Genomic DNA, 56,376 nt, shown 5'->3' with positions numbered 1-56,376 from the left:
TTCTACGTGGATGTCGACGATATCGATCCGAAGATGGTGCAGCGCTTCGAATTCGAGGTCGACACCACCAAGGCCAACGAGCACTGGGAGGCCGAGGTCGCGGAGAATCTGCGGCGGAAGGCCGAAGAAGAGCAAGCGGTCAAGCAGGAGGCGGGTGCCTGATGGTCGCCTGGGCCAAAGCACCCGATTTCGCGGACCGTCCGGAACGCCGGGAACAGGTGCGCGCCCAGACGGTCGTCGACAAGCAGCGCTATCTCGAAGACGGCCTGACGCCGGTGGCCTGCCGTGCCTGCGGCGTGGAGGTTCTGGTGCGCAAGGCGTCGACGCATCAGCGTTCGATGCAGTGGACGGAGAGTCCGGCGCAACGCTGTCCGGTCTTCGCGAAGCTGGCCGGGCCGGGTAAACCGGATCCCTGCCCGGACCTCGAGAAGTCGATCCAGTACGCGATCGATGAGGGCATTCTCGCCGTCGACGAATGAGCCGACGCACTCGCGGGCCCGCACGTCCTTCCCGGACGTGCGGGCCCGCCGCGTTTCGGCTCTCAGTCCAGCCGGAAATCGGCGAAGTCGAAACCCGGCGCGACGACGCAGCTCACCAACACGTAATCGTCGCCCGCCGGACGCGCCGCCTGGCTGACGCCCGCCGGGACCACGGCCTGAAGTAGTTGTCCCCCTTCGACTTCCGGTCCGAGGGTCACCTCTTCACCGCCGATGTTCAGCAGGAGCGGGCCGCCGCGCTGCCACAGCCAGATCTCGTCGGAGGCGACGGTGTGGGGAGCGGAACGCTCGTGTGGCAACAGCAGAAAGTTGATGGCGGTCGCGCACGAGCGCGGGCCGTCGTAGCCCTCTGGCTCGAATTCGACCGGACTGCGCCAGGTTTCACGGAACCACCCGCCCTCGGGATGGGGTTGCAGGTCCAGTGCTTCCGCCAGGGCGGGACGATCGGTCACAGTCGTTTCCTCCGAAGCTCGTATGCGCGAACGGCGCCGTACCGCCGATCACAGCCTGCGGCGGCTTGTCGCCTGTACCGGCGGCGGACCGAAGTCGGACGGCGATGTGCGCATCAGGGTACGACAGGCCCACCGGTCCCGGCGGTGCGGCCGAGACCGGTCAGGCGGGGTTCGTCGAGCGAAGAAACTCGTCGAGTAGTTCGGCGACCCGCTCGGGGCGTTCCACATTCGGCGAATGCCCCGCGCCCTCGATGATGTCGACCCGCGCGCCGGCGTCGCGATACCGCCGCGCGGTGAGTTCCCAGTCGTAGAAGCGATCCGCGGTGCCGTGCACGACCTGTGCGGGCAGGGCGAGGCGACGCAGCTGCGCATCCAGCGGGTCGGCGGCCAGGCGCCGGCGCCGTTCGGTGACGACGGCCTGTGCCACAGCAGGATTCATCATCCGATAGTCGAGGACAGCCTGATCCGGGTCGGCGAAGGCGGTGCGGAGATCGAATCCGGGGGCCACCGCGTAGCGCAGGCCGATGCGCACGAACGGCGGGACCGCCAGCCGATGCAGCAGGGGGCCGAGACTCGGATTCGCCAGTGCCGCATCGCCGCTCGGAAACCTCGCGTAGCTGTAATCGGGGGCCTGATCGATGATCCCGACCGCACCGACCCGCGCGGACTGCCCGGCTGCCGCCAAGGCCGCGTCGGCGCCGAAGGAATGCCCCACGACCACAGCGTCCTCCAGATCGAGGGCGTCGAGCAGATCGGCGATCATGCGTCCCTGAGCAGGCCCGCCGAGGTCTGCGACCAGCGAGGACCTACGATCGCGCGCCGGGACAGCGGTACGCCCGTGCCCGCGCAGATCGATCCGAATCGGCTGATATCCGGCCGTCGCCAGCACCGGCGAGACCCGCTCGAACCAGTGCAGCGATCCACCGAACCCGTGAACCAGGATCACCGCACGCGCGCTCGAATCCCCACCACGACACAGGTGAACCCGATCCCGCCCGACGGTGATCAGTTCACCTCCGATTCGAGTCACCGGGAGGCCGGCACGCTGTAGGCCATGGCGACCTGGGTGAACAGCGTGACCCGCTGGTCCCAGGCGGTGGTGCTGCCGGGTTCCAGGAGACACTGGGTGGCAGTGCCGTCGTGTACGGCGACCACAGCGCGGCCCAGCCCCTCACGATCGGTGACGGTGCGGCCGACGCGTGCCAGCAGAGCCTCCAGAACAGGCAGCAGAGCGGCGACGATGGCGTTCTCGCGGGCGACCATCACCCGGCGCAGCGGCGGATTGCGCAGAGCGTGCGCGGTGAACTCGGCGGTGATGCGAAACCACTTGTCGTCCAGGGGAACCGCGCGCAGCACCTGTTCCACTCCGGCGCGCAGATCACGCTCCGCGACATCGGTCCCCGATTCCAGGACACCGCTCACTTCCCGCAGCATCTGCCCCGAGCGCACCTCCCACATGTCGAGGAACAACTCCTCGAGCGAGGTGAAATTGGAGTAGAACGCACCCCGGGTGAATCCGGCCCGCTCACAGATCTGCTCGACCGTGCACCGCCCGAACCCCTCCTCCGCGAACGCGTCGAACGCCGCATCCAGCAACCGCTGCCGGGTCTCGGCCCGCCGCTTGGTCATTCGAGGTTCCCCGGCGTCGAGAGATGCCACACCCGGATCCTCTCCCTCGACAGATGGATACACGAGTGTATCAAGCTGTGTTTTTTTGGCCTCCGCTCCGCTCCGGCGGGGTTGGCGGCCCCTGAGTCTCGCCGTTGGGTACCGCTGCTTGCTCCTTCGTCGCTTGCGCAGCGGCACCCCAACGGCGAGACGGCCGCCAGCACACCCATGAGAACTGCCTCGGAAACGCTTTCGGCGTGCCGTACCCGGCGCGAGTGCGTGAAGTCGCCTCCACCGGAGCTGACCAAGACCACGAGGACCCGGTAACGGGGAGACTCGCTCGCCGGCGCTCACCCACCAAGACCTGTCGAACCGGCCGGTGCGACCACCCGAAAGGGCGGCCCTCCGCACCCGAGGCGAGCGGGCACGCCACAAGCGTTCCCGGGATGGAAGCAGTGGGTGGTTTCGCGGCCGTCTCGCCGATCGGGTGCCGCGGCGTAGGCGACGAAGGAGCAAGCAGCGGTGCCCGATCGGCGAGACTCAGGGGCCGCGAAACCCGCCGGAGCGAAGCGGAGGCCGAAAACTCAGGTCAGGTTGGTGCCCGACCAGCCGAAGTTGAAGCTGTGCCCCTTCGAGTTGCACTGCACGGCACCCCGTCCACCGGCACTACAGGTCGCACCGCCGTAGTTGATGACGCCGCCGTAGTCGTAGCCGTCGGACGAGGGCCCCGAGCCGATGGAGCGACTGTCGGCACGTCCGAGCGCACCCGTGAGCCCGAAGGTCGGATGCGCCGGGAGGAAGGGCAGATCGATCGCCAGATTCGTGATCGGAATTCCCCACAGGTTCGCGATCCCGGGACTGATGTCGCAGCCGACGTCACCGTTGGGATGCATCGAGCAATTCGCGTATCCCGCACTGAAATACACCGTGTCACCGACCAGATAGTCCGCCGGATTCTGCACCGTGGGCCCGTTCGCGGCAACGAACGGATCGGCCGAGGCCACACCGGTTCCCGCACACGCGACCGCCACGGCCGCCGCGGCCGCCCCGACAAAAGTCCGAATCTTCACAGCATTCTCCCGAAGTGTCATCACCAGAGACGAAATCCCGATTGCGAAGCACCACGCACCCCTGCGAAGCGCACCGATATCAGATCATCCCGGCCGCCCCGGCGAGCGTTACTCGAGAAGCCCACAGCGAAGACTCAGGCAACCCGCAGCCGGATCCGCATCATCAGATCCGCGTCGAGCGCGTCGGTCCGCGGCCGGCCATCCCCTGAACACACGAAAGGCCGCGAACAGGTTCGCGGCCTTTCGTTTCCGACGACTCAGGCGGTGGCGCCCGACTTCTCGCGTTGCAGTTCCAGCGCGATGTCGATCAGCTGATCTTCCTGCCCACCGACCAGCTTGCGCTTACCCGCGCGGACCAGCATCTCCGCCGCCGAGACCCCGTACCGCTCGGCCTGACGTTCGGCGTGCTTGAGGAAGCTGGAGTACACCCCGGCGTAGCCCATCATCAACGCCTGGCGATCCAGCAGGCACTCCTGCGGCATGACCGGGCGCACCACGTCCTCGGCGGCGTCGGCGATGGCGAAGAAGTCGATACCGGTCTTGATGCCGATCTTGTCGGCGACACCGATGAACGCCTCGACCGGAGTGTTGCCGGCGCCGGCGCCGAAACGCCGTGCGCTGCCGTCGATCTGCTTGGCTCCCGCCTTGACCGCGTAGATCGAGTTGGCGACGGCGAGGTCGAGGTTCTCGTGGCCGTGGAAGCCGACCTGGGCGTCGTCACCGAGTTCGGCGACGACCGCGGCGATGCGGTCGGTCACCTGGTCCAGGACCAGCGCACCGGCGGAGTCCACGACGTACACACACTGACAGCCGGCGTCGGCCATGATGCGCGCCTGCTTGGCCAGCACCTCCGGTGGCTGCGAATGCGACATCATCAGGAAGCCGACGGTTTCCAGGCCGAGGTCACGGGCATAGCCGAAGTGCTGGATCGAGACATCGGCCTCGGTGCAGTGGGTGGCGATGCGGACGATCGACGCGCCGTTGTCCTGGGAGATCTTGATGTCTTCCTTGACGCCCACACCGGGCAGCATGAGCACCGCGATCTTGGCCTGCTTCGCGGTCTGCGCCGCGATCGTGATCAGTTCCTGCTCAGGGGTTTTGGAGAACCCGTAGTTGAACGAGGAACCGCCGAGACCGTCACCGTGGGTGACCTCGATGACCGGCACGCCGGCCGCGTCGACGGCCGCGACGATGTCACGGACCTCGGTGGCGGTGAACTGGTGGCGCTTGTGATGGGAGCCGTCGCGCAGCGAGGTGTCGGTGACGCGGACGTCGAGTTCCTGGGAGAACGGCTGCAATACGTAATTCATGATGTGGTCCCTCCTAGACCCGAGCCGTGAGGATCTGTTCGGCCATGACCTCGCCCACCCGGGTGGCGGCGGCGGTCATGATGTCGAGGTTGCCGGCGTACGGGGGCAGGAAATCGCCCGCACCCTCGACCTCCACGAAGACCGACACCTTCGCCATACCACCGGAAATCACACTCGGCTCATCGAACTGCGGTTCGTTGAGCAGGCGGTAGCCGGGCACGTATTCCTGAATGTCGGCGACCATCTTGTGGATGGATTCGCTGATCGCGTCGGTGTCGGCGTCCTCCGGGATCGCGGCGAAGATGGTGTCGCGCATGATCATCGGCGGCTCGGCCGGGTTGAGGATGATGATCGCCTTACCGCGCTTGGCGCCACCGATGGTCTCGACGCCCTTGCTGGTCGTCTTGGTGAACTCGTCGATGTTGGCGCGGGTGCCCGGACCGGCGGAGACCGACGACACCGAGGCGACGATCTCGGCGTAGGGCACCTCGACCACACGGGACACGGCCGCGACGATCGGAATCGTGGCCTGCCCGCCACAGGTGATCATGTTGACGTTCGGGGTGTCGATGTTCGCACCCAGGTTGACCGGGGGCACGACGGCCGGGCCGACGGCGGCCGGGGTCAGATCGACCGCGCGGATACCGGCCGCCTCGTACTTCGGTGCGTACTCGCGATGGACGTACGCCGAGGTCGCCTCGAACAGCATGTCCGGCTTCTCCGGCAGTGCGAGCAGCCAGTCGGCGCCCTCGGCCGAGGTCTCGAGCCCCAGACCACGAGCGCGCTTCAAGCCCTCGCTGTCCGGATCGATACCGATCATCCAGCGCGGCTCGATCCGCTCCGAACGCAGCAGTTTGTACAGCAGATCTGTGCTGATGTTTCCGGAGCCGACGATCGCGGCTGTGACCTTTCCGTTGCCAGTCACTCTGGTCTCCTCAGCTGAATTTCAAACGGACGGAACCGAGTCCAGCGAACTCGGCATGGAAGTCGTCACCCGGGCGGGCGTCGATGGCGCGGGTGCAGGAGCCCGGCAAGACGATGTCACCGGCCTTCAACCGCACTCCGAACGAGGCGACCTTGCGGGCCAGCCAGGCCACCGCGATGGTCGGATCGTCGAGTACCGCGTCACTGCGGCCCTCGGCGACCACTTCGCCGTTGCGGGTCAGCGTCGCATCGATCGCCTTGATATCCAAGCGATCCGGAGCCACCCGCTCGGGTCCCAGCACCCAGCCGGCCGAGGACGCGTTGTCGGCGATGGTGTCGCACAGGGCGATGTTCCAGTTCTTGATGCGGGTGTCGATGAGCTCGATCGCGGGCGCGTAGGCGACCGTCGCGGCCAGCACATCGGCCTCGGTACACTCCGCACCCGGCAGATCCGCGCCCAGCACGAAGCCGACCTCGACCTCGACGCGCGGGAACAGATACTTCGAGGTGTCGACCGGGACATCCTCGAACACCTGCATATCAGCGAGCAGATGACCGTAGTCGGGCTCGTCGACGCCCATCATCTCCTGCATGGCCTTCGACGACAGGCCGACCTTGTGCCCGACAACTTTCGCGCCGTCGGCCAGCCGCTGCCGGATGTTGAGCAGCTGGATCTCGTAGGCGTCGACCACATCGATCGCCGGATACCGCGTGACCAGCGGGTCGATCGGCATCCGGTCTCGTTCGGCGACCGCGAGCTCCGCGGCCAGTTCATTCCGTACCGCGTCGGACAGCACGCTTGTTCCTTCCATTGGGGCGCTCGGTGGGGGTACCAGCCGGTTACCGGGATGCAAACTGAAACGAGTTTTCCTGCATTTTCTCGTGTCTTCAGTCCCATCTGCCAGACCAATATAGACCGAACCTGATCCGATTCTATAACGTGTTCTACATGACTGATCGGGAATACGACGTGGTGGTGGTCGGCAGCGGCGCCGCCGGAATGACCGCCGCCCTCGCCGCCGCGCACCACGGCCTGCGTGCGGTGCTCATCGAGAAGGCCGCGCACTACGGCGGGTCGACCGCGCGTAGCGGTGGCGGTGTGTGGATCCCGGGCAACAAGGCGCTCAAGGCGTCCGGCCGGCCCGATGACCGGGAGGAGGCCCGCCGCTACCTGCACAGCATCATCGGCGACGTGGTGCCGAAGGAGAAGATCGACACCTACATCGACCGCGGCGCGGAGGCCTTCGACTTCGTCCTCGATCACTCCCCGTTGCAGATGAAGTGGGTGCCGGGATACTCCGACTACCACCCCGAGGCTCCGGGCGGCCTGGGCGACGGCCGGTCCTGCGAGCCCAAGCCGTTCAATGCCAAGGTGCTCGGCGCGGAGCTGGCGAATCTGGAGCCCCCGTACGCCAAGGCCCCGCTGAACGTGGTGGTCATGCAGGCCGACTTCGTGCGCCTCAACCTGATCAAGCGGCATCCGAAGGGCATGATGCGGGCCATGCGGGTGGGCGCCCGCACCTACCTGGCCAAGTTCAGCGGCAAGCACATCCTGGGCATGGGCCAGGCCATCATCGCGGCCATGCGCAAGGGCCTGCAGGACGCGAACGTCCCCGTGCTGCTGAACACTCCCCTGACCAAGCTGATCACCGAGGACGGCCGCGTCGTGGGCGTGGAGGCGACCGTCGACGGCGAGCCGACCGTGTTCAAGGCCCGTTACGGCGTCGTACTGGGCACCGGCGGTTTCGAGCACAACGCCGAGATGCGCACCAAGTACCAGCGCCAGCCCATCACCACCGACTGGACCACGGGCGCCGCGGCCAACACCGGTGACGGCATCCTCGCCGGCATGGAGGTCGGTGGCGACATCGGCTTCATGGAGGACTCCTGGTGGGGGCCGACCATCTTCAAGGGTGAGGGTAAGCCGTGGTTCGCCCTCGCCGAGCGCAATCTGCCGGGCGCGATCATGGTCAACGCCGACGGGAAGCGATTCGGGAATGAGTCCGCTCCTTACGTCGAGGCCGTGCACACCATGTACGGCGGCAAATGGGGTCAGGGTGACGGTCCGGGCGAGAACATCCCGGCGTGGCTGGTGTTCGACCAGCGCTACCGCAACCGCTACATCTTCGCCGGGCTGCAGCCGGGCCAGCGGTTTCCGTCCCGCTGGATGGAAAACGACAACATCGTCAAGGCCGACTCGATCACCGAACTGGCCGAGAAGCTGGGCGTGCCGGCCGACAGCCTCACCAATACGGTGACCCGTTTCAACGCCTTCGCCGAGAAGGGAGTGGACGAGGACTTCGGCCGCGGTAAGAGCCACTACGACCGCTACTACGGCGATCCGACCGTCAAGCCCAATCCGTGCCTGGCGGCGCTGGTGCAGGGTCCGTTCTACGCGGCCAAGATCGTGCCCGGCGACCTCGGCACCAAGGGTGGCCTGGTCACCGACACCGCCGCGCGGGTGCTGCGCGAGGACGGCAGCGTGATCGACGGACTGTACGCCTCGGGCAACTCCTCGATCCCGGTCATGGGCCACACCTACGCTGGTCCCGGCGCGACCATCGGCCCCGCGCTGACCTTCGGTTATCTCGCGGTCATGGACATCGTCGAGAAGGCGAAGGAAAAGTCCACCACCGCGAGCGGTAAGTAGAACTGTTTCCGGTGAGTGAGACCTGGTCCGGTTACCGGATCACGCCCGTCCACCATGGACGAGCAGGGGCCGCGCGGCGCGGAATCCGATGCCCACGCCGCGCGGCCCCACCGGCTCACGGCACCGCACCAGAGTAGGAGAACCAATGCCGATCGATCTGAAAACCGCTCTGGGAGCGGAACTGCCGAGCCAGGAGTTCGCGTGGACGCCGTCGGACGTGCAGCTGTACCACCTGGGCCTGGGTGCGGGCGAACGCTGGACCGACGCCGGTGAGCTGCGCTACCTCGACGACAAACAGCCGCAGGTCCTGCCGACCTTCGCGACCGTGGCCCCCACCATGCGGCTCACCGATCCACCGAAGGTGAGCTATCCCGGCGTGGAGATCGAGCTGGCGAAGGTCGTGCACGGCAGCCAGGAGATCGTGGTGCACCGGCCCATTCCGGCCGAGGGCAAGGCCACCGCGACCGGGCGCGTCACCGAACTGTGGGACAAGGGTTCTGCGGCCGTGCTGACCCGTGAGCTGACCATCGTCGGTTTCGACGGCGAACCGCTGTGGACCGACCGCTCCTCCATCTTCGCCAAGGGCGAGGGCGGTTTCGGCGGCGAGCGCGGCCCCAGCAACAAGGTCGAATTGCCCGATCGCGCACCGGATTTCGAGGTGCTGACCCCCACGCTGCCGCAGCAGGCTCTGCTGTACCGCATGTGCGGCGACCGCAACCCCCTGCATTCGGATCCGGGATTCGCCGAGGCCGCCGGCTTCCCGAACCCGATCCTGCACGGCCTGTGCACCTACGGCCTGGTCTGCAAGGCAGCGACCGATACCGTGCTGGACTCGGACGCGAGCCGGGTCGCCGGATTCCGCGCGCGGTTCGCCGGCGTGCTGTTCCCGGGCGAAACGATTCGCTCGCGCATCTGGCGTGCGGGCAACGAGCTGATCATCGGCGCGACCGTGGTCGAGCGCGAGGACGCGGCCGTGCTGGGCGATGTGCGGTTGACCATCGCCGACTGATTTCGGCACCGAACAGTGAACCGCCCGACCGGAATTCCGGTCGGGCGGTCGCTGTCAGGAGGCGGTGGTCTACCCACACCGCCGGTTTCCTACGTCCGATCGCCGCCTTCGTCCACATTCCGCAATGAGCGCGGCATCTGGGTTTCGGCATCGAGCAACTCGATCTCCAGGAGTTCACCGTCCTCCGCGAACCGCAGGGTTCCGACGAGTTGTTCGCCGTCCCGGACCGGCAAGGTCCATCGCGGATGGTCGCTTGTACCGAACTCGATCGAGGCGGCATTGGACTCGGGATCCCGCGACACCACTATCGGGGGCCTGACGTTGTATGTCTCACTCATGTCGCTCTTTTCAGCTGGTTACTACCTGGCGAGCCATGCGGTGATCACCCAAGCATTGTCATCGATCACCACGTGGACTTCATTGCTGCCGCGCTTGTCGCCGCGCAGATATACCTCCCACGAGCACTCCGCTCGCCCCGGCTTCACCCATTTCCACGCTCTTCGATGACGTCCTTCACCTGATCTTCCGTGACGCCGTCCTTCTGCATTTCGGTGCTCGCATGGGGAGTGATGCCGGCGATGTAGTACGGCATCTTCCCGCATTGGCGACCCTGCTGAACGAGCTTGTCCATGCGATGCGGCAGTGACAGCCAACCGGACTACCTCCCGCGCCTCCCACAGAGCAGGACATTGCCGCGCTGACAACCCTCGGGCCCGCGATATCAGGCCCAGAGCGCGATACTCATGGGAACACCAGCTGAACACACTGCGTCGAGTGTCGACACCGCATGATCTGAATTCCGTTCGGGCGATTTCTCGAACTCACCCGCAGCCTCCTGCACGCCCGCGCGGACGGTATGCCGAACCCACGTGTCGCCCGCCGATACCGGAATCTACTGCTGGACAACGGGTTCGTCGATGTCACCGTCGAGGTCCAGACGATCGTGTGGACGGGCAGCGCGTGCCTGCCGTTACTCGCCAACCTGGGCGGGGAAGGCGCCTGGCTCGAGGAACAAGCCGCCCGGGCACACCACGATCGGCTGTTCCTCGCCGTCCCGATCTTCCTCGCCGCCGGTACCCGTGCCGCGTGAACACCAGCTCGAGGCCCGCACACCTCGACGCTTCAGGAGATATGCCGCTACCCGTCAGCAGGCAGTATCCGGAACGACTGGATGCCCGGTGTCAGCGGTTCGATGGCGCGGAAATCGCGTTGATCGAGCGTGAAGATGCGATCGGTCTTATACCTGTCGGCCAGCGCAACTCCCACAGCGTCAGCGAGATCCAGTTGCAGTCCTTCGTACTTCGCTCGAACCGATTGTGCCGTGGACAGATCGACGTGCTTCAACTCTGCGAGGCGGTAGCGTCCGTCGATCGCGCGGCCCAGCAAGGCGTCGGTGATTCTCATCGCCGCGGAGAAGCCGAGGTCACGACGAGTCAAGTGGTCCAGTTCGGCGAGTACCAGCGGTGAGATGATCAGGGTCTCTTGTTCCATCACAACCCGGGCCTGTTCGTGCTCATCCTGGTCCGCGTCGAAGGCAGCAAACACCGCGGAGGTGTCCGCAACGACGATCATCGACGGGCCGATCGCTGCTTGATCTGTTGATAGATATCCTCGCGCATCTCATCGGCATTGCGCGAGCGTCCACTACGGAAAGTAGGCAGAGGCGCATCGTTGCGTGGACGGTCGGAGGAGTCCAGCAGCATCGCGATGCTGCGGCGAATCAGTTCGGCTTTACTGACACCCGTGGCCGCCGCCTCTGCATCGAGCCGGACCTCCAGTTCTTCAGGGAGGTACACGGTCGTTTTATTCATGCCATATATGGTACCACCCACGTGTACCGCATCAAGCTCCTCGGAAAGCGGAACCGGGTGAACTGCCCGGCCAACCACCTCAAACGACGACAACCGCCCGACCGGAATTCCGGTCGGGCGGTTGTCGTCGTCATCAGGTCGTTTTCGTATTCGAGGGATTCGACCGGGATCGGCCGACCACCCGGCGCGTACCCAGAGGTCCCGCGCGATCGGCGTCAGCTCAGTCCGGGAAACCGTTCGCGAACAGAGCCGCGATCGCAACGGCACAGATGACGGCGATGATCGGGATAATCCACATGCCGTCAGACTACAAGACGTAGTAGCAAACCACGACATCGTGTAGTAGTGCAAGATCGCACAATCCGGCGGTCCGATCAGCTCGATTCGGGCGCTCCCGATCAGCTCGGCTGCGGCGTCTCCTCGGGCTCCGGCACGGGTTCACGCACCCTTCGCTGCACCACCAAACCTTGCGCTACCAGCGCATACAGCACGATCACGAGGACCGGGGCCAGCAGCGGCAACCAGGCCAGGCGTCCCGGGATCAGGGTGGCCAGGACCGCCGTGCCGACGAATCCCAGCGCCCCGGCCGCCGAGGGCAGTGTGGTAGGAACCACACCCTCGGGTGCGTGCAGCGTCGCGGTGTTGAGCAGATAGGTGGTCGCCACCACACCGATGCCGGCCGCCGCCAGCGCGCCGGTGTCCGCCCATGCCAGCGCGCCCAGCGCGATCAGCACCGCGCCCACCGCGACGGTCCGCAGCCGCCAGCCGGCGACCACCGCGACGAAGACCGGGATACCGGCCCACGGCAGCACCAGCGCGACCGCCGCGGTCAGCAGCACGCCGGACAGTACGCCGAGAAATCTCGTCATCGCTTCACCCGCACCAATCGCCGATGCGCGGGGACCAGTTGCATCGCCTGATCGAGGCGGACACCCTCCGGCCAGGCGATGACGTCCACACCCACGGTGCCCATATCCCGATACATGGCGGTGCGCTCCAGCTGCCACATCCGCGCCAGGGTGGGATCGAGGCCTTCGGCGAACGGCGTGCCGCGCAGCACGTCGACCACGACCACGGCATGTCCGCGCTTGCGCAGATCGATGAGGGCCAAGGCGAATTCGGTGTCGAGCAGTGTGGAGAAGGCGACCACGATCGAACCCAGCGGCACCGCCGTGTGCGGCGCAAGGGTGCCCACATTGGCGATGTGCTCGTCGCCGACGCCGAGCACCGTATCGATGATCCGATAGAACTGGCGGCGGCCGATATCGGGGCGCAGCCAGCGCGGCGCGCGACCCAGGCAGACCACCGCGGTGCGGTCCCCGGCCTGCAACGCGGTCTGCGCCACCTGCGCGGCGCCGCGGACCATCAGCTCCATGGCATCGGTGGCCGGGCCGGGGGCCTGTAGCGAAGTATCCACCAGCACAACGACATCGGCGGCCCGGTTGGTGAATCGCTCGGTGACGTAGAGGCGTCCGCGCCGCGCACTCACGGGCCAGTTCACGGTGCGCAGCTGATCGCCGGGTGCGTAGGCGCGAATATCGGCGTACTCGACACCCGGTCCGTGCCTGCGGGTCAGGTGGGTACCGATCCGTTCCGGAAGTTCGGTGCGCGGCAGGCGCATTCGCTGCGGATCGGCGACCGGGTACACGTACACCTGGCCGGCCGGAACACTGGCCGAGGCCTGGGACAGTCCGGCGGGACTCAACGCGGTGAGCCGGACGGTGACCGGATACCGGCCCCACCGCTCGGTGGACAGACCCAGCCGCAGCCCGGCCGGTGCCGGACCGGAATCGGAGGCCTCCTCCACCCGTACCTCGAGCCCGCTCACCTCCTCCGGACGCAGGCGCAGCAGCGCGTGCCCGTCCTCCACGAAGGCCGCGACCTCGAGTTCGACCTCCTCGGATTCGAAACAGCGCAGAATTCCACCACCGTCGACCTGAACCCTGGTGCGCGACAACTGGATCGGTGCCGTGGCCAGCACGCCGAGCATCGGCGCCGCGAAGACCGCGAGCTGCCAGCGTTCCAGCATGACCGCCAGCACGAGCGCGGCCGCGGCCGCCACTGCGAGCATGTAGACCAGTGGTGCGGGCCGCCAGCGCAAGGCCACCTCGGCGGCCGATCGAGTGTCGCGATGTCTCATGTCGACGTCGCCCGCGGCACGGGCAGCCGGCGCAGCAGTTCGGAGATCACGTCCTCACCGCGAATCCGGCGCACCCACATCTCCGGGCGCAAGGTGATCCGGTGTGCCATCGCCGGAACCGCCAGCGCCTTGACATCTTCGGGAATCACGTAGTCGCGGCCGAGCAGCAGCGCCCGGGCGCGCGACATCTGCACCAGATCCAGTTCGGCACGTGGGCTGGCACCGACCTCCACCTGCGGATGGCCACGGGTCGCTGCCGCCAGTGCGACCACATAGGTCACGACATCCGGGTGCACGGTGACGAATTCGACGGCCTGCCGCATCTCCACCAGCCCTTGGGCATCCACCACCTGACCGACCTGCGGGACGACCGCGCCGCGTTCGAGCCGGCGCCGGATCATCTGGGTCTCGTCCTTCTCCGACAGATACCCCAGTCGCAACTGCATCGCGAACCGGTCCAGCTGCGCTTCCGGCAGCGGATAGGTGCCCTCGTACTCGATCGGGTTGTCGGTGGCCATGACGATGAAAGGCTGTGGCAGCGGGAAGGTTTCACCATCGATGCTGACCTGCCCCTCGGCCATCGCCTCCAGCAGCGCCGCCTGTGTCTTGGGCGGTGTGCGGTTGATCTCGTCGGCGAGCAGCATGTGGGTGAACACCGGACCGCGGCGAAAATTGAACCGGCCCGACGCCATGTCGTAGATGGTCGATCCGATCAGATCCGCGGGCAGCAGATCCGGCGTGAACTGCACCCGGGTGAAGTCCAGACCCAATGCGGCCGCGAAGGATCTGGCGATGAGCGTCTTGCCCAGGCCGGGTAGATCCTCGATCAGGATGTGGCCGCCCGACAGCACCGCGATCATGATCAGCTGCAGCTCATCGCGTTTGCCGACCACGACCCGGGCAATCTCCCGGAGCACCGCATCGGTGCGTTTGATGGTCACATCCAAAGGTGTCGTCATATCCGATCTCGCACTAGTTCCAACCCATTTCACATGTCCTGCAAACGACGCAGGATCTCGTCCAGTGCGGCCCGGCCCGGCGCACGCGTGGTCTGATCACGCGTCGACGAGTTGGCCGGGTCCACCCAGCGCCACAATTCGGGGCCGAACTGCAGACGTCCGGCGACCTCGGTGGCCCTGCGGTTCTTGGTGATTCGGTGTCCGCTCGACAGTTCGAATTCCTTGGCCAGCAGCGGGCGCAGATGGCGGTCCCAGTCGGCCCGGGTGCCGTCGGCGCGGGTGGCCAGCATCTGCGCGCGGGCGTGCCAGCGGCTCAGCATCTCGGCGGGGCCGTTCTCGATCTCGTGGTCGGCGACGTCTGGGTGCTCCAGTCTGCGCGCCCGTTCGATCACCGAGCGCAGCAGCAGCGCCAGTGCCCCGAACACCGCGATCCCGGCCAGGATCGGCAGCAGGTCACGCATGCCGCCCAGGGCGAGCAGCTCGATCAACCCGATCAGCACCACGGCGCCGACCACGATCGCCATCCGGCTCACAACCGTGCCCCCTGCAGATCCGCGAGCACGATGCGCAGCAACTGCTCCGCCCGCATGCGCTGCCACTCCAGAATCGAATGCGGGCTGAACCTGGCCTCCTCGAACAGCGTCACGAGTTCGCGAGCCGAGGCATCGTGCAGCACACCACGATCGAATGCCCGCGCCAGGACCTCCGATGGTGTGTCCGAGATCAGCGGCGCGACCTCCCGCGCCTGTGCCAGACCGCTTTCCATGGCGACGTAGCAGGCGATGATGGCGGTGCGCGCGTCCTTGCTCCCCGAGGCCATCATCGCGGCCAGGCCCATCTCGGCCACCTGGGCCAGCGACACCGGGGGCTCGGTGGCGGCCGGCGGGGGCAGCAGTTGCGGTACACCCCGCCGGTCTCGGCTGCCCACGGCGACGACTCCGAGCCCGATGACCGCGACCGCCACGAGCAGGCCGGCCCCGACCGCCACCAGAATCAGGGTGCTCCCGCTCAATTCCGGAGTTCCGGAGAAACGCTGCGGCGCCCGGGTCTCGGTGGGCTGGGCCCCGGTGGTGGCCGAGGATGCGGGATTCGACGGTGCCGACTCCTCGGGGCCGCCGACGAGCAGGTACACCGCCCAGACGATCGCGGCGAGCAGGGCTGCCATCGCGACCGCGATCAGCAGCACCATGCCGAAGCGGGTCAACCGGAACGGCTGACGTTCCCGATCATGGTCGTCATCGGGCATCGCCAGCGGCAGCCGGTGCTGGCTCGTGAACACACCCGCCAGCAGAATGACCACCGACACCAGCGACAGCACGGGCATGAGCGCGACGGTCACCACCGAGGGCGGTGACACCGCGTGCGGGCCACCGGTCCCGGGAATATATCCACGCAACGCGAACACGACGCACGCCATCAGTGCGATCAGCCCGATCGCGCGTGGTATCGCCGTTCTCACCCCGGCCACGGGCCTCTCCCAGAAACATCCGAACTGCACAAACTCCGCACATCGTTACACGTCGAACTGCACCTGAGGAGGGAAATCGGGACACCGAACGGGGCCCGATTCGCTATTCGACGCCGAATACCGGCCGAGTGGTCCGCAAACTGTGATCACACACAAGAACCAGGGCGATTCGAGGCCCGGTCATCCAAACGAAATCGCTTCACTTTCGTGCGGATTTCACGCGCCGCCACCACCGCCGGGCACGGGTGCCGCGGCCGTCGCGCGCAGACGGTGCAAACGGCTGGCGATGCGGTCCAGATCGCGGACTCCGACGGCATCGCGCAGCAGATCCGCGATCGAGCTCCGGGCATACAGCGTCAACTCGAGATCGGCGTCGTGGAGCACGTCGATCAGGTTGACGAAACGCGTGCCCCAGTCCGTCGGTACCGACCGCAGCGGCGGTACCGCGCAGACGGTCCAGCGCGGATGGGTCCGGGCGAGGGTGAGGAAGTCGGCCGAGGACAGCGGGGCGCCGCAGATCTCGGTGAAGTCGATCACCAGCTCGTCGTCGGCACGGCGGGCCGACAGCGTCCGATGCGCGATCGGGATCGAGACCACGGCGTTGTCGCCGTCACGCTCACCCTGGATGTAGCGCCCGGCGGCGAATCCGGTGTGATCGGTCGCGAGCAGGCGATAGTCGCGTCCACCGTCCACCGGGACCACGTCGAGATGCGCACGCAGCAGGGCGATGGTGGGCTCGAACTTCGCATGCGTCAACGGGTTCGGCATCAGCTCCTCGGGCGGATGGTTCGATGTCGCCACCAGCGTGATGCGCCGATCGAACAGGATGTGCAGCACGCGGTCGAGCAGCATGCCGTCACCGATGTCGTGGACATGGAATTCGTCGAAGCAGATCAGCTCGGCGTCGCCCAGTACGGCATCCACGGCCACCGGCAGTCCCCCGCCGGCACCCACCGCGCGGTGCAGATCCGCGAAGAACTCGTGAAAGTGGTAGCGACGCTTACGTTCCGAGCCCACCCGGATGAAGAAGTCGTCCATCAGCATGGTCTTGCCGCGACCGGGCCGCCCGTGCAGATACAGTCCGCGCGGGCGGCGCCACCGGCCGCGGCGACCGAGCTGGATGGCGAGCCGTCTCAGGCATTCGGCGACCTGCCGCTGATCGGCGTCGAGCACGATGCCGCCGGCGGAGACCTCCCGGCCGGCGGCACCGCAGGGCGTCGCCGGCACCGAATCCACCGTGTTCATCCCGATTCCTCCCACCGCCGCGTTGCTCCTCTACTTTTATAGAGCCACAGCGGTCGCGGTGGCACCCGGGGGTCCGGGAACTCTTGCCCCCAGCCGGAATCCGGCCGGGTTGTTCGTTATTTAGCTATGGTGCTAAATTGCGAACATGACCGAACTCGACCCTGAAGAGGAAGCCGGTGTGTTCCGCGCGCTGGCCGACTCGACGCGTCGGCAGATCCTGGAAGATCTCCGCTCCGGCGAATTGACCGCGGGTGACATCGCCGCGAGATTTCCGATCAGCGGTCCGTCGATCTCCCGGCATCTGGGCGTACTCAAGGCGGCCGGGCTCGTCCGAGAGCGACGAGTCGCCAACCGGATCTTCTACTCGCTCGTCGAGGAACGACTGGCGTTGTGTGTCGGCAGGTTCCTGAGCGCGATCTGCCCGGAACAGGTCATCGTCAGGCAGCGCAGGCTGCGGAACACCGAGAACAGGGATGCCGGATGAGACCTCCGCGGATGTCCAGCGTTGTCGAGCGACGACTTCTGGTGAACTACCGAGTCGCCCCCGAGGTCGCGGCGAGCATGGTGCCGCCGCAGATGCGGCCCCAACTGGTCGACGGCTGGGCGGTTGCCGGTATCTGCCTGATCCGCCTCGGACAGTTCCGGCCCGCTCGACTACCCGGCTGGGTCGGGCTGCGCAGCGAGAACGCCGCGCATCGCATCGCGGTCGAGTGGGACGGTCCGCAGGGACGCTCGACCGGGGTGTACATCGCGCGTCGCGACAGCGGCTCGATGGTCAATGCCCTCGCCGGTGGCCGACTGTTTCCGGGTGAGCACGGTTCGGCGCGGTTCGATGTGCGGGAAACGGCACAGGACCTGCATGTGGCTTTCGCGAGTCGAGACGAGACGACCTCGGCGAGTGTGGATGTCCGGACCGTCGAGCGGTTCCAGGGCAGCGAACTGTTCGACGATCTGGCGCAGGCATCGGACTTCTTCCGGCGTGGCTCGGCCGGATTCTCGCCCGCCCGTGGCGGTCGCCGCCTCGATGGCCTCGAGCTCCGGACGGACTCGTGGCAGGTCGAGCCGGTCGAGGTCCACTCGGCGCGGTCCACGGTCTTCGACGACCCGGACCGGTTCCCGCCGGGCAGCGCGATGCTCGACTGCGCGTTGCTGATGCGCGAGGTGCCGGCGAGTTGGCACCCCCTTCCACCTCCGCAGGTCGCCGCCGGTTCCGCGCCTGCGGACCACACCGCACGCCGGTAATTGCACCCCCGCCACCATCGTTCGAACGACGAGAAAACGGGCCGTGCATCGAATATCGATGCACGGCCCGGGTTTTCGGGTGTTGCGGCCGATCAGGCGGCGGTGAGTACCAGCCCGGAGGTCGGCACGCCGGTCCCGGCGGTGACGACGATATTGCTGAGGCCCTCGACCTGATTCACCGAACTGCCGCGAATCTGGCGCACCCCCTCGGCAATGCCGTTCATACCGTGGATGTAGGCCTCTCCCAGCTGGCCACCGTGCGTGTTCAGCGGAAGCCTGCCACCGATCTCGATCGCACCGTCGGCGATGAAATCCTTGGCCTCGCCGCGACCACAGAACCCCAGTTCCTCGAGCTGCATCAGCACGAACGGGGTGAAGTGGTCGTAGAGGATGGCGGCCTGCATGTCCTGTGGCCGCAACTCGCTCTGCGCCCACAGCTGGTCGCCCACCAGGCCCATCTCCGGCAGACCGGTCAGGCCGTCACGGTAGTAGCTGGTCATCACGTACTGATCGGCGCCGGACCCCTGTGCGGCACCGGCGATCAGCGCGGCCTTGTTCGGCAGATCCTTCGCGCGCTCGGCACTGGTGACCACGATCGCCACCCCGCCGTCGGTCTCCTGGCAGCAGTCCAGCAGATGCAGTGGTTCGGCGATCCAGCGCGAGGCCTGGTGATCGTCGAGGGTGATCGGCTTGCCGTAGAAGTGGGCGGCCGGATTCACCGCGGCGTGTTTACGATCGGCGACCGCCACCGCGCCGAAATCCGCACTGCGCGCGCCGTATACGTGCATATAGCGCCGCGCCACCATCGCGACCTGCGCGGCCGGGGTGCCGAGACCGTGGGTGTAGGAGAACGCATTGTCCACACCCGAGGAGGTGGGGTTACCCGTCGCCAGATGAGTCGCGAACTGGCCGAAGCGATTTCCGGAGCGCTCGTTGAAAGCCCGGTACGCGACAACCACATCCGCGACACCCGTCGCGACCGCCATGGCGGCGTGCTGCACCGTCGCGGCGGCCGCGCCACCACCGAACGGGATGTTGCTGAAGAACTTCAGGCTCGGGATCCCCGTGGCGCGTGCGACGGCGGCCTGGGTGTTGGTGTCCATGGTGAACGTCGTCAGGCCGTCCACATCCGCGGCGGTGAGTCCCGCGTCGGCGAGGGCGGCGGTGACGGCCTCACCGGCCAGCCGCAGCTCACTGCGGCCGGAGTCCTTGGAGAAATCGGTGGCGCCGATACCCACGATGGCGGCGCGGCGGCTCAATCCCGTCACTGGCGTGCCTCCTGAAGGGCGATGACGGCTTTCGCCGTGATGTGGTCACCGAGGCTGTCGCGGCCGACCACGTCGATGGTGATGTCCGCACCGTCGACGGCCGCGACCGTCCCGCTCAGCGTCAGCGTGTCCCCCGCGTACAGCGGCACACCCAGGCGCAGCGCGATGGACTTGACGACCGCGGCCGGGCCCGCCCAGTCGGTGACGAACCGCTGCACCAGGCCGGTGTCGGTGAGGATGTTGACGAAGATGTCCTTGGAGCCGCGCTCGACCGCCTTGTCCCGGTCGTGGTGCACGTCCTGGAAATCGCGGGTGGCCAGCGCGGTCGAGATCACGAAGGTCGGATCGGCGTGAATCACCAACTCGGGCAATGTGGTTCCGAGCTCGAGGGTTGTCGGATCGATTGTGGCGGTCATCGCACGGCCTCCCAATAGGGCACGGTGTTGTCGTCGTCGAGCCGCTGGAAGCCGACCGTCACCGGCAGGCCGACCTCGACCTCGGCCGGATCGATACCGCGCAGCTCACCGAGCATGCGCACGCCTTCCTCCAGTTCGACCAGGGCCACCACATACGGCAGTTGCCGGCCGGGCACCTTGGGCGCGTGATGGACCACGAAGCTGAAGACCGTGCCACGTCCGGAGGCCACGACATAGTCGGTCTGCTCGGTGTGGTCCTTCCACAGCGCCGGAACCGGCGGATGCTGCAGCGAGCCGTCGGGTCGCCGCTGAATCCGCAGCTCCCCGAGTTCGACTCCGTCCCAGAAGAATTCGGTGTCCTTCGAGACGGTGGGCCGGACCCGCTTGGCCAGATCCTCCGCCGAGACCGCACCGGGTTCGGCCGGGGCGGCCTGCTTGCCGGTGCCGGGGATGAACTTCAGCATCCGGAACAGCATCTCGGTGACCAGTTCATCACCGACGTACCAGTTGGTGCGGTAGGTGGTGAACCAGCCCTCGCCGAGGCCGGTCCGCTTGGGGCCGACGATCTCGTCGACGCTCGAACGCACCGTCACCTGTTCACCGAGCCGCAGGTAGCGGTGGTAGGTCTGCTCGCAGTTGGTGGCGACCACCGAGGTGAATCCGGCGGCGTCGAACAACTCGTTCGTCCGGGTCATCGGATCGTCGTCGGCGCGCGCGCCGCCCAGGCCCAGCATGGTCCAGACCTGCGCCATGGCCGGTGGCGCGACGATGCCGGGATGTCCGGCCGCGGTCGCGGCGTCCTCGTCGACGTAGATCGGATTGGCGTCACCGAGGGCCTCGACCCAGTTGTTGATCATGGGCTGATTGATCGGGTCGCGACCCGCCCGCGGCGCGGATTCCCCCGCCGCCTTGATCTTCTCGAGTCCCTCGCGAATCTCGTCGGCCGTGAATGACTGTGTCACGGTGGATGACTCCTATCTCGGTACTCGGGGCAGGCGCAGGCCCATCTGAGCGATGAGCTCCCGCATGATCTCGTTGACGCCGCCGCCGAAGGTGACGACCAGGTTCTGCTTGGTGCGCTTGTCCAGCCAGGTCAACAGGTCCGCTGTGGCCTGATCGGCCGGATCACCGAAGCGGCCCACGATCTCCTCGGAGATCCGGCCCGCCTCCTGCAGCGCCTCGGTCGAGTACACCTTGGTGGCCGAGGCGTCGGCGATCACATCGCGCTGATCGGCGTCCGGGCGCTCCATGTTCGAGGCGACCTGCCAGTTCAGCAGTTCGTTGAGCCGCACCATGGCGTGCAACCGGCCCAGCGCGCGGCGGACGTCGGTTTCACCGAGAACACCCTGCTTGCGCGCCCATTCCCGGACCCGCTCGTAGAGCTGCTCGATCTTGCCGGACGGGCCCAGGCTCACCCGCTCGTGATTGAGCTGGGTGGTGATGAGCTTCCAGCCGCCGTTCTCCTCGCCGACGGTCATGCTCGCGGGCACGCGCACATTGTCGAAGTAGGTGGCGTTGGTGTGGTGGGCGCCGTCGGCGGTGATGATCGGCGTCCAGGAGTAGCCCGGATCGGTGGTGTCCACGATGAGGATCGTGATGCCCTTGTGCCGGGACTCCACCGAACCCGTCCGCACCGCCAGCCAGACGAAATCGGCCTCGTGCGCGCCGGTGGTGAAGATCTTCTGCCCGTTGACGATCCAGTCACCGTTCGCGTCACGCACCGCCGAGGTGCGCAATGCCGCGAGGTCGGTACCGGCATCGGGTTCGGAGTAGCCGATCGCGAAATGCACGTCGCCGGTGAGGATTCCGGGTAGGAACTTCCGCTTCTGCTCCTCGGTGCCGAACGACTGCAACGCCGGGCCGACGGTCAGCAGGGTGACCAGCGGGACGGGCACATCCGCGCGCACCGCCTCGTTGTAGAAGATCTGCTGTTCCAGCGGGCCGAAGCCGGCGCCGCCGTACTCCTTCGGCCAGCCCAGTCCGAGCTTGCCGTCGCGGCCCATCCGCTTGACCACTGTCCGGTAGGCATCGCCGTGCCGGTTGACCTGCATCTCGGCCTCCTCTTCGGGAGTGACGAGACCGGTGAAATAGGAACGTAATTCGTCCCGCAGTTGCCGCTGTTCCGCGGTCAGTTCGATGAACATCTGACTCCCAATCGGTCCAGCCGGAACGACGCACCGCCGAGCCAGCGGGCGATGTCCTTGGCCTGTGAGTAGTAGCGGTGCAGAGGGTGGGTCATGTCGACGCCGAGTCCACCGTGCAGGTGGTGACTCATCTGCATGGCCCTGGGCAATTCGTCGGCGACCGCGAACGCCAGCACATCCAGATCATCGTCGATGCGCTCGCAATGTTCGGCACCGCGATCGTCGGCGGCGAGTGCCCATACCGCCGAGGCGGCCGCGACGCTGAGGGTGCGCGACACGACATACACATCGGCGATCTCCTGCGCGACGGCCTGGAACTGCGCCAGCGCCCGGCCGAACTGCTGCCGGGTGCGGACATGTTCCGCGGTCAGCGCCACCACGCCCTTGAGCAGACCGTCGGCGACCGCACCGATGCTCGCCAGTGCGAAGCGGTGCAGCTCGGTGAGGCCGTCGGGCAGCAGCTGCTCGGCCGGGATCTCGACGCCCTCGAAGCGCACCGAGAATTCCGGCACACCGTCCGAGCTCGGGCTCGGTGTGCGGGTGATACCGGCCGCATCACCGCCGACCACCGCGATGCCGTTATCGGTGGGCACCAGAATCCAGCGCGCGGTATCGGCATAGGGAACCGCGACCTTGGAGCCGGTGACCCGCACGGTGACACCGTCGGATACCCCGGAGGTCGCCGGCTTGGTCACGAACGGCGCACCCGGCTCGTGCAGGGCCGCGGTCAGGACCGCGCCTTCCGCGACGGCCGGGAACACCTGCTCCGCCACCGCGTCGGGCAATCCGACGGCCCGCAGTGGTAGCACCCCGAAGCCCAGGGTGACCAGGGCCGGGGTCTGGGCGGCATCGGTGGCCAGCTCGGTGAGCATGGCCGACACCTCCAGCAGGCCCATATCGTCGCCACCGAACCGTTCCGGCAGCGGTACGGCCAGCAGACCGCTCTCGGTGATGGTGGGCCACAGCGCGATATCGCGCGCGCTCTCGCGTTCCAGCAAACTAACGACAACCTCGGCGACAGCGTCTTGGCTCTCGTCCCTGGTGAAGTCCATTCAAAGCTCCCGATGTGAAATGGGACTAACCCTGCGCTTCGCGCGGCAGGCCGAGAATCCGTTCACCGGCGACGGTCAACAGGATCTGCTCGGTTCCACCGGCAATCGACAAACAGCGTGTGAGCAGGAATTCCTTCACCACTTCGGTGTCGAGAGCACCCGCCGTACCGGACAGTTCGGCGGCGAACTCGGCGACCGCCTGCCGGTGCCGAACACCGACCAGTTTGCGTACGCTGCTCTCCGCCGCGGGATCGCCGCCGGACAGCAACTTCTGGGCTGCGCGGGCCTCGAGCAGGGTGCCCGCCACCGATTCGGCGACCAGCGCGCCGAGCCGGTCGGCCACCACTTCCGCACCCGGACCGGAGGTCGGGGCGGCGGTGATCACCGCCTCGAGTTCCTCGCCGATTCCCTTGCCGCCCATCGCGATCCGCTCCGCCGACAATGTCGAACGGGCGATTCGCCAGCCGTTGTTCAGATCACCGACCAGGCAGTCGTCCGGGACGAACACATCGTCGAGGAACACCTCGTTGAAGCGCGCCTCACCGGTGATCTCCACCAGCGGCCGGATCTCGAGCCCGGCACTGTTCATATCGACCAGGAAGTAGCTGATCCCCTTGTGCTTGGGCGCCGACGCATCGGTGCGCGCCAGGCAGATTCCCCAGGTCGCACGGTCGGCCAGCGAGGTCCAGACTTTCTGGCCACGCAGTTTCCAACCGCCCTCGACCCGTTCGGCGACCGTACGCAGCGCCGCCAGATCCGAGCCCGCGCCCGGTTCGGAGAACAGCTGGCACCAGATCACCTCACCGGTGAGGGTGGGCCCGGCATAACGCTCGATCTGCTCGGGCGTACCCCACTGCAGCAGGGTCGGGATCGCCCAGTTGGCGATCGCCAGCTCCGGCAGTTCGATACCCGCCTTGCGGATCCGATCGTCGATCCGGGTCCGCAGCAACGGGCCCGCACCACGGCCGTAGGGCGCCGGCCAATGCGGGGCCAGCAGACCCGCCTCGGCGAGTGCGGTGCGCTGCTCGGCGACCGGCAGTGCCGCGATCCGGTCCAGTTCGGCGGCCAGGACCGCGTCCTGAGCCTCGTCCAGACCGGCCGCCTCCCAGGCACTTTCCCCGTCCGCGCCCAGATCGACACCGACCGTGCGGCGCAGACCCGCCTGGGTCAGCCGCGCGACCTCGGCCCGCCAGCGCGCCGATCCGCCCAGCAGCGACCGCAGCGCGCTCGCCCGGCGCAGATACAGATGCGCGTCGTGCTCCCAGGTGAAACCGATGCCGCCCAGGACCTGGATGCAGTCCTTGGCATTCTCGACGGCGGCGTCCAGCGCGACCGTCATGGCGATGGCCGCCGACAGGGCGATTTCCCCGCTACCGGAGTCCACGGCTGCCGCGACATCCGCCGCGACGGCCCGGGTCTGCTCGGTACGGCACAGCATCCAGGCGCAGATGTGCTTGATCGCCTGGAATTCACCGATCCTGCGCCCGAACTGCTCACGCACCTTCGCGTACTCGACCGCGGTCTCCAGGCACCAGCCCGCGATTCCGGCGGCCTCGGCGGCCACCAGCGCGGCGGCCAGATCCGATACCGCGACGTCCGGTTCGAAGACCCGCTCGGCGGGCACGGCGACCTTGTCGCATTCGACCCGGGCCAGCGGAACACCGAGATCCAGCGCCGGCAGCGCCTCGATCCGCACACCCGCGGTTCCTGCATCGAGCAGGCACCACAGCTCCCGCTCACCGGAACGCACCGGTAGCAGCAATGCGGTGTGCTCGTCCGCGCCGTAAACCGCATCCCAGGTGCCGGTCACCTCCAGCGGTCCGGTTCCGTTGTGCGACACCACAACCGGCTCGCCAAGGGCTATACCGCAGGGCGTATCCTCGTCGAGGGTGTCACCGGCAACGAGGCCGGCCAGCGCGGTAGCCGTCACCGGCCCGCCTACCAGGTCATGCGCCGCCTGCTCGATCAGCACGGCCAGATCGCTCACGCCGCCGCCCGCACCGCCGGATTCCTCCGGCACCGCGATGCTGAAAACGCCGAGGCCCACCAGGCCAGGCCAGAATTCACGCCAAAACCCCGGCGCGCCACTGCGCATTGTTGCAATCGGCTGGACCGCCGCTGCCCATCCACGCATCGACTCCTGAACGGCTTTATGCTCGTCAGTGGTGGCGATGGTCACACTCCATACCGCCTTTCCGGCGTGACTCCCACACCTAGAACATGTTCTAATGTGACGATCGGGCGTAAGTCAAGAGGCGCTCCCGGCAGCCGAACGGCCGCGTCAGCCAACGCCAGTCCGACGTGTGTGCAGGAAAGGACTTTTGAATGGCCAGTCCCTCCCGAGAGCAGGCAGCCGACTCGGGTGCGCAGAACGGAGCCCGCAACCGCGCGACGGTCAGCACCCTCAGCGAGGACGAGCTGAGTTCGGCCGCGCAGCGTGAGCGGCGCAAACGCATTCTCGACGCCACCCTCGCGCTCGCCTCCAAGGGCGGTTACGACGCCGTGCAGATGCGCGCAGTGGCCGAACGGGCCGATGTCGCGGTCGGCACCCTGTACCGGTATTTCCCGTCCAAGGTGCATCTGCTGGTCTCGGCGCTGGCCCGGGAATTCGAGCAGTTCGACAGCAAACGCAAACCGCTGGCCGGTCAGACCGCACAGGAGCGCATGCACCTGATGCTGACCCAGGTCACCCGGGCCATGCAGCGCGACCCGCTGCTGACCGAGGCGATGACGCGAGCGTTCATGTTCGCCGATGCGTCCGCGGCCGCCGAGGTCGATCGCGTCGGCAAGGTGATGGACCGCTTCTTCGCCCGCGCCGTCAACGAGGGCGAGCCGTCGGAACGCGATCTGGCCATCGCCCGGGTCATCAGCGATGTGTGGTTGTCGAATCTGGTCGCCTGGCTCACCCGGCGCGCCTCGGCCACCGACGTGGCCGAACGCCTCGAACTGACCGTCGATCTTCTGCTGGGCGAGAAGTCCTAGTCGCCCGGCTGTGCTTCCAGGTACCGGACCACACGGTCCGGTACCTGGAAATATGCATGTAAACAGCGCGTATCACTGCGCGAACAAGGCGGCAAACCGCACCCAGTAAAGTTTCTCGCGCCCCCTGGAAAACCCTCCGATCACTAGGTTGGATGCGTGAGCGCACAGGATCTGCCACTCGAACTTCGCCGAGCCCTCTCGGCCGTAGCGCGCGTACCGCGGCTACTGGTCGCTTCGGACTACGACGGGACAATCGCGCCCATAGTCTCCGATCCGGCAAAGGCCTATCCCCATCGGGAGTCGGTCAGCGCATTGCGCGCGCTAGCCGGCTTGACCACTACCACCGCGGCCGTGATCTCCGGCCGCGCGCTGCGAGATCTCGCGGCGCTGTCCCGGCTTCCGGTCGAGGTCCAATTGATCGGAAGCCATGGCTCGGAGTTCGATGTCGGCTTCGTGCACGCCATCGACAACGATGCCCGCCAGCTGCTGGCCGAGGTCCAGCACGCACTGTCCGCCATCGCCGAGGACAACCCCGGCGTGGCCGTCGAGACCAAACCCGCGAGTACCGCGCTGCATGTGCGCAACGCCTCTCCCGAGGTGGGCCGCCGTGCCCTGCAGCAAGCCCGGCAGGGGCCGGCGAGCTGGGTCGGCGTCCAGGTCACCGAGGGCAAGGCGGTCATCGAACTGGCCGTCGTCCAGACCGACAAGGGCGCTGCCCTCGACATCATCCGGCATCAGGAAGGTGCGTCGGCCGCGGTCTTCTTCGGCGACGACGTCACCGACGAGAAGGCCTTCGCCCGGCTGTCCGGACCGGATATCGGGATCAAGGTCGGCGACGGTGAGAGCCGTGCCGAATTCCGCGTGGCCAGTACCGAGGAAGTGGCCAGGGCGCTGGCGTATCTGCTCGAAGAACGCCGCACCTGGCTGGCCGGTGCCTCGGCCCCGCGGATCGAGCGGCTGACCATGCTCGCCTCGCCGCGCTCCAAGGCACTGCTGACCCCGGACGGCACCGTCACCTGGTTCTGCCACCCCGAACCGGATTCCGCGGCCGTCTTCGCCCACCTGCTCGGCGGACCGGCGGCCGGACATTTCACGATCGCCCCGGAGCGGCAGGGCCTGCCGCTGTCACAGCGCTATGTCGACGGCACCATGACCGTCGAAACTCGTTGGTCCAGTTTGAAAGTCGTGGACTACCTGCCGCACGACGCGATCCTGGAACGGACCGATCTGACCCGGGTCATCACCGGTGATGCCAAGGCCGTGGTCACCTTCGCCCCGCGCCCGGAGTTCGGGCAGGTACCGGTGACGCTGGTCCGCGAGCCCGCGGGCCTGCGCGTGCACGGCACCAACGATCCGATCGTGCTGCGCTCCCCCGGCGTGCAGTGGGAGATCTCCGAGGAGGGCATCCACCACGTCGCCCGCGCGGTCGTCGATCCCTCCGAAGGTCCGATCGTGCTCGAGATGCGCTGCGGCACATCCGATCTCGCCCCGGCCATGGTCAGCGAGCCGGAGCGGCGCAACGAGGCCGAGCGGTACTGGCGCGATTGGTCCGCGGATCTGGAGCTGCCGCCGCTGAAGCGCGATCTGATGAAGCGCTCGGCGCTGACCCTGCGCGGCCTGGTGCACGCCCCGTCCGGCTCGATCATGGCCGCGGCCACCACCTCACTGCCCGAGGACATCGGCGGCGTCCGCAACTGGGACTACCGCTACTGCTGGCTGCGCGATGCCGCACTCACCGCACATGCGCTGGTGGCCCTGGGCTCACTGGCCGAGGCCGAGGACTTCCTGGCCTGGACCCATCGGGTGCTCGACACCCTGCCCGGGCCCGAACGCCTGCACCCGCTCTACACCCTCTACGGCGAGACCTTGCCGCCGGAGGCGGTACTGGACCAGCTTCCCGGCTATGCCGGTTCGCGGCCGGTGCGCATCGGAAACGCGGCGAATATGCAGGTCCAGCTGGACGTCTTCGGACCGATCGTCGATCTGATCAGCGCTCTCGCCGAGGCTCGCGAGGCCAAGGGCATCCTGAATCCGGCCAAGGCCCTGCCCGACCGGGACTGGGAACTCGTGCACGCCATGGTCTCCGCGGTCCAGCGCCGCTGGAACGAACCCGACCACGGCATCTGGGAGATCCGCGGCAATCCGCGCCATCACGTCTATTCGAAGGTGATGGGCTGGCTCACCGCGGACCGCGCCCTGAAGCTGGCGGCGAAGTTCGACCGCCCGGCCGACCCGGCCTGGGTCGAGTTGCGCGACACCATCTCCGAAGAGGTCAAGGCCAAGGGCTGGAACGAGCAGGTGCAGTCCTACACCGCAGCCTACGACGGGACCGATCTGGACGCGGCCACCCTGCACATCGGCCTCAGCGGTCTGATCGAACCGTCGGATCCGCGCTTCGCCGCCACCGTGGTGGCCACCGAGGCCGAGCTGCGCAGCGGATCGACCGTGTACCGCTACCACCACGACGACGGCCTGCCGGGCGGTGAGGGCGGCTTCCACCTGTGTGCCGCCTGGCTGGTGGAGGCCTATCTGCTGATCGGTAAGCGCGAGGACGCCGAGGCGCTGTTCGCACAGCTGGTGGACGTGGCCGGTCCGACCGGTCTCCTGAGTGAAGAATACGATCCGGTGGCCGAACGTTCGCTGGGCAATCATCCGCAGGCCTACAGCCATCTGGGTCTGCTGCGTTGCGCCCAGCTGCTGAGCCAGCCGGTGGCCGCGCTCGCGCAGTAGCGGTATCCGGCCGAATTCCCCGACCGTCTCGTCCCGGGCCCGTGATCGCTCCGATCGAGTGATCACGGGCCCTGTTCGTGGCCGGGTTCACAACCGAAACCGGCCGGTCCGGCAACTCGGTTCGGGACGCATACGCTACAGTTAATGGAAATCGTTTCCGTTAATGGCTGTGCAGGAGTACCCGCGTGATCAGAAATCTCGTCGCCAGAATCGCTGTCGTCACGCTGGGAGCCACCACCGCATTCACGCTGGCCGCCTGCTCGGGAACATCCTCGGATTCGGGTAAGCCCAGAATCGTCGCCTCCACCGATGTCTGGGGCAGCGTCGCCGCCGTCGTGGGCGGGCCGGATGTCGAGGTGAAATCGATCATCGACAACCCCACCGTCGACCCGCACTCGTACCAGACCACCCCGTCGGATGCCGCCGCGATCCGCGAGGCCGCCCTGGTGATCTACAACGGCGGCGACTACGACGAGTTCGCGTCGAAGGCGGCCGAGGGGCGGGACAAGCCCACCCTCGCGGCCTACGACCTGCGTACGGGTGCCGCGGCCCACGACGAGAACGAGCACATCTGGTACGACATGAACACCGTGAGCGCGGTGGCCGACAAGATCGCCGCAGAGCTCGGCGACATCGATCCCGCGCATCGGCAGGCATTCACCGATCGCGCCGCCGCACTGCGCGGGCAGCTGGCCGGTGTCACCGCCCTCACCGCGAAAATCGCTGCCGCGCACCCGAAGTCGCCGGTGTTGCAGACCGAACCGCTGGCGCACTACCTGCTGCTCGCCGCCGATACCGACGATCGCACGCCGCACGAATTCGAGGAGGCGATCGAACAGGGCACCGATCCGGCGCCCGCCGATCTGGCCGCGGTCCGGGATCTGCTGAACACCAAGCAGGTTCGCGCGCTCGTCTACAACATCCAGACCGAGGACAAGACGACCCAGGATGTGGCATCCACCGCGAAACGCGCCGGTGTGCCGGTCGTCGAGGTGACCGAAACCCTGCCGGAGAACACCGATTTCGTGAAATGGCAGACCGACAACGCGAACGCGCTGGCCGCGGCGCTCGGCTGAGGAGAGTTGCGGTGACGGGACAGACACGAACCGAAACGACGGAAGCGGTCGTCGCCGACGACGCACCACCGGCGAACGAATCGAACGCCGGCGGTGGCGCCGCGCATCCGGAATCGGCCCGCGCCGATTCCGGTGCGAGCTCGTCCCGTTTCGACGATGCGGACTGCTCGTTCTGCGATCCGGACGGCGCACCGGCGACGACCGCGACACAACCGGCGACAGCTGTGACGAACCCGGCGGCAACATCGACCGATCCCGCGGCGGCCACCGAGGTTCGCGCGGCGGGCGCCCCCGCGGTATCCCTGCGGGGCGCGGGCCTGGCTTTCGGGCCTCGCACCCTGTGGCAGGGGCTCGACCTCGACATCGCACCCGGTGAATTCGTCGCGGTGCTGGGCCCCAACGGTTCCGGGAAGACCTCCCTGCTGCGGATGCTGCTGGGGCAGCTCACGCCGAGCGCGGGCTCCGTCGAAGTGGCCGGGACACCGGCGCGGCTGGGCAATCCGCGAATCGGCTATGTGCCACAACAGAAGACGATCGACGCGGGCGTGCAGTTGCGCGGCGTCGACCTGGTCGGCCTTGGCGTGGACGGCCATCGCTGGGGCCTGGGCTGGCGCGGGCGCGGGGCGCGCCGCCGCCGGGTCGCCGATGCCATCGCGCAGGTCGGTGCCGAGCGCTTCGCGACCGCACCGCTGGAGTCGCTGTCCGGCGGCGAGCAGCAACGGCTGCGGGTGGCCCAGGCGCTGGCCGGAGATCCGCGGGTGCTGTTGTGCGACGAACCGCTGCTGAGCCTCGATCTGGCCAATCAGCGGCTGGTATCCGAGCTCATCGATCGTCGCCGCCGCACCCACGACACCGCGGTGCTGTTCGTGACCCACGAGATCAATCCGATTCTGCCGCTGGTCGATCGGGTGCTCTACCTGGTGGACGGCAAGTTCCGGATCGGCACCCCGGACGAGGTGATGACCTCGGCGGTGCTGTCGGAGCTGTACGGCACCGAGGTCGACGTGCTGCGGGTACGCGGCCGGTTGGTGGTCGTCGGTACCGGTGACGAGATCGATGCGCTCGGCACCCATCACGGTGAGGGAGCCGGACTGTGAACGAGAAGCTCTCCGATGTGTTCGGCAAGATGCTCGACTTCACCACCACCGCGGATCTGCTGTCCTACGACTTCGTGCAGCAGGCCCTGATCGCCGCGGCGCTGCTGGGCCTGCTCGCCGGTGTGATCGGGCCGCTGGTGGTGAACCGGCAGATGTCGTTCGCGGTGCACGGCACGAGCGAGTTGTCGCTGACCGGCGCGGCCGCGGCCCTGCTGGTGGGAATCGGAGTGGGCGCCGGCGCCATCGTGGGTTCGGTGGTGGCGGCCGTCATGTTCGGACTGCTGGGTTCGAAAGCGCGCGAACGCGATTCGGTGATCGCGGTGGTGATGTCGTTCGGCCTCGGCCTGTCGGTGCTGTTCCTGTGGCTGGGGCCCAGCCGCGCCGGTTCCAAGTTCTCGCTGCTGACCGGGCAGGTGGTCAGCGTCGGCGGCAACGGCCTGACCTCACTGTCGCTGTGCACGATCGGTGTGCTGCTGGTGCTCGCGTTCATCTACCGGCCACTGCTGTTCGCCAGCACCGACCCGGAGGTGGCGGTGGCGCGCGGAGTTCCGGTGCGCGCGCTGTCGGTGGTGTTCGCGGTGCTGCTGGGCGTGACCGCGGCCTTCGGCGTGCAGATCGTCGGTGCGCTGCTGGTGCTGTCGCTGCTGATCACCCCGGCCGCGGCCGCCGCGCAGCTCACCGCGAGCCCGCTGCGGGCGACGGTGCTGTCGGTCGTTTTCGCCGAGATCGCCGCGGTCGGGGGCATTCTGGCATCGTTGGCGCCCGGTGTGCCGGTCTCGACCTTCATCACGACCATCTCGTTCGTGATCTATCTGCTGTGCCGGTTCGTCGGCCGTCCGGTCGCCGACGCCCGGCGTCGCGCGGCGCGTACCGCAGCGGCCGTCCCGTTGGACGCGATTCCTAGCAGCTCTGACCGCCCGGTCCGGACGCCAGTATGAGCAGGCCGAAGGCCGCCATCATCAACATGATCGCCGCGCCGCTCGTGGCGGTGAAGTACCAGCGCAGCCGATCGCGATGCGTCCACAACCGGATCAGCAGGACGAGCCCGGCCGCCAGCATGACGACCGCGCCTGTCACCTGAAAGATCTGCGCGCGCCGGAACACCTCCTCGCGGGCGGCGTCACCGCCGTTGATCCCGTCGCAGAAGTCGCCGACCCCGTGCGTGAAGAGGGTGTAGCCGCCCAGATAGATCACCGGCCCGAGAACGACCGAGGTCAGGACATAGATCCAAGCGAGAACGAACGGTCAATCCAGCAGCAGCCTCACGCGCCGAACTGTAATTCGCCGCCGGTACTGGGAATTCGTTCATCGCCCCGCCGCCTTCGCCCGTTCCGCTCTCGCCGACCGAGGCACCGCCCGTGCCGACCGGCACCGGTCCACAGACCGCGTTCAGCCCTCCCCGGCGAGGGCGAACAGTCCGTCGCCGGTCTGCTCGATCAGCCCGTCGACCAGCAACGAATCCAGCGCTCGATCCCGCTGGCCCGGGTCCCGGGTCCAGGCCATGTCGAGAGCCACCCGTTCGACCGGACCGGTCGCGCCGCGCAGCACATCCAGCAGCCGGCCGCGGGCCTGCCGATCGGTGCCGTCGTATTTCTGGGTGCGGCGCACGACATCCGAGGCGGGGCGGCCCGCGGCGACCCAGCTGCAGCGCGGCAGCGGGCAGCCGTCGCAGTCCGGCGTGCGCGCGGTGCACACCGTCGCGCCGAGCTCCATCAGCGCGGCGGAGAACACCGCCGCCCGGTCGATCCGCACCGGCAGCAGTTCCTCGGTCTCGGCCAGATCGCGGGAGCGCGGATTACCGGCCTCCGCCCGGCCGTGCACGGCCCGCGCGACGACCCGGCGGACATTGGTGTCCACGACCGGAACCCGCTGCCCATAGGCGAAGCAGGCCACCGCACGCGCGGTGTACGCGCCGATGCCCGGCAGTCCGAGCAACACCTCCACATCGTCGGGCACGACGTCGCCGTGCTCGGCCGCGAGCACTCGGGCGCACTCGTGCAGTCGCAGCGCCCGACGCGGATAGCCGAGTTTGCCCCACGCCCGCAGCACCTCCCCCGGTGACGCCGCGGCCATCGCGGACGGAACCGGCCAGCGGTCCACCCATTCCCGCCAGATCGGCTCGACCCGGACCACCGGCGTCTGCTGCAGCATGATCTCGCTCATCAGAATCTGCCAGGCGCTCACCTCGGGACGGCGCCATGGCAGGTCACGGGCCGCGGCGCCGTACCAATCGATCAGAACATCGGCGTCCACGCTCACCCCTTCACCGCGGTTTCGGCCGCACGGCCGGTGCTTGTTTGCCCGGCTGTAACCCGAGCGGACTCGCCGGTAGTGGGAAACCTATGGAAAATGGGACGCATGCCTCATACCAACCCGATCAGTGCCTGGAAGTCTCTCCGTGAGGGTAACGACCGGTTCGTCAACGGCACCCTGCAGCATCCCGGTCAGGGCGCCGCGGACCGCGCCAAACTCGTCACCGGCCAGCATCCCCGAGCGATCCTGTTCGGGTGCGGTGACTCCCGGGTGGCCGCGGAGATCATCTTCGACCAGGGCCTCGGCGATATGTTCGTGGTCCGCACCGCCGGTCACGTCGTCGACGAATCCGTCCTCGGCTCGATCGAATACGGCGTCGAGATCCTCAACGTGCCGCTGATCGTGGTGCTCGGACACGACAGCTGTGGCGCGGTCCGTGCCACCATCGATGCGCTGGACGACGGCAATGTGCCGGGCGGATTCATCCGCAGCGTGGTCGAGCGGGTCACTCCGTCCATCCTCACGGGTCGCCGCGATGGCCTCAGCGAGGTCGACGAACTCGAGGCCCGGCACGTGCAGGAGACCGCGCGGCTGCTGACCCAGCGTTCGAAGATCGTGTCCGATCGGGTGGAGTCCGGACGCTGCGCCATCGCGTGCGTGAACTACAAGCTCGCGGACGGCCGCGCCCAGTTGCACCAGGTCATCGGCGATATCGGCGAAACGGTCTGAGCCCCAGTCCTTCCCGCCCAGGCGACCGCGCCGCTCACGAACATCGTCGTGAGCGGCGCGAAATGTACCCGGCGTCACCGCCGATTCGGCGCCGACACGCCGCGTACCTGAAGGGGACGGCCCGATCGTGGACTTACCGTTGTTTCCGTGCTGGAACCCAATGGACCGCTCCCGCCGGAGATCTACTGGCGTCGCCGCCTGCTCGCCATCGGCGCGCTGATCGTCGCGCTCGCCCTGGTCATCTGGCTGGCGATGTTGTTGCTGCGCGGTGGCGGGGGCGACAAGGATCCCAAGGCGGCCGCGGCCGCCTCCACCTCGGCAGCGGCCACCGGCACCTCCGGTCCCAGCAGTGCGAAACCCTCCCCGTCCGGGCCCCCCGCCTCGGGCACGGTCAACTCCACCGCGAACGGGACCCCCGCACAATGCCCGGATCAGTCCATCGCGCTGAAGTCGAATGTCGGACAGCCCACCTACAAGACGGGTGAGCAGCCGGTGTTCACCGTCGTCATCACCAATATCTCCACCGCCGCCTGCACCCGCGACATGGGGTCGGGACTGCAGCAGGTGTGGGTGCAATCGCTGGACGGGCAGCGTCGGCTGTGGTCGAGCACCGACTGCGACGAGGGCGGTCCGGCCGATGTGCGCACCCTCAACGGCGGGCAGCAGGCCGCGTTCACCCTGACCTGGTCGGCCACCACCTCGCAGCCGGGGTGCGCCGGTGATCGGGTTCCGGTGCCGGCCGGTGGTTATGCCGTGGTGGCGCAGTTCGGTTCGGTACGCAGCGCGCCCGAGACGTTCAATATCGCCTGATCCGGTTCACACCGTGCCGGGTTCCGCGCGCCGGGCCAGACCCTCCCGGATCTGGCGAGCGAGTTCGGTATCGATACCACTCACCACCTCGATTTCCGCGGCGCTCGCCGACACCAGCCCCGACAGCGAACCGAATGCGGCGATCACCGGTTCGGCCCGCAGCAGCGGCACTCGCGGGATCTCGGCGAGCACCCGGTATCCCCGCGGTCCGACCGCGGCGTCGAGCGCGTCGAGGGTGGCCGGAAACCCCAGCGGCGGTGCGAGATTGGTCAGCTCCAGCAGATCGACCTCGAGCAGGTTGTCGAGACCGGCCAGGGCACGGTCGAGTTCCGCGTTCCCGGCCGGTTCACCGCACAGATAGTCGCGCACCAGCAATCGGCGCAGCATATCGGTGTTGCCGACCAGTTCGGCCAGCTGCAACGCCAGTTGCCGCCCGTCCACACCGAGTTCGTCCACATCGGAACCGATCTCCCTGGCCACCCGCCGCACCAGTTCCAGACAGTGCACCACCGCGAGTACATCGCGCAGGGTGGCGCAGTCGTTCAGCTCGACCAGTGACAGCTGCCGGGTGGTCTCGTCCAGGCGGGAGCGATATCGCTCGAGGGTCGCCATCGCCTGATTGGCGCGCGCCAGAATCGTCTCGGAGGCCTGGATCAGATGCCGGGTGCCGGCGAGGTACACCGTGACGATGCCGGTCGAACGGCTCACCGACACCACCGGAAATCCGGTCTGCGCCGCGGTCCGCTCGGCGGCCTTGTGCCGGGTACCCGATTCGGCGGTCGGCAGGGAATGATCGGGAACCAGATGCACATTGGCGCGTCGGATCCGGGTGCCGTCGGTCGAGAGCACCACGGCGCCATCCATTTTCGACAGTTCCCGCAGCCGGGTCGGCGAGAAGTCCACATCGAGCTCGAAGCCGCCGTCGCAGATCCGTTCCAGGCGTTCGTCGTGACCGAGCACGATCAGGCCGCCGGTACGCGCGCGCAGGATCCGGTCGATACCGTCGCGCAGTTCGGTCCCCGGTACCAGCCGCGCGATGGTGGCGGCCGGGTCCGGTTCCTCGGCGGCACCGGCCTCCGCCGGGGCGGTCGACCGCGCGCGCGGTACGGGCCGACCGAGCAGGTGGGTCACCCAACGACCTGGGATCATTCCGCCTCCTGCGTTCTGCGGGACACCCGCACCCGGTCGGCCTCGCAAGCAGCTGCGCAAGTGTCGCTCACGATGCCTCCACATGCTCGCGTCGTCGCTTGGACAAACCACTCGAGGCAAGTGCCGCACGTACATTCGCGACCTCGTGCACCTTCATGGTGATACCGGACAGATCGGTACCCGGCGGTACCAACGCCTCCGTGAAACCTAGCCGCTCGGCCTCGCGCAGCCGACGCCCGACCCCGGTGACGCGCCGGACTTCACCGGCCAAGCCGACCTCACCGAGCACCACCATGCCGGCACGCAGCGGAATGTCACGTTCGGAACCGGCTATCGCGACGGCCACCGCCAGATCGGCGGCGGGTTCGGTCAGTCGCATACCGCCGACCGTCGCGGCGTAGACGTCGTGCTTGCCGAGATACACCCCGCAGCGGCTCTGCAGCACCGCCAGCACCATCGACACCCGGTTGTAGTCCAGCCCGCTGACCGCGCGGCGCGGCGCGGGCACCTGCGTGGCGACGGTCAGTCCCTGCACCTCGCCCAGCAGCGGGCGCTTACCGTCCATCGCGACCGTGATCGCGGTACCCGCCACCTGATCGGCCCGGTGGTGCAGGAACAGCCCGGACGGATCGCTGACTCCGGCGATCCCGTCGTCGTGCAGTTCGAAACAGCCCACCTCGTCGGCACTGCCGAAGCGGTTCTTGATACCGCGCACCATGCGCAGAGTGGAGTGCTTGTCGCCCTCGAACTGCAGCACCACGTCCACCAGATGTTCGAGGGTGCGCGGCCCGGCGACGTTGCCGTCCTTGGTGACGTGCCCGACCAGCAGCACCGCGATACCGCTGGCCTTGGCCAGTGAGGTCAGCGCGGCGGTGACGGCCCGGACCTGGGTCACCCCGCCGATCACACCGTCGGCGTCGGCGGCCAGCATGGTCTGCACCGAATCGACGACCAGCAGCGTCGGCTGGACCTGGTCGATATGGCCGAGAATCGTGGCGAGATCGGATTCCGCTGCGAGATAGACCCTTTCGTGCACCGCCCCGGTGCGGTCGGCCCGCAGCCGGACCTGCCCGGCCGATTCCTCGGCGGTGACATAGAGCGCCCGTTCCTCGCGCTGCCGCGCCCACCGGTGGGCGACCTCGAGCAGCAGTGTCGATTTACCGACACCGGGCTCACCTGACAGCAGCACCACCGAACCGGGCACCACGCCCCCGCCCAGTACCCGATCCAATTCGGCGACACCGGTGGGCCGGGCCCGGGTGACCTTCGAATCGATGGTGGAGATGGGTGCGGCGGCTGTGGAGGGAAGCAGTGCGCGCCGACCGGCGGCACCCGATGCGGAACTCGATCGCGAGGCAGCGGACACCGCCACCTCGTCGACGGTCCCCCACTCACTGCACCCCGGGCATCGCCCCACCCACTTGGCAACCTCGTTACCGCAGGACGAACACCGGTAGAGCGATTTCACCTTGGCCACGTGCGCAGCCTAGCCAGCCCCGGCGACAGGACCGATATCCCCGACACCGAAACCACGGGCAGCGGGGTCGGCCCCGGCTCTCAGTGCCCCTTGTGCTCGGCGACGGTGGCCGACTCGTGACGCGGGGTGTCCGGGCCGGCGTCGACGGGCACCTGCACGGCGACGGTGCCGGCGTCCTTGAAGTTGAAGGTCACACCGTAGGTCAGACCCGCCACGACATCCTTGGTGAGGCCGGTGACCTCGACCAGGATCGGGTGCGCGTCGGGGTCGGCCGGCTGATCGGCGGTACCCGCGCCCTCTTCGTTCGCGGTGGCGCCGTGCTCCGGAGCGGAGGTCGGCGCGGCACTCGAGGTCGGCGCGGAGCCGGCCGTGGCGGCGGGACCGGCGGCGACCACGGTCTGCCCCGGCGCCAGCTGCGGCTTCTCGGGGGTGATCTTCACCTGGCCGAGATCGCTGGTGACGCTGACCAGCTCGTCGGCACGAGCGGAGCCCTGGTTGATCACGCTGAACGCGATCACGGCCTTACCGCCCTTGGCGTTGGTGTATTCCTCGGACTGCGGCAGCAGGATGCGCACATCGCGCAGCGCCATGTTCCCGATGGTGGCGGCATTCCCGTTCACCGCGGCCACCTGATGCGCGGTCTGCGAGATCTGACCGGCGCCGCATCCGGACAACGCCAGGGCCGCACCGGTGGCCAGCGCGGCAACGGCGAGGGCGCGCCGCGACACCTTGGTCGCATTCGACGCTGTGGTGGCTTTCAGGGCAGTCACGGGTTGTCCTCCATGTCGACCGGCTCACTCCACGATGGAGAGTAGTAGTAGGCAGCGTAGTAGTTCGCAGGGTGGTCGGTGCGGACCGGTCCGGTGTAGTGTCACGCCGCGGCCCATGAGCCCCCGTGAGCTCTGTATCCCCTTCTGCCGCAACGAGATGCACACGCATCGCGATCTGTCAAGCCCCACCGTCGGCCTGTTGTGGCCCTGACCTGCGCCGTTGATCGCGGCGTTATCGAGTCGCATGTTAAACTGTGAACATCGAAAGGGGCACGGGACACATGATTTTTAAGGTCGGAGACACCGTCGTTTACCCCCACCACGGAGCGGCGCTGATCGAAGCAATCGAGACTCGCACCATAAAGGGTGTGCAGAAAGAGTATCTGGTCCTGAAGGTCGCACAAGGCGATCTCACCGTTCGGGTTCCCGCAGAGAACGCAGAATATGTCGGCGTCCGCGACGTCGTCGGCCAGGAAGGCCTCGACAAAGTCTTCCAGGTACTGCGCGCTCCGCACACGGAGGAACCGACGAACTGGTCTCGGCGGTACAAGGCCAACCTTGAGAAGCTCGCCTCCGGCGATGTGAACAAGGTGGCCGAGGTCGTCCGTGACCTGTGGCGTCGGGAGCAGGACCGCGGCCTGTCCGCCGGCGAGAAGCGGATGCTGGCCAAGGCCCGTCAGATTCTGGTCGGTGAACTCGCACTCGCCGAGGGCACCGATGACGTCAAGGCCGAGACCCTGCTCGACGAGGTTCTCGCCGCGGCTTCCTGACCGCAGTCTTGACGCTCGACGCCTCTCGTCGCGTTGTGGCATTGGTTCCTGCCGCCGGTCGTGGCGTTCGCCTGGGTGAGTCCACACCCAAGGCATTCGTCCCGGTCGGCGGCAGTCCCATGCTCGCGCGCGCAGTAGACGGCCTGATCGCGTCCGGGGTCGTGGACCGCATCGTGATCATGGCGCCCATCGAGATGATCGATGCGGCGCGACAACTGCTGACCGCTCATGCCCCCGCGGTCGGCTCGTTACCGGTCGATGTGGTGGCCGGTGGTGCCGAGCGCACCGATTCGGTGCGCGCCGGAATGGCCGCCGCCCCCGAGGCCACCCACTTCCTCGTGCACGACGCGGCCCGCGCCCTGACGCCACCGGCGCTGATCGCCCGTGTCACCGCCGAGCTCACCGCCGGCCGCCACGCGGTCGTCCCGGGCATCGCCGTGGCCGACACCATCAAGTCGGTGAGCGCGGCCGGTGATGTGACCGGGACTCCCGACCGCGCCGGCCTGCGCGCGATCCAGACCCCGCAGGGTTTCGACGCGGAGCTGCTGCGCGCGGCCTACGCCGTGGATCTCCCGGTCACCGACGATGCGGGGCTGGTCGAGGCCTTCGGCGCGACCGTCCGTGTGATTCCCGGCGACCCGCTGGCGTTCAAGATCACCGATCAACTCGATCTGCGACTGGCGAACGCCCTGGTCGCCGAGTCGGCGGCCGATGAGAAGGCCGCATCGGCCCAGGTGGTGCCCCGATGACCGATCTCACCGCGCTGCGCACCGGCATCGGCAGCGACGTCCATCCGATCGAAGCCGGTCGGCCGTGCTGGATGGCCGGGCTGCTGTTCGACGGTGACGACGGCTGCGCCGGCCACTCCGACGGCGATGTGGCCGCACACGCCCTCTGCGACGCGCTGCTCTCGGCGGCCTGCCTCGGCGATGTCGGCGCGGTGTTCGGCACCGGCCGTCCCGAATGGGAGGGCGTCTCGGGTGCCGCGATGCTCACCGAGGTGCGCCGACTGCTGGAGGCCGCCGGATATCGCATCGTGAACGCGGCCGTGCAGGTCATCGGTAATCGGCCGAAGATCGGGCCGCGGCGGCCGGAGGCACAGAAGGTGCTGGGCGAATTGCTCGACGCACCGGTATCGGTCTCCGGAACCACCTCCGACGGCCTGGGATTGACCGGCCGCGGCGAGGGCATCGCGGCCGTCGCCACCGCATTACTGCTGCACGACGGCCGATGTAGCACTTCGTAAGCACATCGAGTGCGGCCGCGAATCCGGGCAGCCCGATTCACGGATCCGCGCACCGATACTGCGGCGCGCGGATCCAACCGATATCGAATCCGCTCCGGATATCGCGCACTGAAATCCACTTCGTGAAAACCCCTCCGGACCCGCGGTCCCGCACATTCGATGCACCGTGGACGATAGGAGGGGCCCGATCGTTCCGTTTCTCAACAAGCCTTAGGATGGCTGGTCGTGACTCTGCGCCTGTTCGACACCGAGACGCGGACCCTGCGGGATTTCACCCCGCTGGTCCCCGGACACGCCTCGGTGTATCTGTGTGGCGCCACTGTGCAGGGCGAACCACATATCGGGCACGTCCGCAGCGGCGTCGCCTTCGACGTACTGCGCCGCTGGCTCACCGCGAACGGCTACGACGTGGCCTTCGTGCGAAATGTCACCGATATCGACGACAAGATCCTCACCAAGGCGGCCGCGGCCGGCCGGCCGTGGTGGGAGTGGGCCGCGACCCACGAGCGCGCGTTCGATCGCGCCTACGAGGCATTGGGCGTGCTGCCGCCGTCGGTGGAACCGCGCGCGACCGGGCACATCACCCAGATGGTCGATCTGATGGCGCGGCTCATCGACCGTGGCCACGCGTATGCGGCCGACGGCAATGTGTATTTCGACGTCCGCAGTTATCCGGCCTACGGCGAGTTGTCCGGCCACCGGATCGACGATGTGCAACAGGGCGAGAGCGCTGGTGTGGGTAAACGCGATCCGCGCGATTTCACGCTGTGGAAAGCGGCCAAACCCGGTGAGCCGACCTGGCCGTCCCCCTGGGGCCCGGGTCGTCCTGGCTGGCATCTGGAATGCTCGGCGATGGCCGAGTTCTACCTCGGCTCGGAATTCGATATCCATTGCGGCGGTATGGATCTGGTATTTCCGCACCACGAGAACGAAATCGCCCAATCACGCGCCGCAGGTGATGGATTCGCCCGTTATTGGCTGCACAACGGCTGGGTGACACTCGGCGGGGAAAAGATGTCGAAATCACTCGGCAACACCCTCTCGGTGCCGAATATGCTCACCCGGGTCCGCGCCGTGGAATTGCGGTTCTATTTGGGCAGCGCGCATTACGCCTCGATGCTCGAATATTCGGATCAGGCACTGAGCGACGCCGCGCAGACCTATCAGCGGCTCGAGGCCTTCGTGCAGCGCACCGTCGAGCGGGTCGGCGAGATCACGGTCGGCAAATGGACCGACACCTTCGCCGAGGCACTCGACGACAATCTCGCGATTCCCAAGGCACTGGCGGAAATTCACCGCGTCGTCCACGAGGGCAACCGGGCACTGGAAGCCGGTGAGAGCGAAGCGGCCCGCGAGGCCGCCGGGCAGGTGCGGGCGATGCTCGCGATCCTGGGCGTCGATCCGCTGGATACGCACTGGGCGGCGCCGTCGGATTCCTCGGCGGCCGAATCAGCACTCGACGTGCTGGTTCGTGCCGAACTCGAGCGCCGCCAGCAGGCGCGCAGCGATAAGGACTGGGCCACCGCCGATGCCGTACGCGACCGGCTCGGCGCGGCGGGCATCGATGTGGTCGACACCGCCGGCGGCTCGGACTGGTCGCTGGCCAAATAGATGACCGAGCAAATGAATGAATGACCGAGCGAAGCCTGCTGATCGGGTGCGGGTGTCGCAACCCCCACGAAAGGCACACTGATGGCAGGAAATTCGCAGCGACGAGGCGCAATCCGCAAGGGCGGCACCAAGAAGGGCCAGACGGTCGGCAGCGGCGGTCAGCGCCGTCGCGGGCTGGAGGGACGCGGCGCCACCCCGCCCGCCTCGGCGCGCAAGTACCACCCCGCGGCCAAGCGGGCCGCCGCGGCGGCGAAGGCCGCCAAGTCCACGCAGGGCTCCGGTCGTCCCCGGCCCGGCACCCGTAAGAGCGACGACGGTCCCGAACTGGTGCTCGGCCGCAATCCGGTGGTGGAATGCCTGCGCGCCGAGGTTCCCGCCACCGCGCTGTATGTCGCGCTCGGCACCGAGAACGACGACCGGCTCAGCGAGTCGGTGCAGCGCGCCGCCGATGCCGGCATCTCCATCCTGGAGGTTTCCCGCGTCGATCTGGACCGGATGAGCACCAACGGGCTGCATCAGGGGATGGCTCTGCAGGTGCCGCCCTACCGTTACGTCCACCCCGACGATCTGCTCGACTCCGCTCGCGCCTCCGGAACGGCACCGCTGCTGGTGGCACTGGACAACATCTCCGACCCACGCAATCTGGGCGCGGTGATCCGCTCGGTGGCCGCGTTCGGCGGCCACGGCGTGGTGATCCCGCAGCGGCGCAGCGCCAGCGTCACCGCGGTGGCGTGGCGTACCAGCGCCGGTGCGGCGGCCCGCCTCCCGGTGGCGCGCGCCACCAATCTCACTCGCACACTGAAGGATTGGGCCAAGACCGGCGTGCAGGTCGTGGGCCTCGATGCGGGCGGCGACATGGTCCTCGACGAATTCGACGGCACCACACCGACAGTCGTGGTCGTCGGCTCGGAAGGTAAAGGCCTGTCCCGTCTGGTCCGCGAGACCTGCGACAGCGTCCTGAGCATTCCGATGGCCGGGCCCGTCGAATCCCTCAACGCCTCGGTGGCCGCGGGCGTGGTCCTCGCCGACATCGCCCGCCAGCGGCGGTGATGCGGGCGGCGCGGCCGAAACTACCGTGACACCGCGCTTTTCGGCACATCTGACGTAAAATCGGGCGAGTGGCCATGTACCAGCCCGATTACTGGGATTCCCTGCCCGAGCCGCCGACCGGCAATCCGGTCGAACATCCGCATGCCACGACCATCCTGCTGGTCGGTGTGCTGAGCCTGCTCTGCTGTGGCGCACTGGGTCCGGTTGCCTGGGTGATGGGCAAGCGGGCGCTCGATCAGATCGAGATGTCGGGAGGCACGATCGGCGGCCGGTCCCAGGTCCTGGTCGGCTATGTGCTCGGCATCGTCGGCACGGTGATGATGGTGCTGGTCGCCGGCATCTTCCTGCTGATGCTGATCAGCGGAAGCTGAGGGCCGCGCCTAACCCTGCTCGGAGCCGCTGACATCCAGTCCGGGGTGTTGCCCCGGCGACAACTCGCCCGTCGGCCACTCCGCGCTGATACTGCCTGACCACTTCGGGGCACGGCGGTCGCGGAATGCGGCCATCCCCTCGGCGGCGTCGGCGCTGTTACCCACGATGCCGTGCAGGTCGGTCTCCAGACGGCCGACCGCCTCCGGGGTCATTCCCAGCCCTTCCCACAGCAGCCGCTTGGACAGCGCGGTGGGCAGCGGCGCCGATCCGGCGGCCAGGTCGTGGGCGACGGCCAGAGCGGTCGGCAGCACCTCGCCGGCGGGCATGCTGTTGTTGGCCACACCCATCTGCCGGGCCTCGTCACCGTCGAACGTCCTGCCGGTGAGCATGATGTCGGCGGCATTGGCCATACCCGCCAGCCGCGGCAGCGTCCAGTGGGCGTATCCGTCGGCCATCACGCCACGCCGGACCTGATTGAGCCCATAGACCGCATCGGCGGCCATGTAGCGCAGATCGCACTGTAGGGCCAGCGCCAACCCGATGCCCACCGCGTGGCCGTTGACGGCCGCGATCACCGGCTTGCGAATCTGCCACGGCGGCGGATCGATCGTGGCGCTGACATCGCCGACCCGGCTGGACAGATCCGCGCCCGCGCAGAAGGCGGGCGGGGTCCCGGTGATCACCACCGCGCGAATCGAGTCCTCGGTGTCGCACCGCCGCAGCGCCGTCCCGAGGGCCTCGGCCATCCCGGGGGTCATGGCGTTCTGCTGAGCGGGGCGATTGAGCGTGAGAACCGCGACTCCGGCGGAGACATCGACCTGCAGTTCCGAACTCATGCGGCACATTCCTAGGTTCTGGGCAATCTTTCCCGCCCACCATACTGGGGCCGGAGACACCACGATCGGATGCGGGGCCATCCCGCCGAGGCTCGCGGAGGACACCGCTGGGTCGGCCCGCCGATTCCGATCGAATGCCTTTCCGATCCGCCCGCGAGTCCCCGGAGCCTGCCACACCACGTTGCGCACCGGGTTCGAACTCGACGTCGACAACGCGCCGCCGAGCAGCGGGGCGAGCCGACCTTCATCGGGGGAGTTCTGGCAGCCCGGTTCGGCGATCACGTCACAGCGAACCCGAACCTCCCGGAACACACTCCACCGCCGCCCGTTCCGGTGCCGAATCTCGGACTGCTCCCCCGCTACCGCCGTGGGAGCCGGGACCGTTGCCGCACCTCGGTGGCATCCGGACCGCCTGGTAGGCCGGTCCGCTAGCGCAGAACCTGGCGGCCGATCGCCCACTTGTGGACTTCGGTGGGCCCGTCGTAGAGGCGGAAGGCGCGCATATCGCGGAAGATCATCTCGACCACGGTCTCGTCACTGATGCCGATACCGCCCAGCACCTGCACGCACCGGTCGGCGACCTTGAAAAGCTCTTCGGACACATAGGATTTCGCCATCGAGCTCTCATGTCGGGCCTTGTGGCCCTGGTCCATGAGCCAGCAGGCGTGCCAGATGGTCAGGCGACACTGGTGCAGGGCGATCTCATTGTCGGCCAGCATGAACGACACACCCTCGTGCTCACCGATCGGCTTGCCGAAAGCGGTGCGGGTCTTGGCGTGCTCGACGGCGATGCTCTGGGCCCGCTCGGCGGCTCCGAGCCAGCGCATGCAGTGCGTGAGCCGGGCGGGGGCCAGCCGCAACTGGGCGTAACGCAGCGCCTGACCGCTCTCGCCGAGCAGCGACTCCTTCGGCAGCACCAGATTCTCGAAACGCACCACGCCGTGGCCACCGACGTAATTGCGGTCCATGGTGTTCATGGTCCGTTCGATGACGATGCCCGGCGTATCGCCCTCGGTGAGGAACAGCGTCGGGCCTTCCGGTAGATGCGGGTTCGCTTCGAGTTTGGCCATGACGATCCAGGTCTTGGCGCCGTCGGCCCCGGTGATCAGCCATTTACGGCCATTGATCGTGAAGTTCTCACCGTCGAAGGTGGCGGTGGTGGCGAGCTGACCGGGGTCGGATCCGGCGCCGCCGGGTTCGGTCATCGCGAAGACCGAGCGCTGGTGCCCGTTGATCACCGGCATCAGGAAGCGATCGGTCTGCTCCGGATTCGCGACCTTGGACAGCAGGAACATGTTGCCCTCGTCGGGGGCGGCGCAGTTCATCGCGACCGGGCCGAGGGTGGACCAGCCGGCAGCCTCGTACAGCACGGCCTGCTCGACATGGGTGAGCCCGCGCCCGCCCAATTCCTCGGGGGCCTGGATGGTGAGCAGCTTCTCGGCACGGGCCAGTTCGACCAGTTCCTGGCGCAACTCGTCGTTCGGGCCGTGCGCGGTCAGGCGTGGGTCGCGCTCGAAGGCAACGATCGTGTCGGTGACGAACCGGCGAATCCGATCGCGTTCGGCGGCGAGGTCGGCAGGTATCGAGAAGTTAATCATCATTCACCTTTGTTCGGGGCCTGAGAGGAGCATACGTCGAGCCCGGGACGAGACTGACGACAACCGCCCGCAATACCCGCGATACCGAGACCGCCGACCGCGGCGCACGCGCTACCCCGAGCCGCCACCCGCCGCAGAACCGGCGATTTCGTGCAGAAACCGCTCGACTTCGGCGCGATAGACCACCGGCTGATCATCGTGGACCAGATGCCCGGCAGCGTCGACGACCAGATGACGCACATCCGGCCGCGCGCCCGCCATCTTCTTCATCTGACCCGCCGGAGTGATCGTGAATTCGCCCTCGATCAGCAGTGTGGGGACCCGCACCGCACGCCATTGCGCCCAGAAATCGCGGGTGCCCCACTCCTCGGAGATATCGCGGAAGGTGTCGACCGATCCGTGCAGCCGGTAACCGTCGGATCCGAGAACGAACGAGTGGAGGAAGTAGTGACCGGCGACCGGGCCGAAGAAGTCGAGTACCGCCTCGGCATCCGGAAACGGCTGGGGCCAGGCGGCGATCATCTCCGCCCAGTGCTGCGCGGTACGCCCCCGGAAATCCGGCGCCATATCCTCGACCACCAGCGCACGCACCCGCTCGGGATGGGCGGCGGCGAACATCCAGCCGTGCAGCCCGCCCATCGAATGACCGATCACGATCATGGGTTCGGTTATTTCCGCGGTGGCCGCGGCGAGATCGGCCACGAAGTCCTCGGTGGTCGGCCGTGCCGGAGCCGGGCGACCGTGCCCGGCGGCGTCGAAGGTGTACACATGGCCGTGCTCGCGCAACCACGGCACGTGCTCCGCCCAGGTCCGCGCGCTACCCATCAGACCGTGCAGTAACAGAATCGGCACCCCGGTGCCGCCCTCGTCGTACAACATCGGCTCCGACGATACGTGCCGGACGCGACGATCAGGCAGTACCGACGCCGGCCGACAGGAAGCCCGCCCGGGTCAGGCCCGCTGCCGCCTTCGCCTCTGCCCCATTAGCCTGGGCTCATGGCTGTTGTGAAGATCAATGCGATCGAGGTTCCCGAGGGAGCCGGACCCGAACTCGAGAAACGGTTCGCCAATCGTGCCCACGCGGTGGAGAATTCGCCCGGTTTCCTGGGCTTCCAGTTGCTGCGCCCGGTCGCCGGTGACAATCGTTATTTCGTTGTGACGCAGTGGGATTCGGAAGAGTCCTTCGCGGCATGGCGGGACGGACCGGCCAAAGAGGCACACGCGGGCCAGGCGCGCCAGCCCGTCGCCACCGGTGCGTCGCTGCTCGAGTTCGAGGTCGTACTCGACGTAGCGGGCAAGTCCGCCGACTGACGTCACCGGCGGCCGGTCTCGTCACGAGACCGGCCGCCGGTAGCGGACTTCAGTTCTCGAGTGCGGCGTCGAGTTCGATGGTGTCGACGCCCGCGAGCGCCTTGCTGATCGGGCAGCCGGCCTTGGCGCCCTGTGCCGCCTGGTCGAACGCCGCCGCATCGATGCCCGCGACCCGGCCACGCACCGTCAGCACGATCTTGGAGATCCGGAAGCCTCCGGCCGGATCCGGCCCGAGCGTCACATCGGCATTGACATCGAGGCTCTCGATCGTGCCACCGGCGGCACCGATCTGGCCGGACAGCGCCATCGCGTAGCAGGAGGAATGCGCGGCCGCGATCAGCTCCTCGGGGCTGGTGGCGCCCTCGGCGGTGTCGGCGGTGCGCTTGGGGAACGAGACGTCGAATTTTCCGACGCCGGAGCTCGCCAGTTCGACCTGTCCGGAGCCGTCCTGCAGGCCGCCGGTCCACGCGGTCCGTGCACTACGTGTGGGCATCGTTGTCCTTTCATGGGGTGATGGGGTTTCCGTCGTCTCGAACCTACTCCGCCCCCGCGAGCGGTCAGGCCATATCCCGGCGGACCAGCAAAGTGATTGCGCCGAGGGCGAATACGACGATGTAGCCGACCAGAACGGCGAACGACGCGGGGCGCGACAGGATGTCGAGTACACCGGGCGAGGCCGAACCACCCACCGCACGCATGGCACCTGCAAGTGAACCCGCCGCGGTGCCCGGGAGATGGTCGGTGACGGCGCGGATCGGCGAGAAGATCGCGGCGACGCCGCGCAACAGATTCTCCACGACCAGCACCCACACCAGTCCCAGGCCGACCGCCAGCGCCGGCCCGCGCGCGAGCGCCGCGATCAGCGCACCGGCCAGCGTCCACATCCCCAGAATCACGACACCGGTGCCGAGTCCGAGCGCGGCACGCCCGACTGTGGGCAGCGACAGCGACTGATGTTCGACCGCACCGATCACGGCGGCCACCCCGGTATCGACCACGAATGCCGTGACGACCAGCGCCACCACCACCGTGACCAGGGCCAGCACGGTGCCGCCGACCACCGCCGTACGAGAGGGCCCCTGGGTGAACACCGTCTTCCAGCTGCCCCAGCCATATCCGCTGCCCACCACCAGCGCGCCGAGCGCCAGCATGAGCGCACCGCCGAACATGGCCATGCCCTGGGTGAAGACCTCCGGCACCGCGGCCGGCAGCATCAGCTGCAGCAGCACCTCGCGAGGCCGGCCGTTCGACATCCGGGACCCGCTACCCGAGGTGTAGGCCAGATAGTTGAATAGATAGGCGAAGACGAGATTCAGCACGATCCAGGTGCCGAGCACGATCCAGAACGCCGGCCACTTTCGCAGACGGGCGAATTCCGCTCGAGCACAGGCGATCACATCGGCGGTCATATCGGATTCTCCTGCTTCGTCATCTCGAAGAACACCTCTTCCAGCGATCTCTCGTCGATCCGCAGCTCGAGCAGATTCGCGTCGGACTCGATCACCGCACGTGCCACCGCGGGCGCCGTTGCCCTCCCGGCATCGACTCTGATGCCGGCGGCGGTCAGCATCGCGGCGTGATCGCCCACCACCCGGCGCACCGCCGGATAGGCCTTCTCCATCGGTTCGGCACGCACCAGAATTGTTGCCGCACCGCGTAATTCGCTGACCGTCGATTCGGTGAGCAGCCGCCCACCGGAGATGACGCCGACCCGATCGCATATTTCCTGCACTTCGCCGAGCAGATGCGAGGAGAGCACGACGGTGTGCCCGTCGGCGGCCAAACCCGTGATCAGTTCCCGCATTTCGGACATGCCGGCCGGATCCAGGCCGTTGGTCGGTTCATCGAGGATGAGCAGATCGGGCCTGCCCAGCAGGGCCGCGCCGACTCCCAAGCGCTGTTTCATGCCGAGCGAATAGGTGCGGAAGCGATCCTCGGCCCGGTCGGCCAGCCCGACCCGCGCCAGCACGTCCTCCACCTCCGCGAACCGGTCACGTCGCCCGGAACCGACGGTGCGCCCGGACGCGATCCGGCGATAGCGGGCCAGCACCCGCAGGTTGTCCCGGCCGGACAGATAGGGATAGAAGCCCGGGCCTTCGATCAGGACGCCGATGCGGCGCAGTGCCTCCGGTTCACCCGGATGCCGGCCCAGCACCGTCGCGGTCCCGGAAGTCGGCGAGATCAGGCCGACCAGCATCCGCAGCGTAGTGGTCTTACCCGCGCCGTTCGGCCCGAGGAAGCCGTAGATCTCGCCACGCCGGACGGTCATCGCGACCGCGTCGACCGCGGTGTGGTCGCCGTACCGCTTGGTGAGCTCGGCGGTGCGCACGACATCGCCGGCACCCACCGGCACGCTCGAAACAGTCCGGACGCCGACTGCCACATCGGTCCGCGCGGCAGCTGACGCATCGGTTCCGGCACCCACCGGTGCGATCACAGACGCCCGCGCTGCGTTGTCCGAGGACCCGGATGATTCGGCCGGTCGCGGCGAATCGGGGGCCGAGCCGCCACGGGCTCGAGCGACGGCGGCCGCCGAACCGCCCATCGGATCGGTCGTCCGACCGGAGTTCCGGTGGTAGTCGGCGTCGGAATCCCCGCCGGGGTCCGGGTTCCTCCGCGGTGGGGCCGGTGCCGGTGGCACACCCTGGTTCCCGGAATTCGATCTGTTCATATCTCGACCATCCGCTACGACCAGCGCCGATACATCCGCCGCCGGGCCCGGTCCGCCGTACGTATCCGGACGTAATTCGCCGTGCGGACCCTCCCGGCGGCCCATCCAGCGGGTTACCGTTCGACTGTGGAGTCGAGCAGGTGGCCCTCCGGCCGGGATGTGGTGCTGGCGGTGTTCGTCGCCGGTATCCAGGTGGGTGCCGGGCACGCGGCCAATGCGCATCAGACCGGCGTGCGCCCGCTGGACGGAATCGGCTACGCCCTGCTGGTGGCGGGACCGGCGTTCCTGCTGCTGCGGCACCGCTACCCGCGCCCGGTATTCGTCGCCGTCCTCGCGATCACCGCCGGCTATCTGCTGGCCGGCTACGGCTACGGGCCGATCTTCGTCTCGCTGATCATCGCCTTCCTCACCGCCGCGGCCCGAGGATCACGCTGGTACACCTATCCCCTGGTCCCGCTGGGTTATCTGCTCATGGTGTGGCCGGGGCCGGCGCTGCGCGGGCACGACACCGGCGGCTGGCCGGTCATCGGCATCCTGGCCTGGCTGATGGTGCTGATCGCGATCGCCGAGGGGATCCGGCAGCGGCACTCGGTACGTACTGCCCGGCGCCAGCGCATCGAGGCGGCACGCCGCAACGAGGCGGCTGAACGCGCTCGCGAGCTGGCCGAACGCGAACAGCGCGCGGCCGAGGAGCGGCTCGCCATCGCCCGTGAACTGCACGATGTCCTCGCGCACAGCCTGTCGCTGATCAATGTGCAGTCCTCGGTCGCATTGGAGTTGCTCGACCGGAAGCCCGAGCAGGCCTCGACTGCCTTGTCGGCCATCAAGGAAGTGAGCCGGGACGCGCTGGGTGAGGTACACAGCCTGTTGCGGTCCATTCGCGCGGGGGCGGAAACCGTTGTGGCACCGACGAGTCCCGCGGTCGGAATCTCGGATCTGGAATCATTGCTCGCACCCACCCGCGCCGCGGGGACCGTCGTACACACCGATATCTCGGGTTCGCCCCGGCGATTGCCCGTGGTGGTCGACGTGGCCGCGGCCAGGATCGTGCAGGAGTCGCTCACGAATGTGCTCCGCCACGCACCGGGCGCGGAAGCGACTGTCGCCGTCGCCTATTCACCGGGCGACCTGTGCATAACTGTGGACAACGATCGCCCGCGGAATTCTGCACAGTCATCCACAACCGCCGGGGGAAACGGGATTCCGGGGATGAGCGAACGCGCCCACGCACTGGGAGGCGAAGTATCCGCGCAACCGCGCGCGGACGGCGGGTTCAGGGTCGAGGCACGGCTCCCGATTCCGACGAGCGCACCGGTCCATGACCGCGGACACAACGGCGCCAATCTGCCGTCGGCCCCACCGGATCGAAACAACGAGGGCGGCACCGGTGAGCAGACGCCTCATCCCCGGCCTTCGGAGCCACCGGAGCGAGAATGACCGGCGGCAGGGCAGGTCGACCGGTGCGTACGTGCTGGTCCGGCGGCGATAGGACAGCACCGCTCGCCGCGGGAATCGATTCGGCGCCGGACGCGTCCGTGCCAACCGAATATTCTGCTGTGCAGGAGGTTTCGTGAACGAGATCCGTGTTCTGGTCGCAGACGACCAAGCGCTCGTGCGCGCCGGTTTCGTCGCATTACTGGATGCTCAGGACGGTATCGGGGTTGTCGGAGAGGCCGACAACGGTGAGCAGGCCCTGCGGATGACGCGGGACCTGCATCCGGATGTGGTCCTGATGGATATTCGGATGCCCATACTCGACGGACTGGCCGCCACCCGCGAGATCGCCGCCGATCCCGCGCTCACCGACGTGAAGGTGGTGGTGCTGACCACCTTCGAACTCGACGAGTACGTCTTCGAGGCGATGCGCTGCGGCGCAACGGGCTTCCTGGTCAAACACACCGAGCCCGCGGATCTGGTGAAGGCGGTCCGGGTGGTGGCCGGGGGCGATGCGTTACTGTCCCCCAGCGTCACCCGCCGTCTGGTCACCGAATTCGCCACCCACGCCAAACCCGCGCCGGTGGCGCCCCTCGGTGAGCTCACCGAGCGCGAGCGCGAGGTGATGACCCTGGTCGCCGAAGGCCTCACCAATGCCGAGATCGGGAAGCGCCTGTTCATGAGCCCCGCGACCGCTCGGACCCACGTGAGCCGAATACTGTTGAAACTGAATGCTCGCGACCGCACCCAGTTGGTGGTGATGGCTTACGAGTCCGGACTCGTCCGGCCCGGCTGGCAGTAGCCCGAGCCGACACTACTCACCCGGATTCGACTGCTGCCGTTCGGAATCGGTGAATCCGCCACTACGCGCGGCAGATGGATCGGCTTGCAGCCGCGCCGAATACGCTGCCGCCGCGCCGAATACACCCGCCACACCGGCGGGCGCGGCCGCGTAGGTGATCGATTGACTCGGCGCGAAACCCATGCTCGAGCCGATCTGCACCGCATCCATGTTGGCGCCGAGAAACAGGAAATCCCAGCTGTAGACCTCTTGCTGCTGAGTGATCAGCGACCGGACCGCAGCATGGGTCCATTCCCGGCTGGAATTCTCGTGCCCGTCGGTGAGTACCACGACGATGACCGTGCCCGGCCGCTCGGATTCGGGCCGCGCCGCCAGTTCGGAACCCACATCGGTGACCAGTTTGCCGAGGGCGTCGTAGAGTGCCGTGCCGCCGCGCGGATGTAGTTCCGGCGCCGGGATGCGGTCGATCGGCACATTCGAGTACAGGCACTCGTATTCCGTGTCGAACTGCGCGAACGTCACCTGGATCTGCTTCGGCACCGTGCGCTGTTCCTCGAAATAGGCGGCCAGGCCGCCCTCGGTATCAGCCTTGATCGACTGCATGGAACCCGAACGGTCCAGCAGCACCGCGATCAGTGTCGAATCCGGATTGGTCATCTCCGCTCCCCCTGTCGAATATCCCGAACGCCCTCCACCGTACGCCGCCGCACCGACACCTCCGGCCGGGCGAACTGTGGCCGCGCGCCGATACGTAGGGCCCGGGGCCACCACCGGTACCGGTCACCACGGCCGGACCCCGAATGCTCACCGCCGCAGCCGGATTCTCCGACATCATCCTCACCTCGGTCCCACCGAAGGCGATGTCACGCAACCGTTTTCCGTCCTCGAACACCTCCGCTGAGCCATCGCCGCTATCCGGCGAGCCCCCGCCGGATAGCGGCCACGACCGCCACATCCTCACCGGCCGGCCGGTCGAGTTCGAACTCTTCACGCAGCTCGAGCGGCGGCTGTGCCATGGACTTCGGATTCGTGCCCCGATGCGCCTGGGCGGCGTGTACCAGGAAGGGATGGGAAAGCGGATCGGGAAGGTCCCCAGCCCACCGCGCGGCACCCACCGCTCACGAATCCCTCGAGCTGTGCCTCGGTCAGCACCCGGTCACCGTCCTCTCGTCGGGTTCTCCCGAGGATGGTGTATCCGCGCCGCCGTGCGCCACCGGATTTCCCGTCGGTGGGCCCGGAAAAGCCGGAGTGCCGGCCACCCCGCGTGGGGTGGCCGGCACTCTCGGTCCGATTCGGACTACTTACTCGCCCGAGGCCTCCGCCGTGGTCTCACCGGCTCCGGCCAACGCGGCCACCGGCTCCTCCTCCGCCTTGGCGGGCTTGGCCCGACCGGCGAAGGTGAACTTGGCGTCCTCGCCGGCGCCTTCGCCGTCCCAGCCCTCGACATCGACCGAGACGATCTGACCGGGGCCCAGCTCGCCGAAGAGAATCTTCTCCGACAGCTGATCCTCGATCTCGCGCTGGATGGTCCGACGCAGCGGCCGCGCACCCAGCACCGGATCGAAACCACGCTTGGCCAGCAGGCTCTTGGCCTGGTCGCTCAGCTCGATCTCCATGTCCTTGTTGCGCAGCTGGTTGGCCACGCGACCGATCATCAGATCGACCATCTCCACGATCTGCTCGGTGTTGAGCTGGTGGAAGACGATCACATCGTCGATACGGTTGAGGAACTCGGGCCGGAAGTGCTTCTTCAGCTCGTCGTTGACCTTGAGCTTCATCCGCTCGTAGTTCGAGCCCTCGTTGTTCGACTGCGCGAAGCCCAGACCCACGGCCTTGGAAATATCGGATGTCCCCAAATTCGAGGTGAAGATCAGCACGGTGTTCTTGAAGTCGACCGTACGACCCTGACCGTCGGTGAGCCGGCCATCCTCCAGGACCTGCAACAGGGTGTTGTAGATCTCCTGGTGCGCCTTTTCGATCTCGTCGAACAGAACCACCGAGAACGGCTTGCGGCGCACCTTCTCGGTGAGCTGGCCGCCCTCTTCGTAGCCCACATAGCCCGGAGGGGCACCGAACAGACGCGAGGCGGTGAAGCGGTCGTGGAACTCGCCCATGTCGATCTGGATGAGCGCGTCGTCCTCGCCGAACAGGAAGTTCGCCAGCGCCTTGGACAGCTCGGTCTTACCCACACCGGACGGACCGGCGAAGATGAACGAGCCCGAGGGGCGCTTGGGATCCTTCAGACCGGCGCGAGTGCGACGGATGGCCTTGGAAACGGCCTTGACCGCATCCTCCTGGCCGATGATCCGCTTGTGCAGCTCGTCCTCCATGCGGAGCAGACGGGTGGTCTCCTCCTCGGTGAGCTTGAACACCGGAATACCGGTCCAGTTGGCCAGCACCTCCGCGATCTGCTCGTCGTCGACCTCGGCCACGACATCCAGATCACCGGAACGCCACTGCTTCTCGCGCTCGGCACGCTTGGCGACGAGCTGCTTCTCCTTGTCACGCAGCCGCGCGGCCTTCTCGAAGTCCTGCGCGTCGATGGCGCTTTCCTTCTCCCGGCGGGCATCGGCGATCTTGTCGTCGAATTCGCGCAGGTCCGGCGGAGCGGTCATCCGGCGGATACGCATCCGGGCGCCGGCCTCGTCGATCAGGTCGATCGCCTTGTCCGGCAGGAACCGGTCGTTGATGTAGCGGTCGGCCAGTGTCGCCGCCGCCACCAGCGCACCGTCGGTGATGGACACCCGGTGATGCGCCTCGTAGCGGTCGCGCAGACCCTTGAGGATGTTGATGGTGTGCTCGACCGTCGGCTCACCCACCTGCACCGGCTGGAAACGACGCTCCAGCGCGGCATCCTTCTCGATGTACTTGCGGTACTCGTCGAGCGTGGTGGCGCCGATGGTCTGCAGCTCACCGCGGGCCAGCTTCGGCTTCAGGATCGAGGCAGCGTCGATCGCGCCCTCAGCTGCGCCGGCGCCCACCAAGGTGTGCAGCTCGTCGATGAACAGGATGATGTCACCGCGGGTGTTGATCTCCTTGAGCACCTTCTTCAGGCGCTCCTCGAAATCACCGCGGTAGCGGCTGCCTGCGACCAGGGAACCCAGGTCCAGGGTGTAGAGCTGCTTGTCCTTCAGCGTCTCCGGCACCTCGCCGTTGACGATGGCCTGCGCGAGCCCCTCGACGACGGCGGTCTTACCGACGCCGGGCTCACCGATCAGGACCGGGTTGTTCTTGGTGCGGCGGCTCAGCACCTGCATGACTCGTTCGATCTCTTTCGAACGGCCGATGACAGGGTCGAGTTTGCCTTCCAGCGCCGCCTGGGTCAGATTGCGGCCGAACTGGTCGAGCACCAGCGAGGTGGACGGGGTGCCGGACTCGCCACGCGAACCGGGCTCGACCGACTCCTTGCTGCCCTGGTAGCCCGACAGCAGCTGGATGACCTGCTGACGCACTCGATTGAGGTCGGCACCCAGCTTCACCAGAACCTGGGCCGCGACGCCTTCGCCCTCGCGGATCAGGCCCAGCAGAATGTGCTCGGTACCGATGTAGTTGTGGCCGAGCTGCAGCGCCTCGCGCAGACTCAGCTCCAGCACCTTCTTGGCCCGGGGGGTGAAGGGAATGTGCCCGGACGGCGCCTGCTGGCCCTGCCCGATGATCTCCTCCACCTGGCTGCGCACACCCTCGAGCGAAATCCCCAGCGACTCCAGGGACTTCGCCGCGACACCCTCACCCTCGTGGATCAGGCCCAGCAGGATGTGCTCGGTGCCGATGTAGTTGTGGTTGAGCATCCGAGCCTCTTCTTGGGCCAGGACAACGACCCGCCGCGCGCGGTCGGTGAACCTCTCGAACATCGCTCCCTCACTCTCCTGCTCCGCTATCTACGGCATCCGGCGCTGCTGTGTTTCGTGCTTCACACCTGTGGCGCCAGCCTGCCATGAAGCCCTGGGGTTGCATCCCCCGCCTCTACTCTAGTTGGCGGGGGTTACGGCCGTCGTCTGTCCACCCTATTGCGAACCGGCGACAACACGACTCATTCAGTCATAACGGAACTGAGCGCAGAAGGTTTCCCGAACGACTACGCCGACAGCGAACGGGGTGGAGGTGGTGCCGGTCCGGGGTTCGCAGCGGCGGGTCGTCGTGGGCGCCCGGGTGGGCAGTGCCGCGAGGTGGGGTGCACTGCTTGGGGAGCACTGCCCACACAGGTATTAGCTGTGTTTTCTGCCTCCGCTTCGCTCCGGCGGGGTTGGCGGCCCCTGAGTCTCGCCGTTCGGGTACCGCTGCTTGCTCCACGGTGCCCGCGATTCGGCCGCGCAGATCACCGCGTTCATCGATCGTGG

General features: G+C 67.6%; 60 protein-coding genes (1 of these 60 only partly in view). 23 read left to right on the top strand and 37 right to left on the bottom strand.

Annotated elements, in window-relative coordinates:
• Nucleotides 1-162, top strand: the 3' portion of a protein-coding gene (locus AB0L57_RS31170; RefSeq protein ID WP_364969881.1) for a Rieske 2Fe-2S domain-containing protein. The gene continues 1,041 nt to the left of window position 1, outside the view; the window shows 162 of its 1,203 coding nt (coding positions 1,042-1,203); its start codon lies off the left edge, out of view; the stop codon is at nt 160-162.
• Entirely contained in the window at nt 162-479 is a 318-nt protein-coding gene (locus AB0L57_RS31165; RefSeq protein WP_364969878.1) for a hypothetical protein, read from the top strand. Before AB0L57_RS31170 ends, AB0L57_RS31165 begins: the two co-directional genes overlap by 1 nt.
• Before the next feature lie 62 nt (nt 480-541).
• Here AB0L57_RS31165 and AB0L57_RS31160 read toward each other — a convergent pair whose 3' ends face one another.
• From AB0L57_RS31160 to AB0L57_RS31130, 7 genes are all read right to left on the bottom strand, one after another.
• A complete protein-coding gene (locus tag AB0L57_RS31160) occupies nt 542-949 on the bottom strand; it encodes a cupin domain-containing protein (RefSeq protein ID WP_364969875.1) in 408 nt (135 codons plus the stop codon).
• Nucleotides 950-1,109: 160 nt separating this feature from the next.
• Nucleotides 1,110-1,979 (bottom strand): alpha/beta hydrolase, encoded by an 870-nt coding sequence (locus AB0L57_RS31155; protein ID WP_364969872.1) that lies wholly within the window; start codon nt 1,977-1,979, stop codon nt 1,110-1,112.
• Nucleotides 1,976-2,578 (bottom strand): TetR/AcrR family transcriptional regulator, encoded by a 603-nt coding sequence (locus AB0L57_RS31150; protein ID WP_364969944.1) that lies wholly within the window; start codon nt 2,576-2,578, stop codon nt 1,976-1,978. The genes AB0L57_RS31155 and AB0L57_RS31150 overlap by 4 nt, the downstream gene beginning before the upstream one ends.
• Nucleotides 2,579-3,141: 563 nt before the next feature.
• A complete protein-coding gene (locus AB0L57_RS31145) occupies nt 3,142-3,627 on the bottom strand; it encodes a hypothetical protein (RefSeq protein ID WP_364969869.1) in 486 nt (161 codons plus the stop codon).
• Nucleotides 3,628-3,884: 257 nt separating this feature from the next.
• Complete coding sequence (gene dmpG, locus AB0L57_RS31140) at nt 3,885-4,937, bottom strand: 4-hydroxy-2-oxovalerate aldolase (RefSeq protein WP_364969866.1); 1,053 nt, start codon at nt 4,935-4,937, stop codon at nt 3,885-3,887.
• A gap of 13 nt (nt 4,938-4,950) precedes the next feature.
• The gene (locus AB0L57_RS31135; RefSeq protein ID WP_364969864.1) at nt 4,951-5,862 is read right to left on the bottom strand and encodes an acetaldehyde dehydrogenase (acetylating); all 912 of its coding nucleotides are present in this window, start codon (nt 5,860-5,862) and stop codon (nt 4,951-4,953) included.
• Between the two features lie 10 nt (nt 5,863-5,872).
• Nucleotides 5,873-6,658, bottom strand: a complete 786-nt coding sequence (locus AB0L57_RS31130) for a 2-keto-4-pentenoate hydratase (protein WP_364969861.1) — start codon at nt 6,656-6,658, stop codon at nt 5,873-5,875.
• A 143-nt stretch (nt 6,659-6,801) separates the two neighbouring features.
• Between AB0L57_RS31130 and kstD the strand changes: the two genes are divergently transcribed.
• A complete protein-coding gene (gene kstD / locus AB0L57_RS31125; protein WP_364969859.1) occupies nt 6,802-8,511 on the top strand; it encodes a 3-oxosteroid 1-dehydrogenase in 1,710 nt (569 codons plus the stop codon).
• A 145-nt stretch (nt 8,512-8,656) separates the two neighbouring features.
• On the top strand, nt 8,657-9,520 hold the full coding sequence (locus AB0L57_RS31120; RefSeq protein WP_364969856.1) for a MaoC/PaaZ C-terminal domain-containing protein: 864 nt from the start codon (nt 8,657-8,659) through the stop codon (nt 9,518-9,520).
• An 89-nt stretch (nt 9,521-9,609) separates the two neighbouring features.
• Here AB0L57_RS31120 and AB0L57_RS31115 read toward each other — a convergent pair whose 3' ends face one another.
• Complete coding sequence (locus AB0L57_RS31115; protein ID WP_364969854.1) at nt 9,610-9,858, bottom strand: DUF2283 domain-containing protein; 249 nt, start codon at nt 9,856-9,858, stop codon at nt 9,610-9,612.
• Nucleotides 9,859-10,001: 143 nt separating this feature from the next.
• Complete coding sequence (locus AB0L57_RS31110; RefSeq protein WP_364969852.1) at nt 10,002-10,151, bottom strand: hypothetical protein; 150 nt, start codon at nt 10,149-10,151, stop codon at nt 10,002-10,004.
• A gap of 225 nt (nt 10,152-10,376) precedes the next feature.
• Between AB0L57_RS31110 and AB0L57_RS31105 the strand changes: the two genes are divergently transcribed.
• Nucleotides 10,377-10,610 carry a hypothetical protein gene (locus tag AB0L57_RS31105; protein WP_364969849.1) on the top strand — a complete coding sequence of 78 codons (234 nt, stop codon included), beginning with the start codon at nt 10,377-10,379 and terminating at the stop codon, nt 10,608-10,610.
• 47 nt (nt 10,611-10,657) lie between these two features.
• Here the strand turns inward: AB0L57_RS31105 and AB0L57_RS31100 are convergent, their stop codons facing one another.
• From AB0L57_RS31100 to zapE, 8 genes are all read right to left on the bottom strand, one after another.
• Nucleotides 10,658-11,092 (bottom strand): PIN domain-containing protein, encoded by a 435-nt coding sequence (locus AB0L57_RS31100; protein ID WP_364969847.1) that lies wholly within the window; start codon nt 11,090-11,092, stop codon nt 10,658-10,660.
• The gene (locus AB0L57_RS31095) at nt 11,089-11,331 is read right to left on the bottom strand and encodes a CopG family transcriptional regulator (protein WP_364969845.1); all 243 of its coding nucleotides are present in this window, start codon (nt 11,329-11,331) and stop codon (nt 11,089-11,091) included. The genes AB0L57_RS31100 and AB0L57_RS31095 overlap by 4 nt, the downstream gene beginning before the upstream one ends.
• Nucleotides 11,332-11,729: 398 nt before the next feature.
• The gene (locus tag AB0L57_RS31090; protein ID WP_364969842.1) at nt 11,730-12,200 is read right to left on the bottom strand and encodes a hypothetical protein; all 471 of its coding nucleotides are present in this window, start codon (nt 12,198-12,200) and stop codon (nt 11,730-11,732) included.
• On the bottom strand, nt 12,197-13,471 hold the full coding sequence (locus AB0L57_RS31085) for a DUF58 domain-containing protein (RefSeq protein WP_364969840.1): 1,275 nt from the start codon (nt 13,469-13,471) through the stop codon (nt 12,197-12,199). The genes AB0L57_RS31090 and AB0L57_RS31085 overlap by 4 nt, the downstream gene beginning before the upstream one ends.
• Nucleotides 13,468-14,430, bottom strand: a complete 963-nt coding sequence (locus AB0L57_RS31080; RefSeq protein WP_364969838.1) for a MoxR family ATPase — start codon at nt 14,428-14,430, stop codon at nt 13,468-13,470. The genes AB0L57_RS31085 and AB0L57_RS31080 overlap by 4 nt, the downstream gene beginning before the upstream one ends.
• Before the next feature lie 29 nt (nt 14,431-14,459).
• Nucleotides 14,460-14,954, bottom strand: coding sequence for a hypothetical protein (locus AB0L57_RS31075; RefSeq protein ID WP_364969836.1), 495 nt, complete (start codon nt 14,952-14,954; stop codon nt 14,460-14,462).
• 5 nt (nt 14,955-14,959) lie between these two features.
• Complete coding sequence (locus AB0L57_RS31070) at nt 14,960-15,898, bottom strand: DUF4129 domain-containing protein (protein WP_364969833.1); 939 nt, start codon at nt 15,896-15,898, stop codon at nt 14,960-14,962.
• A gap of 216 nt (nt 15,899-16,114) precedes the next feature.
• Nucleotides 16,115-17,143, bottom strand: a complete 1,029-nt coding sequence (gene zapE, locus AB0L57_RS31065) for a cell division protein ZapE (RefSeq protein ID WP_364969830.1) — start codon at nt 17,141-17,143, stop codon at nt 16,115-16,117.
• 145 nt (nt 17,144-17,288) lie between these two features.
• Between zapE and AB0L57_RS31060 the strand changes: the two genes are divergently transcribed.
• Both AB0L57_RS31060 and AB0L57_RS31055 read left to right on the top strand, forming a co-directional pair.
• Nucleotides 17,289-17,627, top strand: a complete 339-nt coding sequence (locus tag AB0L57_RS31060) for a metalloregulator ArsR/SmtB family transcription factor (RefSeq protein WP_364969827.1) — start codon at nt 17,289-17,291, stop codon at nt 17,625-17,627.
• 11 nt (nt 17,628-17,638) lie between these two features.
• A complete protein-coding gene (locus AB0L57_RS31055) occupies nt 17,639-18,385 on the top strand; it encodes a DUF2071 domain-containing protein (protein ID WP_364969824.1) in 747 nt (248 codons plus the stop codon).
• Between the two features lie 92 nt (nt 18,386-18,477).
• Here the strand turns inward: AB0L57_RS31055 and AB0L57_RS31050 are convergent, their stop codons facing one another.
• From AB0L57_RS31050 to AB0L57_RS31025, 6 genes are read right to left on the bottom strand one after another with little or no spacing between them, the layout of a single operon-like run.
• On the bottom strand, nt 18,478-19,653 hold the full coding sequence (locus tag AB0L57_RS31050; RefSeq protein WP_364969821.1) for a lipid-transfer protein: 1,176 nt from the start codon (nt 19,651-19,653) through the stop codon (nt 18,478-18,480).
• The gene (locus AB0L57_RS31045) at nt 19,650-20,069 is read right to left on the bottom strand and encodes a MaoC family dehydratase (protein WP_364969818.1); all 420 of its coding nucleotides are present in this window, start codon (nt 20,067-20,069) and stop codon (nt 19,650-19,652) included. Before AB0L57_RS31045 ends, AB0L57_RS31050 begins: the two co-directional genes overlap by 4 nt.
• Nucleotides 20,066-21,031 (bottom strand): bifunctional MaoC family dehydratase N-terminal/OB-fold nucleic acid binding domain-containing protein, encoded by a 966-nt coding sequence (locus AB0L57_RS31040; RefSeq protein ID WP_364969815.1) that lies wholly within the window; start codon nt 21,029-21,031, stop codon nt 20,066-20,068. Before AB0L57_RS31040 ends, AB0L57_RS31045 begins: the two co-directional genes overlap by 4 nt.
• Nucleotides 21,032-21,043: 12 nt before the next feature.
• Nucleotides 21,044-22,213 carry an acyl-CoA dehydrogenase family protein gene (locus AB0L57_RS31035; RefSeq protein WP_364969812.1) on the bottom strand — a complete coding sequence of 390 codons (1,170 nt, stop codon included), beginning with the start codon at nt 22,211-22,213 and terminating at the stop codon, nt 21,044-21,046.
• Nucleotides 22,198-23,265 carry an acyl-CoA dehydrogenase family protein gene (locus AB0L57_RS31030; RefSeq protein ID WP_364969809.1) on the bottom strand — a complete coding sequence of 356 codons (1,068 nt, stop codon included), beginning with the start codon at nt 23,263-23,265 and terminating at the stop codon, nt 22,198-22,200. The genes AB0L57_RS31035 and AB0L57_RS31030 overlap by 16 nt, the downstream gene beginning before the upstream one ends.
• A 25-nt stretch (nt 23,266-23,290) precedes the next feature.
• Nucleotides 23,291-25,444: an acyl-CoA dehydrogenase gene (locus tag AB0L57_RS31025; protein ID WP_364969806.1), complete on the bottom strand. Its 2,154-nt coding sequence runs from the start codon at nt 25,442-25,444 to the stop codon at nt 23,291-23,293.
• A gap of 146 nt (nt 25,445-25,590) precedes the next feature.
• Here AB0L57_RS31025 and kstR point away from each other — a divergent pair, with 146 nt between their 5' ends.
• The 5 genes from kstR to AB0L57_RS31000 all read left to right on the top strand — a co-directional run bounded on the left by kstR (nt 25,591) and on the right by AB0L57_RS31000 (nt 32,088).
• Nucleotides 25,591-26,247, top strand: a complete 657-nt coding sequence (gene kstR, locus AB0L57_RS31020; RefSeq protein ID WP_364969803.1) for a cholesterol catabolism transcriptional regulator KstR — start codon at nt 25,591-25,593, stop codon at nt 26,245-26,247.
• Nucleotides 26,248-26,403: 156 nt separating this feature from the next.
• A complete protein-coding gene (otsB, locus tag AB0L57_RS31015; protein WP_364969801.1) occupies nt 26,404-28,977 on the top strand; it encodes a trehalose-phosphatase in 2,574 nt (857 codons plus the stop codon).
• A 188-nt stretch (nt 28,978-29,165) separates the two neighbouring features.
• Nucleotides 29,166-30,053 carry a zinc ABC transporter substrate-binding protein gene (locus AB0L57_RS31010; protein WP_364969941.1) on the top strand — a complete coding sequence of 296 codons (888 nt, stop codon included), beginning with the start codon at nt 29,166-29,168 and terminating at the stop codon, nt 30,051-30,053.
• A gap of 302 nt (nt 30,054-30,355) precedes the next feature.
• A complete protein-coding gene (locus AB0L57_RS31005) occupies nt 30,356-31,150 on the top strand; it encodes a metal ABC transporter ATP-binding protein (protein WP_364969938.1) in 795 nt (264 codons plus the stop codon).
• Nucleotides 31,147-32,088, top strand: a complete 942-nt coding sequence (locus AB0L57_RS31000; protein ID WP_364969798.1) for a metal ABC transporter permease — start codon at nt 31,147-31,149, stop codon at nt 32,086-32,088. The genes AB0L57_RS31005 and AB0L57_RS31000 overlap by 4 nt, the downstream gene beginning before the upstream one ends.
• Here AB0L57_RS31000 and AB0L57_RS30995 read toward each other — a convergent pair.
• Nucleotides 32,051-32,344 carry a hypothetical protein gene (locus AB0L57_RS30995; RefSeq protein WP_364969795.1) on the bottom strand — a complete coding sequence of 98 codons (294 nt, stop codon included), beginning with the start codon at nt 32,342-32,344 and terminating at the stop codon, nt 32,051-32,053. The genes AB0L57_RS31000 and AB0L57_RS30995 overlap by 38 nt on opposite strands.
• Nucleotides 32,345-32,539: 195 nt before the next feature.
• On the bottom strand, nt 32,540-33,409 hold the full coding sequence (locus AB0L57_RS30990; protein ID WP_364969792.1) for an A/G-specific adenine glycosylase: 870 nt from the start codon (nt 33,407-33,409) through the stop codon (nt 32,540-32,542).
• A gap of 99 nt (nt 33,410-33,508) precedes the next feature.
• Between AB0L57_RS30990 and AB0L57_RS30985 the strand changes: the two genes are divergently transcribed.
• A complete protein-coding gene (locus tag AB0L57_RS30985; RefSeq protein ID WP_364969789.1) occupies nt 33,509-34,132 on the top strand; it encodes a carbonic anhydrase in 624 nt (207 codons plus the stop codon).
• 147 nt (nt 34,133-34,279) lie between these two features.
• Complete coding sequence (locus tag AB0L57_RS30980) at nt 34,280-34,942, top strand: hypothetical protein (RefSeq protein ID WP_364969786.1); 663 nt, start codon at nt 34,280-34,282, stop codon at nt 34,940-34,942.
• Between the two features lie 6 nt (nt 34,943-34,948).
• On the opposite strand, the gene disA is transcribed toward AB0L57_RS30980, so the two are convergent.
• The 3 genes from disA to AB0L57_RS30965 form a co-directional block, all read right to left on the bottom strand.
• Entirely contained in the window at nt 34,949-36,091 is a 1,143-nt protein-coding gene (gene disA, locus AB0L57_RS30975; RefSeq protein ID WP_364969783.1) for a DNA integrity scanning diadenylate cyclase DisA, read from the bottom strand.
• Nucleotides 36,092-36,158: 67 nt separating this feature from the next.
• Nucleotides 36,159-37,568, bottom strand: a complete 1,410-nt coding sequence (gene radA / locus AB0L57_RS30970; RefSeq protein ID WP_364969780.1) for a DNA repair protein RadA — start codon at nt 37,566-37,568, stop codon at nt 36,159-36,161.
• Nucleotides 37,569-37,648: 80 nt separating this feature from the next.
• Entirely contained in the window at nt 37,649-38,338 is a 690-nt protein-coding gene (locus tag AB0L57_RS30965) for a hypothetical protein (RefSeq protein WP_364969777.1), read from the bottom strand.
• Nucleotides 38,339-38,619: 281 nt separating this feature from the next.
• Here AB0L57_RS30965 and carD point away from each other — a divergent pair, with 281 nt between their 5' ends.
• The 6 genes from carD (at nt 38,620) to AB0L57_RS30935 (ending at nt 43,386) form a co-directional block, all read left to right on the top strand.
• The gene (gene carD / locus AB0L57_RS30960; RefSeq protein ID WP_025346809.1) at nt 38,620-39,108 is read left to right on the top strand and encodes an RNA polymerase-binding transcription factor CarD; all 489 of its coding nucleotides are present in this window, start codon (nt 38,620-38,622) and stop codon (nt 39,106-39,108) included.
• 8 nt (nt 39,109-39,116) lie between these two features.
• Nucleotides 39,117-39,857: a 2-C-methyl-D-erythritol 4-phosphate cytidylyltransferase gene (gene ispD, locus AB0L57_RS30955; RefSeq protein WP_364969774.1), complete on the top strand. Its 741-nt coding sequence runs from the start codon at nt 39,117-39,119 to the stop codon at nt 39,855-39,857.
• A gap of 14 nt (nt 39,858-39,871) precedes the next feature.
• Nucleotides 39,872-40,354: a 2-C-methyl-D-erythritol 2,4-cyclodiphosphate synthase gene (ispF, locus tag AB0L57_RS30950; protein WP_364969933.1), complete on the top strand. Its 483-nt coding sequence runs from the start codon at nt 39,872-39,874 to the stop codon at nt 40,352-40,354.
• 225 nt (nt 40,355-40,579) lie between these two features.
• Complete coding sequence (gene cysS, locus AB0L57_RS30945) at nt 40,580-41,965, top strand: cysteine--tRNA ligase (protein ID WP_364969771.1); 1,386 nt, start codon at nt 40,580-40,582, stop codon at nt 41,963-41,965.
• A gap of 81 nt (nt 41,966-42,046) precedes the next feature.
• Nucleotides 42,047-43,015 (top strand): 23S rRNA (guanosine(2251)-2'-O)-methyltransferase RlmB, encoded by a 969-nt coding sequence (gene rlmB / locus AB0L57_RS30940; RefSeq protein ID WP_364969768.1) that lies wholly within the window; start codon nt 42,047-42,049, stop codon nt 43,013-43,015.
• Nucleotides 43,016-43,089: 74 nt separating this feature from the next.
• On the top strand, nt 43,090-43,386 hold the full coding sequence (locus AB0L57_RS30935; RefSeq protein WP_364969930.1) for a DUF4190 domain-containing protein: 297 nt from the start codon (nt 43,090-43,092) through the stop codon (nt 43,384-43,386).
• A gap of 9 nt (nt 43,387-43,395) precedes the next feature.
• Here AB0L57_RS30935 and AB0L57_RS30930 read toward each other — a convergent pair whose 3' ends face one another.
• The 3 genes from AB0L57_RS30930 to AB0L57_RS30920 form a co-directional block, all read right to left on the bottom strand.
• On the bottom strand, nt 43,396-44,223 hold the full coding sequence (locus AB0L57_RS30930; protein WP_364969765.1) for an enoyl-CoA hydratase/isomerase family protein: 828 nt from the start codon (nt 44,221-44,223) through the stop codon (nt 43,396-43,398).
• A gap of 428 nt (nt 44,224-44,651) precedes the next feature.
• Complete coding sequence (locus tag AB0L57_RS30925; protein WP_364969763.1) at nt 44,652-45,821, bottom strand: acyl-CoA dehydrogenase family protein; 1,170 nt, start codon at nt 45,819-45,821, stop codon at nt 44,652-44,654.
• A 111-nt stretch (nt 45,822-45,932) separates the two neighbouring features.
• Nucleotides 45,933-46,700, bottom strand: coding sequence for an alpha/beta hydrolase (locus AB0L57_RS30920; RefSeq protein WP_364969761.1), 768 nt, complete (start codon nt 46,698-46,700; stop codon nt 45,933-45,935).
• A gap of 117 nt (nt 46,701-46,817) precedes the next feature.
• On the opposite strand from AB0L57_RS30920, the gene mhuD reads away from it, so the two are divergent.
• Nucleotides 46,818-47,132 carry a mycobilin-forming heme oxygenase MhuD gene (gene mhuD, locus AB0L57_RS30915; protein ID WP_364969758.1) on the top strand — a complete coding sequence of 105 codons (315 nt, stop codon included), beginning with the start codon at nt 46,818-46,820 and terminating at the stop codon, nt 47,130-47,132.
• A 49-nt stretch (nt 47,133-47,181) separates the two neighbouring features.
• Here the strand turns inward: mhuD and AB0L57_RS30910 are convergent, their stop codons facing one another.
• From AB0L57_RS30910 to AB0L57_RS30900, 3 genes are all read right to left on the bottom strand, one after another.
• Complete coding sequence (locus AB0L57_RS30910; RefSeq protein ID WP_364969755.1) at nt 47,182-47,625, bottom strand: OsmC family peroxiredoxin; 444 nt, start codon at nt 47,623-47,625, stop codon at nt 47,182-47,184.
• Between the two features lie 64 nt (nt 47,626-47,689).
• On the bottom strand, nt 47,690-48,541 hold the full coding sequence (locus AB0L57_RS30905; protein WP_364969752.1) for an ABC transporter permease subunit: 852 nt from the start codon (nt 48,539-48,541) through the stop codon (nt 47,690-47,692).
• Nucleotides 48,538-49,485, bottom strand: coding sequence for an ABC transporter ATP-binding protein (locus tag AB0L57_RS30900; RefSeq protein ID WP_364969750.1), 948 nt, complete (start codon nt 49,483-49,485; stop codon nt 48,538-48,540). The genes AB0L57_RS30905 and AB0L57_RS30900 overlap by 4 nt, the downstream gene beginning before the upstream one ends.
• Nucleotides 49,486-49,929: 444 nt before the next feature.
• On the opposite strand from AB0L57_RS30900, the gene AB0L57_RS30895 reads away from it, so the two are divergent.
• Both AB0L57_RS30895 and AB0L57_RS30890 read left to right on the top strand, forming a co-directional pair.
• The gene (locus tag AB0L57_RS30895) at nt 49,930-51,240 is read left to right on the top strand and encodes a sensor histidine kinase (protein ID WP_364969748.1); all 1,311 of its coding nucleotides are present in this window, start codon (nt 49,930-49,932) and stop codon (nt 51,238-51,240) included.
• A gap of 133 nt (nt 51,241-51,373) precedes the next feature.
• Nucleotides 51,374-52,039 carry a response regulator transcription factor gene (locus tag AB0L57_RS30890; protein WP_364969746.1) on the top strand — a complete coding sequence of 222 codons (666 nt, stop codon included), beginning with the start codon at nt 51,374-51,376 and terminating at the stop codon, nt 52,037-52,039.
• Nucleotides 52,040-52,051: 12 nt separating this feature from the next.
• On the opposite strand, the gene AB0L57_RS30885 is transcribed toward AB0L57_RS30890, so the two are convergent.
• The 3 genes from AB0L57_RS30885 to AB0L57_RS30875 all read right to left on the bottom strand — a co-directional run bounded on the left by AB0L57_RS30885 (nt 52,052) and on the right by AB0L57_RS30875 (nt 55,890).
• Nucleotides 52,052-52,696 carry a vWA domain-containing protein gene (locus AB0L57_RS30885; protein ID WP_364969744.1) on the bottom strand — a complete coding sequence of 215 codons (645 nt, stop codon included), beginning with the start codon at nt 52,694-52,696 and terminating at the stop codon, nt 52,052-52,054.
• Between the two features lie 254 nt (nt 52,697-52,950).
• On the bottom strand, nt 52,951-53,154 hold the full coding sequence (locus AB0L57_RS30880; RefSeq protein ID WP_364969741.1) for a hypothetical protein: 204 nt from the start codon (nt 53,152-53,154) through the stop codon (nt 52,951-52,953).
• 186 nt (nt 53,155-53,340) lie between these two features.
• The gene (locus AB0L57_RS30875; protein WP_364969738.1) at nt 53,341-55,890 is read right to left on the bottom strand and encodes an ATP-dependent Clp protease ATP-binding subunit; all 2,550 of its coding nucleotides are present in this window, start codon (nt 55,888-55,890) and stop codon (nt 53,341-53,343) included.
• Between the last annotated feature and the right edge of the window lie 486 nt (nt 55,891-56,376).

The sequence above is a fragment of the Nocardia sp. NPDC052254 genome, assembly GCF_040679495.1.
GTDB lineage: Bacteria > Actinomycetota > Actinomycetes > Mycobacteriales > Mycobacteriaceae > Nocardia.
This window is presented reverse-complemented; position numbering and strand designations above follow the sequence as displayed.

Excerpts from the sequence above, each read along its gene's own strand:
- AB0L57_RS31165 (WP_364969878.1), top strand. The coding sequence starts at position 162 with ATGGTCGCCTGGGCCAAAGCACCCGATTTCGCGGACCGTCCGGAACGC.
- AB0L57_RS31150 (WP_364969944.1), bottom strand. The coding sequence starts at position 2,578 with ATGACCAAGCGGCGGGCCGAGACCCGGCAGCGGTTGCTGGATGCGGCG.
- dmpG (WP_364969866.1), bottom strand. The coding sequence starts at position 4,937 with ATGAATTACGTATTGCAGCCGTTCTCCCAGGAACTCGACGTCCGCGTC.
- AB0L57_RS31120 (WP_364969856.1), top strand. The coding sequence starts at position 8,657 with ATGCCGATCGATCTGAAAACCGCTCTGGGAGCGGAACTGCCGAGCCAG.
- AB0L57_RS31115 (WP_364969854.1), bottom strand. The coding sequence starts at position 9,858 with ATGAGTGAGACATACAACGTCAGGCCCCCGATAGTGGTGTCGCGGGAT.
- AB0L57_RS31110 (WP_364969852.1), bottom strand. The coding sequence starts at position 10,151 with ATGGACAAGCTCGTTCAGCAGGGTCGCCAATGCGGGAAGATGCCGTAC.
- AB0L57_RS31105 (WP_364969849.1), top strand. The coding sequence starts at position 10,377 with ATGCCGAACCCACGTGTCGCCCGCCGATACCGGAATCTACTGCTGGAC.
- AB0L57_RS31100 (WP_364969847.1), bottom strand. The coding sequence starts at position 11,092 with ATGATCGTCGTTGCGGACACCTCCGCGGTGTTTGCTGCCTTCGACGCG.
- AB0L57_RS31095 (WP_364969845.1), bottom strand. The coding sequence starts at position 11,331 with ATGAATAAAACGACCGTGTACCTCCCTGAAGAACTGGAGGTCCGGCTC.
- AB0L57_RS31090 (WP_364969842.1), bottom strand. The coding sequence starts at position 12,200 with ATGACGAGATTTCTCGGCGTACTGTCCGGCGTGCTGCTGACCGCGGCG.
- AB0L57_RS31085 (WP_364969840.1), bottom strand. The coding sequence starts at position 13,471 with ATGAGACATCGCGACACTCGATCGGCCGCCGAGGTGGCCTTGCGCTGG.
- AB0L57_RS31080 (WP_364969838.1), bottom strand. The coding sequence starts at position 14,430 with ATGACGACACCTTTGGATGTGACCATCAAACGCACCGATGCGGTGCTC.
- AB0L57_RS31075 (WP_364969836.1), bottom strand. The coding sequence starts at position 14,954 with ATGGCGATCGTGGTCGGCGCCGTGGTGCTGATCGGGTTGATCGAGCTG.
- zapE (WP_364969830.1), bottom strand. The coding sequence starts at position 17,143 with ATGAACACGGTGGATTCGGTGCCGGCGACGCCCTGCGGTGCCGCCGGC.
- AB0L57_RS31060 (WP_364969827.1), top strand. The coding sequence starts at position 17,289 with ATGACCGAACTCGACCCTGAAGAGGAAGCCGGTGTGTTCCGCGCGCTG.
- AB0L57_RS31055 (WP_364969824.1), top strand. The coding sequence starts at position 17,639 with ATGTCCAGCGTTGTCGAGCGACGACTTCTGGTGAACTACCGAGTCGCC.
- AB0L57_RS31045 (WP_364969818.1), bottom strand. The coding sequence starts at position 20,069 with ATGACCGCCACAATCGATCCGACAACCCTCGAGCTCGGAACCACATTG.
- AB0L57_RS31035 (WP_364969812.1), bottom strand. The coding sequence starts at position 22,213 with ATGTTCATCGAACTGACCGCGGAACAGCGGCAACTGCGGGACGAATTA.
- AB0L57_RS31030 (WP_364969809.1), bottom strand. The coding sequence starts at position 23,265 with ATGGACTTCACCAGGGACGAGAGCCAAGACGCTGTCGCCGAGGTTGTC.
- kstR (WP_364969803.1), top strand. The coding sequence starts at position 25,591 with ATGGCCAGTCCCTCCCGAGAGCAGGCAGCCGACTCGGGTGCGCAGAAC.
- AB0L57_RS30985 (WP_364969789.1), top strand. The coding sequence starts at position 33,509 with ATGCCTCATACCAACCCGATCAGTGCCTGGAAGTCTCTCCGTGAGGGT.
- disA (WP_364969783.1), bottom strand. The coding sequence starts at position 36,091 with ATGATCCCAGGTCGTTGGGTGACCCACCTGCTCGGTCGGCCCGTACCG.
- carD (WP_025346809.1), top strand. The coding sequence starts at position 38,620 with ATGATTTTTAAGGTCGGAGACACCGTCGTTTACCCCCACCACGGAGCG.
- rlmB (WP_364969768.1), top strand. The coding sequence starts at position 42,047 with ATGGCAGGAAATTCGCAGCGACGAGGCGCAATCCGCAAGGGCGGCACC.
- AB0L57_RS30935 (WP_364969930.1), top strand. The coding sequence starts at position 43,090 with ATGTACCAGCCCGATTACTGGGATTCCCTGCCCGAGCCGCCGACCGGC.
- AB0L57_RS30930 (WP_364969765.1), bottom strand. The coding sequence starts at position 44,223 with ATGAGTTCGGAACTGCAGGTCGATGTCTCCGCCGGAGTCGCGGTTCTC.
- AB0L57_RS30925 (WP_364969763.1), bottom strand. The coding sequence starts at position 45,821 with ATGATTAACTTCTCGATACCTGCCGACCTCGCCGCCGAACGCGATCGG.
- AB0L57_RS30920 (WP_364969761.1), bottom strand. The coding sequence starts at position 46,700 with ATGTTGTACGACGAGGGCGGCACCGGGGTGCCGATTCTGTTACTGCAC.
- mhuD (WP_364969758.1), top strand. The coding sequence starts at position 46,818 with ATGGCTGTTGTGAAGATCAATGCGATCGAGGTTCCCGAGGGAGCCGGA.
- AB0L57_RS30910 (WP_364969755.1), bottom strand. The coding sequence starts at position 47,625 with ATGCCCACACGTAGTGCACGGACCGCGTGGACCGGCGGCCTGCAGGAC.
- AB0L57_RS30905 (WP_364969752.1), bottom strand. The coding sequence starts at position 48,541 with ATGACCGCCGATGTGATCGCCTGTGCTCGAGCGGAATTCGCCCGTCTG.
- AB0L57_RS30885 (WP_364969744.1), bottom strand. The coding sequence starts at position 52,696 with ATGACCAATCCGGATTCGACACTGATCGCGGTGCTGCTGGACCGTTCG.
- AB0L57_RS30875 (WP_364969738.1), bottom strand. The coding sequence starts at position 55,890 with ATGTTCGAGAGGTTCACCGACCGCGCGCGGCGGGTCGTTGTCCTGGCC.